44 protein-coding genes (1 of these 44 running past the window's edge) are annotated in these 57,671 nt (G+C 63.1%); 19 read left to right on the plus strand and 25 right to left on the minus strand.

From position 1 onward, the window contains the following. Positions 1 to 868 (minus strand): alpha/beta hydrolase (locus DNJ95_RS13650; protein ID WP_131185279.1); only part of this gene is annotated, 868 nt, incomplete at its 3' end. Positions 869 to 1,247: 379 nt separating this feature from the next. On the opposite strand from DNJ95_RS13650, the gene trxA reads away from it, so the two are divergent. The 3 genes from trxA to DNJ95_RS13665 all read left to right on the plus strand — a co-directional run bounded on the left by trxA (position 1,248) and on the right by DNJ95_RS13665 (position 6,096). Next, entirely contained in the window at positions 1,248 to 2,117 is an 870-nt protein-coding gene (gene trxA, locus DNJ95_RS13655) for a thioredoxin (RefSeq protein ID WP_131185280.1), read from the plus strand. A 362-nt stretch (positions 2,118 to 2,479) separates the two neighbouring features. Then, the gene (locus tag DNJ95_RS13660) at positions 2,480 to 4,384 is read left to right on the plus strand and encodes a methyl-accepting chemotaxis protein (RefSeq protein ID WP_131185281.1); all 1,905 of its coding nucleotides are present in this window, start codon (positions 2,480 to 2,482) and stop codon (positions 4,382 to 4,384) included. A gap of 149 nt (positions 4,385 to 4,533) precedes the next feature. Beyond that, positions 4,534 to 6,096, plus strand: a complete 1,563-nt coding sequence (locus DNJ95_RS13665) for a methyl-accepting chemotaxis protein (protein WP_131185282.1) — start codon at positions 4,534 to 4,536, stop codon at positions 6,094 to 6,096. Between the two features lie 30 nt (positions 6,097 to 6,126). Here DNJ95_RS13665 and DNJ95_RS13670 read toward each other — a convergent pair whose 3' ends face one another. The 9 genes from DNJ95_RS13670 to DNJ95_RS13710 form a co-directional block, all read right to left on the minus strand. Continuing rightward, complete coding sequence (locus DNJ95_RS13670) at positions 6,127 to 7,329, minus strand: hybrid sensor histidine kinase/response regulator (protein ID WP_131185283.1); 1,203 nt, start codon at positions 7,327 to 7,329, stop codon at positions 6,127 to 6,129. A 3-nt stretch (positions 7,330 to 7,332) separates the two neighbouring features. Continuing rightward, a complete protein-coding gene (locus DNJ95_RS13675; protein ID WP_131185284.1) occupies positions 7,333 to 7,920 on the minus strand; it encodes a chemotaxis protein CheB in 588 nt (195 codons plus the stop codon). Next, positions 7,917 to 8,735 carry a CheR family methyltransferase gene (locus DNJ95_RS13680; RefSeq protein WP_131185285.1) on the minus strand — a complete coding sequence of 273 codons (819 nt, stop codon included), beginning with the start codon at positions 8,733 to 8,735 and terminating at the stop codon, positions 7,917 to 7,919. The genes DNJ95_RS13675 and DNJ95_RS13680 overlap by 4 nt, the downstream gene beginning before the upstream one ends. Before the next feature lies 1 nt (position 8,736). Next, positions 8,737 to 12,204: a response regulator gene (locus DNJ95_RS13685; RefSeq protein WP_131185286.1), complete on the minus strand. Its 3,468-nt coding sequence runs from the start codon at positions 12,202 to 12,204 to the stop codon at positions 8,737 to 8,739. Positions 12,205 to 12,340: 136 nt separating this feature from the next. Then, a complete protein-coding gene (locus DNJ95_RS13690; RefSeq protein WP_131185287.1) occupies positions 12,341 to 12,499 on the minus strand; it encodes a YqaE/Pmp3 family membrane protein in 159 nt (52 codons plus the stop codon). A 366-nt stretch (positions 12,500 to 12,865) separates the two neighbouring features. Further along, positions 12,866 to 14,881 (minus strand): peptidase U32 family protein, encoded by a 2,016-nt coding sequence (locus tag DNJ95_RS13695; RefSeq protein ID WP_131185288.1) that lies wholly within the window; start codon positions 14,879 to 14,881, stop codon positions 12,866 to 12,868. 110 nt (positions 14,882 to 14,991) lie between these two features. Beyond that, complete coding sequence (locus DNJ95_RS13700) at positions 14,992 to 15,393, minus strand: hypothetical protein (protein WP_131185289.1); 402 nt, start codon at positions 15,391 to 15,393, stop codon at positions 14,992 to 14,994. Positions 15,394 to 15,418: 25 nt separating this feature from the next. Next, on the minus strand, positions 15,419 to 16,117 hold the full coding sequence (locus DNJ95_RS13705; RefSeq protein ID WP_131185290.1) for a DUF502 domain-containing protein: 699 nt from the start codon (positions 16,115 to 16,117) through the stop codon (positions 15,419 to 15,421). A gap of 51 nt (positions 16,118 to 16,168) precedes the next feature. Beyond that, a complete protein-coding gene (locus DNJ95_RS13710) occupies positions 16,169 to 17,536 on the minus strand; it encodes a CYTH domain-containing protein (RefSeq protein WP_131185291.1) in 1,368 nt (455 codons plus the stop codon). 217 nt (positions 17,537 to 17,753) lie between these two features. On the opposite strand from DNJ95_RS13710, the gene DNJ95_RS13715 reads away from it, so the two are divergent. The 5 genes from DNJ95_RS13715 (at position 17,754) to DNJ95_RS13735 (ending at position 23,571) form a co-directional block, all read left to right on the plus strand. Beyond that, complete coding sequence (locus DNJ95_RS13715; RefSeq protein ID WP_131185292.1) at positions 17,754 to 18,431, plus strand: TIGR00153 family protein; 678 nt, start codon at positions 17,754 to 17,756, stop codon at positions 18,429 to 18,431. A gap of 39 nt (positions 18,432 to 18,470) precedes the next feature. Beyond that, positions 18,471 to 19,736, plus strand: coding sequence for an inorganic phosphate transporter (locus DNJ95_RS13720; protein ID WP_131185293.1), 1,266 nt, complete (start codon positions 18,471 to 18,473; stop codon positions 19,734 to 19,736). A 381-nt stretch (positions 19,737 to 20,117) separates the two neighbouring features. Continuing rightward, complete coding sequence (gene argE / locus DNJ95_RS13725; protein WP_131185294.1) at positions 20,118 to 21,284, plus strand: acetylornithine deacetylase; 1,167 nt, start codon at positions 20,118 to 20,120, stop codon at positions 21,282 to 21,284. A 9-nt stretch (positions 21,285 to 21,293) separates the two neighbouring features. Beyond that, positions 21,294 to 22,592: an amino-acid N-acetyltransferase gene (argA, locus tag DNJ95_RS13730; RefSeq protein ID WP_131185295.1), complete on the plus strand. Its 1,299-nt coding sequence runs from the start codon at positions 21,294 to 21,296 to the stop codon at positions 22,590 to 22,592. Between the two features lie 250 nt (positions 22,593 to 22,842). Beyond that, entirely contained in the window at positions 22,843 to 23,571 is a 729-nt protein-coding gene (locus tag DNJ95_RS13735) for a 16S rRNA (uracil(1498)-N(3))-methyltransferase (RefSeq protein ID WP_131185296.1), read from the plus strand. A 95-nt stretch (positions 23,572 to 23,666) separates the two neighbouring features. Here the strand turns inward: DNJ95_RS13735 and katG are convergent, their stop codons facing one another. Further along, positions 23,667 to 25,889: a catalase/peroxidase HPI gene (katG, locus tag DNJ95_RS13740; protein ID WP_131185297.1), complete on the minus strand. Its 2,223-nt coding sequence runs from the start codon at positions 25,887 to 25,889 to the stop codon at positions 23,667 to 23,669. A gap of 530 nt (positions 25,890 to 26,419) precedes the next feature. Between katG and rarD the strand changes: the two genes are divergently transcribed. Both rarD and DNJ95_RS13750 read left to right on the plus strand, forming a co-directional pair. Then, positions 26,420 to 27,316 (plus strand): EamA family transporter RarD, encoded by an 897-nt coding sequence (rarD, locus tag DNJ95_RS13745; RefSeq protein WP_131185298.1) that lies wholly within the window; start codon positions 26,420 to 26,422, stop codon positions 27,314 to 27,316. 492 nt (positions 27,317 to 27,808) lie between these two features. After that, positions 27,809 to 29,983 carry a malate synthase G gene (locus DNJ95_RS13750; protein WP_131185299.1) on the plus strand — a complete coding sequence of 725 codons (2,175 nt, stop codon included), beginning with the start codon at positions 27,809 to 27,811 and terminating at the stop codon, positions 29,981 to 29,983. Positions 29,984 to 30,076: 93 nt separating this feature from the next. On the opposite strand, the gene DNJ95_RS13755 is transcribed toward DNJ95_RS13750, so the two are convergent. Further along, positions 30,077 to 31,681: an EAL domain-containing protein gene (locus DNJ95_RS13755; protein WP_131185300.1), complete on the minus strand. Its 1,605-nt coding sequence runs from the start codon at positions 31,679 to 31,681 to the stop codon at positions 30,077 to 30,079. Positions 31,682 to 31,968: 287 nt separating this feature from the next. Here DNJ95_RS13755 and DNJ95_RS13760 point away from each other — a divergent pair, with 287 nt between their 5' ends. From DNJ95_RS13760 to DNJ95_RS13780, 5 genes are all read left to right on the plus strand, one after another. Next, entirely contained in the window at positions 31,969 to 32,532 is a 564-nt protein-coding gene (locus tag DNJ95_RS13760) for a DUF2796 domain-containing protein (RefSeq protein WP_131185301.1), read from the plus strand. A gap of 33 nt (positions 32,533 to 32,565) precedes the next feature. Continuing rightward, positions 32,566 to 33,291, plus strand: a complete 726-nt coding sequence (locus DNJ95_RS13765) for an ABC transporter ATP-binding protein (protein ID WP_131185302.1) — start codon at positions 32,566 to 32,568, stop codon at positions 33,289 to 33,291. A 2-nt stretch (positions 33,292 to 33,293) separates the two neighbouring features. Beyond that, positions 33,294 to 34,559, plus strand: coding sequence for an ABC transporter permease (locus tag DNJ95_RS13770; protein ID WP_131185303.1), 1,266 nt, complete (start codon positions 33,294 to 33,296; stop codon positions 34,557 to 34,559). Positions 34,560 to 34,567: 8 nt separating this feature from the next. Next, positions 34,568 to 35,083 carry a DUF3299 domain-containing protein gene (locus tag DNJ95_RS13775; protein WP_131185304.1) on the plus strand — a complete coding sequence of 172 codons (516 nt, stop codon included), beginning with the start codon at positions 34,568 to 34,570 and terminating at the stop codon, positions 35,081 to 35,083. 127 nt (positions 35,084 to 35,210) lie between these two features. Further along, complete coding sequence (locus DNJ95_RS13780; RefSeq protein ID WP_131185305.1) at positions 35,211 to 35,882, plus strand: OmpW/AlkL family protein; 672 nt, start codon at positions 35,211 to 35,213, stop codon at positions 35,880 to 35,882. Between the two features lie 155 nt (positions 35,883 to 36,037). Here the strand turns inward: DNJ95_RS13780 and DNJ95_RS13785 are convergent, their stop codons facing one another. The 4 genes from DNJ95_RS13785 to DNJ95_RS13800 all read right to left on the minus strand — a co-directional run bounded on the left by DNJ95_RS13785 (position 36,038) and on the right by DNJ95_RS13800 (position 39,999). Next, positions 36,038 to 36,967: an NAD-dependent epimerase/dehydratase family protein gene (locus tag DNJ95_RS13785; RefSeq protein ID WP_131185306.1), complete on the minus strand. Its 930-nt coding sequence runs from the start codon at positions 36,965 to 36,967 to the stop codon at positions 36,038 to 36,040. Beyond that, entirely contained in the window at positions 36,960 to 37,844 is an 885-nt protein-coding gene (locus DNJ95_RS13790; RefSeq protein WP_131185307.1) for a sugar nucleotide-binding protein, read from the minus strand. The genes DNJ95_RS13785 and DNJ95_RS13790 overlap by 8 nt, the downstream gene beginning before the upstream one ends. A gap of 134 nt (positions 37,845 to 37,978) precedes the next feature. Continuing rightward, positions 37,979 to 38,479 carry a single-stranded DNA-binding protein gene (locus DNJ95_RS13795; protein WP_131185308.1) on the minus strand — a complete coding sequence of 167 codons (501 nt, stop codon included), beginning with the start codon at positions 38,477 to 38,479 and terminating at the stop codon, positions 37,979 to 37,981. A gap of 152 nt (positions 38,480 to 38,631) precedes the next feature. Next, complete coding sequence (locus DNJ95_RS13800; RefSeq protein WP_131185309.1) at positions 38,632 to 39,999, minus strand: MFS transporter; 1,368 nt, start codon at positions 39,997 to 39,999, stop codon at positions 38,632 to 38,634. 355 nt (positions 40,000 to 40,354) lie between these two features. Between DNJ95_RS13800 and uvrA the strand changes: the two genes are divergently transcribed. Then, a complete protein-coding gene (gene uvrA, locus DNJ95_RS13805) occupies positions 40,355 to 43,213 on the plus strand; it encodes an excinuclease ABC subunit UvrA (protein WP_131185310.1) in 2,859 nt (952 codons plus the stop codon). A gap of 141 nt (positions 43,214 to 43,354) precedes the next feature. Here the strand turns inward: uvrA and DNJ95_RS13810 are convergent, their stop codons facing one another. The 8 genes from DNJ95_RS13810 to DNJ95_RS13845 form a co-directional block, all read right to left on the minus strand. Continuing rightward, complete coding sequence (locus DNJ95_RS13810; RefSeq protein WP_131185311.1) at positions 43,355 to 43,687, minus strand: DUF3325 domain-containing protein; 333 nt, start codon at positions 43,685 to 43,687, stop codon at positions 43,355 to 43,357. A 1-nt stretch (position 43,688) separates the two neighbouring features. Continuing rightward, positions 43,689 to 45,443, minus strand: coding sequence for a PepSY-associated TM helix domain-containing protein (locus DNJ95_RS13815; protein ID WP_131185312.1), 1,755 nt, complete (start codon positions 45,441 to 45,443; stop codon positions 43,689 to 43,691). Further along, positions 45,440 to 45,727: a DUF3649 domain-containing protein gene (locus DNJ95_RS13820; RefSeq protein WP_131185313.1), complete on the minus strand. Its 288-nt coding sequence runs from the start codon at positions 45,725 to 45,727 to the stop codon at positions 45,440 to 45,442. The genes DNJ95_RS13815 and DNJ95_RS13820 overlap by 4 nt, the downstream gene beginning before the upstream one ends. A gap of 128 nt (positions 45,728 to 45,855) precedes the next feature. Next, positions 45,856 to 47,151, minus strand: coding sequence for a class I SAM-dependent methyltransferase (locus tag DNJ95_RS13825; protein ID WP_131185314.1), 1,296 nt, complete (start codon positions 47,149 to 47,151; stop codon positions 45,856 to 45,858). A 150-nt stretch (positions 47,152 to 47,301) separates the two neighbouring features. Continuing rightward, the gene (locus DNJ95_RS13830; protein WP_131185315.1) at positions 47,302 to 49,377 is read right to left on the minus strand and encodes a TonB-dependent receptor domain-containing protein; all 2,076 of its coding nucleotides are present in this window, start codon (positions 49,375 to 49,377) and stop codon (positions 47,302 to 47,304) included. A 371-nt stretch (positions 49,378 to 49,748) separates the two neighbouring features. After that, the gene (locus DNJ95_RS13835; protein WP_131185324.1) at positions 49,749 to 51,083 is read right to left on the minus strand and encodes a sensor histidine kinase; all 1,335 of its coding nucleotides are present in this window, start codon (positions 51,081 to 51,083) and stop codon (positions 49,749 to 49,751) included. Next, a complete protein-coding gene (locus tag DNJ95_RS13840; protein ID WP_131185316.1) occupies positions 51,079 to 51,789 on the minus strand; it encodes a response regulator transcription factor in 711 nt (236 codons plus the stop codon). Before DNJ95_RS13840 ends, DNJ95_RS13835 begins: the two co-directional genes overlap by 5 nt. A 157-nt stretch (positions 51,790 to 51,946) precedes the next feature. Further along, a complete protein-coding gene (locus DNJ95_RS13845; RefSeq protein WP_131185317.1) occupies positions 51,947 to 52,699 on the minus strand; it encodes a DeoR/GlpR family DNA-binding transcription regulator in 753 nt (250 codons plus the stop codon). Between the two features lie 365 nt (positions 52,700 to 53,064). Here DNJ95_RS13845 and DNJ95_RS13850 point away from each other — a divergent pair, with 365 nt between their 5' ends. Both DNJ95_RS13850 and DNJ95_RS13855 read left to right on the plus strand, forming a co-directional pair. Continuing rightward, a complete protein-coding gene (locus tag DNJ95_RS13850; RefSeq protein ID WP_165491629.1) occupies positions 53,065 to 54,066 on the plus strand; it encodes a phosphotransferase enzyme family protein in 1,002 nt (333 codons plus the stop codon). Further along, a complete protein-coding gene (locus tag DNJ95_RS13855) occupies positions 54,063 to 55,394 on the plus strand; it encodes an aspartate aminotransferase family protein (protein ID WP_131185318.1) in 1,332 nt (443 codons plus the stop codon). Before DNJ95_RS13850 ends, DNJ95_RS13855 begins: the two co-directional genes overlap by 4 nt. Positions 55,395 to 55,794: 400 nt before the next feature. Here DNJ95_RS13855 and fabG read toward each other — a convergent pair whose 3' ends face one another. Next, the gene (fabG, locus tag DNJ95_RS13860; RefSeq protein ID WP_131185319.1) at positions 55,795 to 56,562 is read right to left on the minus strand and encodes a 3-oxoacyl-ACP reductase FabG; all 768 of its coding nucleotides are present in this window, start codon (positions 56,560 to 56,562) and stop codon (positions 55,795 to 55,797) included. A 233-nt stretch (positions 56,563 to 56,795) separates the two neighbouring features. On the opposite strand from fabG, the gene DNJ95_RS13865 reads away from it, so the two are divergent. Then, a protein-coding gene (locus DNJ95_RS13865; protein ID WP_131185320.1) for an ABC transporter substrate-binding protein crosses the window boundary here: on the plus strand, positions 56,796 to 57,671 show its 5' portion. Its footprint extends 273 nt past the window's final position; 876 of the gene's 1,149 nt are visible here — the first part of the coding sequence; it begins with the start codon at positions 56,796 to 56,798; the stop codon falls past the right edge of the window.

Genomic DNA, 57,671 nt, shown 5'->3' on the forward strand with positions numbered 1-57,671 from the left:
GCCCAGCGCCGGCATTGCGTTCCTTGTTCCGCTCCGGTGCGGTGCCTTCATCCAGCTCCGTCGGCGCCTGCAGCACACCACTGCCGGAAAGGGTCTTGTGCGTGGCACTGGCCAGAGTCAGTTGATAACCGCCAGCCACCGGGACGGCGGCCCAGAGCTTCTGCCGCTGCCGGAAGGAGGCGACCCAGTTGAAAGGGTCTTCATCCTGTGGCCCGGTCATTGCCAGGAGCGGCACGGATATCGACGCGAACGTTCTCGTGTCCTGTTCGGGTGCCACATAGGGGCTCAGCAGGATCGCGGCCACCGGGCGCAGCGGATAAGCACTGGACAGCCATGCCGCAGCCGTCTGCGTGCCCAGGTCGAACCCCGCCAGCGCGACACGCTGCCAATCGATGGCCGCGAACAGGCCATCGCCCCCCGCGGCTCGCAGGCGAACCTGCTCCAGGGTCGCCGCCAGCAGGCTCACACGCTCGGCCAGGGCCTGCTCGCTGAAACTCCTGCGGGCCAACTCACGAAAGTTACCGGCCAGCGCCAGAGGCGAAGAAAGCAGAGAGCGGTCATCCCCCGCCGCCTGCACCGACAACACCGCATAACCCGCCTCGGCCCAGGCGTTGCGCCAGGTTTCGCCAGCACTCGCCGGCTCGCCCAGCCCCGGCAGATAGATCACCAGCGGCAGCGCCCGCCCTTGCTCGTTCAGTGGCGCCAGCCACTCGACCGCCACCGACTGCTCACCAATGCGCCAGGTTGCCTGCCAGGACTGGATGGCATGCCGCTCCGGCTGATAGGCCGACGCCAGGTGGGCCCTGACCTGCTCCGCGGGATCGACGCGCGGCGGCTCGCCACGACCTGCGCAACCGGACAGCAGCATCAGGCCGGCCAGGCAGCCAATAAACCATACGGGATGAAAAGAGTGCCGCCTATCCACTTGCCATCGCTCCTCAATGAACTGGAACGGACAGAGTAGCCAAGCCGATCAGGGAGCAGACAGCCATTCAAGGTAAAGGTAGGGTAAAGGCCCGTTGCCACGCCCTTTCGTCCAGTTTCCAGCCTCCAGCGCTCTTTTCGGCTCTTCGCCGCGCATGGCGCGATCGCCCGGGGGCAGGGCGCGAGCGACAAGCGGCTACCAGCTTCGCGGGGATATTCCGCCCTTGTTTCACCGCATATGCGTCCCCATTTACCTGCGATGACCCTGTTCGTGGCCTGTCTGCCCCGGCTCCGAGACCTCCACAACCCTTTCGAGAACAACGATGAGCCAGACCTCTCCGATCTTCGATGTCACCGATGCCAGCTTCGACCAGTTGGTCATCGAGAACTCGTTCCACAAACCGGTACTGGTGGACTTCTGGGCCGACTGGTGCGCCCCCTGCAAGGCACTGATGCCGCTGCTGGCCAAGGTCGCCGAGGAGTATCGGGGCGAATTGCTACTGGCCAAGGTCAATTGCGACATCGAACAGGAAACCGTGGCGCGCTTCGGCATCCGCAGCCTGCCGACGGTCGTGCTGTTCAAGGACGGCCAGCCGGTCGACGGCTTCGCCGGGGCGCAGCCCGAATCGCAGATTCGCGCCATGCTCGAACCCCATGTCGCGCCCCCGGCCGCCGCGCCCACCGACCCACTGCAAAGCGCCACGACACTCTTCAGCGAGGGCCATATCGCCGAGGCGGAAGCGCAGCTCAAGGCGCTGCTCGGTGAAAACAGCGAAAACCCGCCCGCACTGATCCTTTACGCCCGCTGCCTGGCCGAACGCGGCGAACTGGGCGAGGCGGAAACGGTCCTCAACGCCGTGCAGGGCGATGAACACAAACAGGCACTGGCCGCCGCCCGCGCCCAACTGACCTTCCTCAGGCAGGTAGGCGAACTGCCTGAAACCGCCACGCTCAAGTCGCGCCTGGCACAGGATGCCAATGACGACGAGGCCACCTACCAGTTGGCCATCCACCAACTGGCCCGCCAGCAGTACGAGGCGGCCCTGGATGCGCTGCTGCGGCTGTTCGTGCGCAACCGCGACTATGCCGGCGGCCTGCCGCACAAGACACTGCTGCAGGTTTTCGAACTGCTGGGCAATGACCATCCACTGGTCACCCAGTACCGCCGCCGTCTTTACCAGGCGCTCTATTGATCTAGTCGCCGCTCTGCGCTGGCAAGCTGGAAACCAGGAGCTTGAAGCTAGTCTCGCGTCAACGATCAAATGTCGCGGACGGCAGCCTTGTGACTGCGCCGCGCGCACCTGAGTGATCGGCACCACTATCCCAGGTGCGCACGGCGCACCCTTCCCACGGAGAGCTGGCCACATGCCAACAGTTGATGCCTGTCGTGACACTAGCCATCCCGGCACGCATGGAAGCTCCACTTCCGGCGCCTGGTATCCGGGCCAAGACAGCGGTCACCAACTCGCGCCGTCTTGATCGCCATCAAAAAGCCATCACTTCCCATGCGTCATCATGCCTCGCTCAATCACAACAATAGAATGGCAGCGCGCGCATGTCCCTCTTCAGACCTACCAGTATCGGCGGCAAACTGCTGCTGACCTTCCTCGCAGTCCTGCTTCTGAGTTCCGGCAGCCTTGGCATCACCGCCGTCCACCAGGCCAGCATGGCCGTTACCGAACAGGTCGAGCAGGCTCTACGGAGCATGGCCACCGATGCCGGCAAGATTGTCCGGGCACGCATGGATACCCGCCTCGCCACCCTGGCCGAAGTGGCCCAGCACCCGGACCTGCAGGCCCTCGACGAACGGGCCCTGAATTACCTGGAAACGGCCACGGCACGCCTGGACTACATGGGCATGGGCTGGGTCGACCGCGCTGGCATCGCCCACTATGCCGATGGCAGCAGTGCCGACCTTTCCGACCGGGACTACATCCGCCGGGGCTTCCAGGGCGAAAGCAACCTCTCGGACGTGATCATCAGCAGGGCCGTCAACTTGCCGGTCATCATGCTGGCAACCCCCCTGCGCGACCATGCCAACGGCCAGGTAAAGGGCTTGATCATCGCGCGCATGGATGCCAGCCTGCTCAGCGATATCACCGACGACCTGGGTTTCGGCAAACAGGGCTATGCCTTCATCCTCAACCAGGATGGCGCCCTGATCGCCGACCGCGATCGCAAGCGGGTACTCGAACAGCACCAGCCGCTGGCCGGCGGCCATGCCGAGGCCTCCCGCGCCTACCATGAAATGCAGGCGGGCCGCAGCGGTGTCAGCCACCTGATCGAAGCGCAGCGGCACTACGTGGTCGGTTACCAGCAGGTGCCGGGTACCCAGTGGAAGCTTGGCGTCACTGCCGAGCAGGGCGAGGTTTTCCAGCGCCTGAACCACCTGCAGTGGATGCTGGCCTTCCTTTCCCTTGGCTCCATCGCACTGGGCATGGTGCTGGCCTGGAGCTTCTGCCAGCGTACAGTGGTCCGCCCGCTCAAGCACATCATGGATGTCGTATCGCGTATCCAGCAGACCGGCGACCTGACCCTCAAGGCCCATGTACGGGGCCAGGACGAGGTGGCCACGGCCGGCCTCGCCCTGAACGGCATGGTCGATCGTTTCCGTACGCTGATCGCCAGCATAAGCGACTCCACCGGCCAGCTCTTCGCCGCCTCGGAACAGCTCAAGCACAGCAGTGCGAGCCTGCTGGAGCAATCTACCCAGCAAGGCGACATGACCATGTCGGTGGCCACCGCGCTGGAGGAAATGAGCTACGCCATCCACGAAGTGGCGAGCAACACCGCGAACGCCTCGGAAAAGGCCGAGCGTGCGGTACAGGAAGTCACCGAGGGCCGCAGCACGGTGGAGGCCGAGCAGGCGACCATGAGCGAACTGACCCGCCAGGTCGTGCAATCGGAAGACATCGTCGCGCAACTCAATTCCCGCACCGAGGAAATCGACGAAGTCCTCACGATCATCACCGGCATTGCCGATCAGACCAACCTGCTGGCACTCAATGCGGCCATCGAGGCGGCTCGCGCCGGGGAACACGGACGCGGTTTTGCCGTGGTCGCCGATGAAGTCCGCTCGCTGGCCGGCAACTCGCAGAGCGCGGCAGGCACCATCCGCGAGAAGATCGTACTGTTCCGCAATGCTGCGCAGGAAGCGCTCGACCACATGCACCACTGCCGTACCTTCACTCAACAGGGCATGGAAAGCTCGCGGCAGTCGACCCAGAGCTTCCAGATGACGGCCAGTTCGGCCGACGAGATCCTCGGCCTCAACCAGCAGATCGCCACCGCCACCGAAGAACAGAGCACGGTGATCGACGAGTTGAACCTCACTGTCGACCAGCTCAACACCGGCATCCGCGAGGTCAACGCCCAGGCCCGGGAAACCTCCACGGCGTCCTTCCACCTGGCCGAACTGGCCCAGTTGCTACGTCGCGAGGCCAGCTACTTCAAGGTCTGAACGCTGCCCCGCCATTACCGGCGGGTAGCTGCCAGGGGCGCCATGGCGCCCCTGGCTCATATTCATTGTGAACGCCCACGGAACGATAGCTGCCAAAAGGCCATCTATCTTTCTGACTTAATGGCGGCTGACTCGTACGAGGTCTCACAATGAAAAGGAATTTCCCTGTTACCCAACAACAATGCCGCTTTCCGGCAGACCAACGGCTGATCACCGCCACCGATACCAAGGGGCGGATCACCTACTGCAATGATGCCTTTGTCGAAATCAGCGGTTTCAGCCGTGACGAGCTGATCGGCAGCGCCCACAACATCGTCCGTCATCCGGACATGCCGGAGCCGGTCTTCCAGCAGATGTGGGAGTGTCTGAAAGCAGGCCGCAGTTGGATGGGCATCGTCAAGAACCGCTGCAAGAATGGCGACCATTACTGGGTCAGTGCCTATGTCACGCCCATCTCGGAAAAAGGCCAGTTGATCGGCTATGAATCGGTCAGGGTCAGTGCCGAACCCGAGCAGGTTGCCAGGGCCGCGGCCCTCTATTCCCGGATCAGCAGCGGCAGGCAGGCGCTGGCCTGGCACCATCGGCTGCTCGGTATGGCCGCTCTGGTGGGGTTCGTACTGCTGGCCGCGCTAGCCGTTTCCCTCACCCACTTCCTGGTGGCGCCGGCGGCCGGCCTGGGGCTTGCGCTGCTCGCCCTGGTAGCTGGGCAGTGGTTCGGCGAATGGCGGCTGAAACGCACCCTGCGGGCCATACGCGGCGACGAGAACCTGCACGACAGCGAAGTGGCGGCCTGCACCTACACGGGACTGCAGGGTTTTCCCGCGCAATTGAAGATGCTGCTGATCAGCGAGCGCGCCAAGAATCGCACCGCCCTCTGCCGCCTGAAGGACTATGCGGACCAGGCCACCCACCTGGCCGGGCAGAGCGATGAACTGACCACCCAGGCGGAAAGCTCGCTGCAGTCCCTGCGTGTCGAGGCGGATATGGCGGCGACGGCCATGCACCAGATGGCCGCGTCCATCGGTGAAGTTGCCAGCCATGTGCAACAGACCGCCGAGCACGCCCGGCAGGTGGCCGAGCTGTCCAGTGGCGGTGCCCAGGACGCGCTGAGAACCCGCGAGGTGATCGAGCGCCTGACCGGCACGGTACAGGGGGTCAGCACATCGGTCGAAGCGCTGGCCGAAGAAACGCAATCGATTCAGCAGGCAGCCAACATGATCCGCGCGGTGGCCGAACAGACCAACCTGCTGGCCCTGAACGCCGCCATCGAGGCGGCCCGCGCCGGGGAACAGGGGCGTGGCTTCGCCGTGGTCGCGGACGAGGTACGGGCACTGGCGCAAAAGACCCAGGAATCGACCGGCGTCATCGAGCAGATCATCGAGTCGTTGCAGCAGCGCGCCCAGGAAGCGGTGGTCATCGCCCGGGCCGGTAGCGACGCGGCCTCGGCCGGGCTGGAACAGGTGATCTCGACCCAGCAGGCACTGCATGGCATCGACCAGGCCGTCGAACATATCAATGCCATGGCCCAGCAGATGGCTTCGGCCGCCGAACAGCAGGCTTGTGTGTCGGAAGCGATTTCACGCCAGATCAGCAATATCGCCCAGGCTTCCGAGCGCAATGCCGACATATCCGGAGAATCCTCCCGGGTTGGCCAGGCACTGACCCAGACCGCCCGCTCGCTGCACGCGCTGGTCGCCCGCTTCAGCGGCTGAGGCGGCAGGCAACGTGGATTGAGGCAGCCGTTACCCGGCGCTGTCGCCATTGCACGGCAGCAGCAGGCGGAACAACGCGCCCCGTCCCTCCTCGCTTTCGACCAGCAGCCGCCCGCCATGAGCCTTGACGATCTGTTCGGAAATGAACAGCCCCAGGCCCAGTCCAGCACTGCTCCCCGCACCCTCGACACGCTCGAACTGGCAGAAGATGCGCCGCAGGTTCTTGCTCTCGATACCGATCCCCTGGTCGCGCACCTCGATGCAGACCTCGTCGCCCAGCGCCCGCACACTCACCGACACCGGCTTGCCAGCGCCATAGCGCATGGCATTGGTCAGCAGGTTGGCCAGCACCTGCTCGATACGGAACTCGTCCCACCGTCCGAACAGCGGGCCGCAAGGCTCGAAGTGCAATGTGCAACCACAGATATCCATCTGTGCGCCAAAGCTCTCCAGTACATTGGCCACCAATTGGCAAAGATCGAAGCGCGACGGGCGGATCGACAACTTGCCGGTGCGGATGCGCGATACGTCGAGCATATCGTCGATCAGCCGGATCAGGCTCTGGATCTGCCGTTCATCCTTCTCCACCATCTGCCGCAACCGCTCTTCACCGAAGGCCGCCAGGTTACTGCGCTGCAGTTGCAACTTGCGTAGCTGGACTTCGAGAATCAGCGTATTGAGCGGCGTCTTCAACTCGTGCGAGACGATCGACATGAAATCGTCGCGCATGCGCACCGCATGCTCCAGTTCGCTCTTGGTATTGCGCAGCTCATCGAGCAGCAGTTCCTGTTCCATGCGGCTCTTGCGCAAGGCATCGACCTGTCGCGCCAAACGCTTGCGGTTGCGATAGAGATCGACGAAAACGCTGACCTTGCTACGCACCGCATGGGTATCCAGCGGCTTGTGCATGAAATCCACGGCACCACTTTCATAGCCCTTGAAGGCGTAGTTCAACTCGCGCCCGGCGGCACTGACGAAGACGATGGGGATCTGCTTGGTGCGCTCGGTGCCACGCATCAGCTCGGCCAGTTGGAAACCGTCCATGCCGGGCATCTGTACATCGAGGATGGCCAGCGCGAATTCATGCGCCAGCAACAGCTCCAGCGCCTGCTCGCCGGAACCCGCGAGAAACACCCGCATGCCCGGCGCCTGCAGCAACGCCTGCAGGGCCTGCAGGTTTTCCGGCACATCGTCGACCACCAGCAGGTTGGCTTCATCGGTTTGATTGGGCATCTGTCACTCCAGCTCGCGCAACAGCCGATGGATGTCACGCAAGGATAAGATATGGTCGGGCTCGAAACGCTTCAGGGCCGCGCGCGGCATGATATCCACCTCGGCCTCCTCGGGGCGCTGGACGATGGTCAGCCCGCCGACGCGGCGGATGCACTCCAGCCCGCGGGCACCGTCTTCGCTGGCGCCGGTGAGCAGCACGCCAGCCAGCCGCTCGCCCCAGGCATCGGCGGCCGACTCGAACAGCACGTCGATGGACGGGCGCGAAAAACACACCGGCTCCTCCTGGCTCAGGGCCAGGCTGAAATCCCGCTCGACCAGCAGGTGGTAGCCGGGCGCCGCGAAATACAGCGCCCCGGGGACCAGCGCCTCCTTGTCATCGGCTTCCTTGACCTGCAGCCGGGTCTTGCTCTGGAAAATCTGCGCCAACTGGGTCGGACGCCCCTCGGGAATGTGCTGGACCACCAGCACGGGCAAGCGATAGCCACTGGGCAAATCCCGCAGCAGCTCGCTCAGGGCATGCAGGCCGCCCGCGGAAGCGCCTACCACCACGGCATCGATCGGCATGCTGCGTGCGCGCCCCTGGATACTCATAGCTTGCGGAAGATCCTTTCCTGCTTGTCGAACGCCTCGAAGCCCGGCCCATGGCTCGAGAACTCCAGTGTCTCCTTGCTACCCAGGCCGAGAAAGCCCCGGTGGCAGAGCGACTCGTGGAACAGCGAGAATGCCCGGTCCTGCAACACCCTATTGAAATAGATCAGCACGTTACGGCAGGAAATCAACTGGGTTTCGGCGAACACGCTGTCGGTGGCCAGGCTGTGATCGGCGAAAGTCACCTTCTGCCGTAGCGACTTGTCCATGATCACCGAGTCATAGGCGGCCACATAATGGTCCGAAAGGCTGCCCGCTCCCCCGGCACGCTGGTAGTTCTCGCTGTAGCGGCGCAGGTTGTCGATGGCGAAGATGCCCTGGCGCGCGCGCTCCAGCGAGCGCGGGTTGATATCCGTGGCATACAGGATCGAGCGCTCCAGCAGCCCTTCCTCCTTGAGCAGGATGGCCATGGAGTAGACCTCCTCCCCGGTACTGCAGCCGGCGATCCAGATCTTCAGCGACGGGTAGGTCTGCAGCACGGGTAGCACCTGCTCGCGCAAGGCCCGGTAGTAACCGGGGTCGCGGAACATTTCACTGACCGGAATGGTGAGGTATTGCAGCAGGTCCATGAACACCGATTCGTCGTAGAGAATCCGCTGCTGCAATTGGGAAACGCTCGCGCACTGCAACTGTCGCTGCGCCAGCAGCACGCGGCGTTTGAGCGAAGCGCCGGAATAGTTGCGAAAGTCATGGCCGTACTTGAGGTAGATCGCCTCGACCAGCAAACGGACTTCGATGTCGACGCTGCGCTCAGGCATCTCAGAGCAGTTCCACTTTCGGCAGCCAGACGCGGATCAGCGAGAACAGGCGGTCCAGCTCGATGGGCTTGGCCAGGTAGTCGTTGGCCCCGGCGGCAAGGCAGCGGTCCTGGTCATCCTTCATCGCCTTGGCGGTCACCGCGATGATCGGCAGGCGCTCGAAGCGCGCCTCCTTGCGAATCTCGCGCATGGCGGTGAAGCCGTCCATTTCCGGCATCATGATGTCCATCAGCACCAGGTCGATACCCTCGACTTCATGCAGGCGGGCAATCGCTTCATGGCCATTGCGGGCGATTTCCACCCGTGCGCCCTTCTGCTCCAGCGCGCTGGTCAGGGCGAAGACATTGCGCACATCGTCATCCACCACCAGGATCGTGCGGCCTTCGAAGGTCTTCTCCCGACTGCGCGCACTCTTGAGCATCTTGCGCCGCTCCGGCGGCATGTCCGACTCGACCTTGTGCAGGAACAGCGTGACCTCGTCGAGCAGTCGCTCCGGCGAGCGGGCGCCCTTGATGATGATCGAGTGCGAATACTTCATCAGCGCCGCTTCTTCGTCGCGGCTCAGGTTGCGCCCGGTGTAGACGATCACCGGCGGGAACGAGCAGATATCCTCGCACGCCATGCGTTCGAGCAACTGGCTGCCGTCCATGTCGGGTAGCTTGAGGTCGATGATCATGCAGTCGAAGACCGTATCGCGCAGCAACTCCAGCGCCTGCTGGCCGAACTCCACGGCGGTGATCTCCACGTCCTCGTCTTCGATCAGGCGTGAAACGCTGGCACGCTGCAGGGCGTCGTCCTCGACCAGCAGGATACGCTTGACCTTCTGCGCCAGCCGGGCCTCCAGCCCGAGGAAGACCTCGCGCAACTCCTCGCGGGTCGCCGGCTTCATCGCATAGCCGATGGCGCCCATCTGCAGGGCCGCTTCCTTGCGATCCTCCACCGACACGATATGCACGGGAATATGCCGCGTTTCCGGTGTTTCCTTGAGTCGCTCCAGCACCGTCAGGCCGGAATGGTCAGGCAGGCGCATGTCCAGCAGGATCGCATCCGGCTGGTAGCGCATGGCGCTTTCGAAACCGCTGTCGGCACTCTGTTCGAGCAGGCAGTTGTAACCGAGCTCGTGCGCCAGGTCGCGCAGGATACAGGCGAAGCGCGGCTCATCCTCGATCACCAGCACACTGCGCGCCTTGAATGGATGGGCCTGGCGGTCATCCGGCAGGCGCTCAGGCTCCGCCAGCGCAGTGGCAGGCATGGGCGCGACGGCTGCGGTCTCGACGCTTGCCGGTGGCGCCTTCGGCGCGGCGGGCACATTGTCATAGCGCTCCGGCAACAGCAGCGTGAAAGTGCTGCCGACGCCGGGTTCGCTGTCGACTTCGATGGAACCGCCGAGCAAATGCGCCAGCTCACGGGAAATCGACAGGCCCAGACCGGTGCCGCCATAACGCCGATTGGTAGTGCCGTCAGCCTGGCGGAAGGCCTCGAAGATCGCCTCCCGCTCACTCTCGGCGATGCCTATGCCGGTGTCCCGCACCTGGAAGGCCAACAACCCGTCAGCGCGCCGCTCGACGCGCAGGGTGACCGTCCCCTCCTCGGTGAACTTGAAGGCGTTGGACAACAGGTTCTTGATAATCTGCTCCAGGCGCTGGCGATCGGCATACAGGCTGGCCGGCAGGTCTTCGCCATACTCGAGGAAGAATTGCAGGGACTTTTCCGTCGCCTGCGGCATGAACAGGTTTCTCAGGCTATCCAGCACCCGCGAAAGGATCATCAGTTCGGGGCGCACGTCCATCTTGCCGGCCTCGACCTTGGCGATGTCGAGGATATCGTTGATCAGCGTCAGCAGGTCATTGCCAGCCCCATAGATGGAGCGGGCGTATTGCACCTGGTCCTCGCTCAGGTTGCCCTGGGCATTGTCCGCCAGCAGCTTGGCCAGGATCAGCGAGCTGTTGAGCGGCGTACGCAACTCGTGCGACATATTGGCGAGGAACTCCGACTTGTACCGGCTGGCGCGCTGCAACTCTTCGGCGCGCTGCTCCAGCAAGCGCTGCACATCCTGCAGGCGCGCGTTCTTGTCATTCACCTCGTCACGCTGACGCTCCAGCGCTTGCGCCTGCTCACTCAGTTGCTCGTTGGTCTGCTCCAGTTCGGCCTGTTGCTCTTCGAGATGCTGCTGGGACTCGCGCAACACGCCCGACTGCGCCTCCAGCTCCTCGTTGGCGGCGCGCAGCTCCTCCTGCTGCACCTGCAGTTCCTCGTTGAGCTGCTGGGTCTGTGCCAGCGCCTGATGCAGGCGCACGCGATAACGCGCCGACTCGATCGCCGAACCGAGGCTTTCCGAAATACGCTCCAGCAGTTCGGCATCCCGCTCCTGCGCAGGGCGCAACAGGCCTATTTCCAGCACGGCATTCAGCGTGCCGCCACTTTCCACCGGCAGAATCATTACCGACGTCGGGGAACCGCCGCCAAGGGCCGAGCTGATTCGCAGATAACCGGCAGGCAGGTCGTTCAGCACGCGCAACCGGCGCTCCAGCGCGGCCTGCCCGGCCAGGCCCTCGCCCAACGCGAGCGACGGACTGCTGGCCAGTTGCGTGGCGTCATGCGCGAATTCGGCCACACGCTGCAACTTGCCATCCTGCAGCACGTACAGGGTAGCGATGCCCGCATCCAGGTAGCGCGCCAGAAAACCCAGAATGCTCTGCCCCAGCACCTGCATGCTCTGCTCGCCGATGACCGCTTCGCTCAGTTGATTCTGGCCGCTACGCAGCCAGCCCTCGCGCTCCAGCATGCCGGCATGTGAACTCAATTGTTCGAGACTGCCCTGGTACCCCTCCGACAAGGCCAGCAGATCGCGCCGGGCCAGCAACATCAGAACGCCACTGAAACCCAGGCTGAACAACAGGAAGGAACCGACCAGCAACCAGGTCACACGTTCGGCCGTGCGCGTACGGTCGACGCGCACCTGGCGTTCCTGGGCGATGAACGCATTGAACTCGCTGCGAATGCGGTCGATCATCGCCTTGCCGCGGCCTTCCTGCACATACTCGACGATCGGCCGCCCCTGGCGCCGCAACTCGATCATCCGCTGCGCATAGGGCAGCCACTGCTTGTGGGTCGAATCGATCAGTTCGATATGCCGCAGTTGCAGCGGGTCGTTCCGGGCGTACTCGCGCAACGCCTGCAAGCTGTCCTCGACCCTGTCCACGCCCCGCTCGTAGGGGTCGAGGAAAGACTCTTCGCCGGCGATCAGGAAGCCGCGCATGCCGGTTTCCTGGTCGATCATCAGCTTGTAGGTTTCGTTGGCCACGGCAACGCCCTGTATCGACTGCGCCACCCAGGCATTCAGTGTCAGCAGGTAATAAACGATGGCACTGAAAAACACCGCGCTGAAAAAACCGAGCCCAAGAGGCGCCAGCACATTGCGCCGCAGGATGCGCTTGAACTGAAGTGGGTCGATAAAGACGTCAGTCATCCTCTTTCCTTGTTCCGTCATGCCTGTGGGATGCCCGGAACTTTACACAGACATTGCCCATGCCGACAGAAAAACCCCGCGAAAGTCCGACCTTCGCGGGGTTGCTCGAGCAAGCTGTCACAGCCATCCAGCGGATTCAGCGGCGGGCGATGATCCAGACCGCATGCACGATGCCGGGGATGTAACCCAGCAGGGTCAGCAGGATATTCAGCCAGAACGCCCCGGCGAACCCCACCTGCAGGAATACCCCGAGCGGGGGCAGCAGAATGGCGATGATGATACGTAGTAGATCCATATTTTCTTTCCCTCGAAAGCTCGCTGCGGAAACCACTTCCTATCGACCAGAGGCATGGAAAGTGGTTCAGCGCAGGAGCGCCATCGCCCACGCGGCAACGGCAGGGAAATCCACAGGCGACCGGGTAGATCGCCAAGGGCGCCCGAAGACGCGACAAGGAAAATAACGCGACACGACTGCCATTGTGTGCGTTTCCGGCCAGTACGCCTTGTGGGCGAGCGGCCTGCCGGGCCTTCGCCCGACCTGCGGAACCGTCACCCATGCGTGGCCCGGTCATGGAACAGGGCGATACGACTCGTGACGGCTACCGGCAGCGTCCAAGTATCGCAAAGACGGTAGTCCCGGACCAGCCTCAGGCAACGGACCTCAGGCTTTGCCGCTGGCGCCTTGCGGTTTGCGCCTGATGGTCTTGAGCAGGTCCTCGGGGCTGATGAAGCCGACCATGCCCTGGGCGCTGCCCGGTTGCGGCTGGTTGAAGATATGCTTCTTCATGTGCCCGATGACATGCATCTCGCAGGGCTTGCAGTCGAACTTCAGCGTCAGCACCTCATCCTGGTGGATCAGTTGCATCGGCGCGACCTTGGTACGCACGCCCGTCACCCCCTTGGCCTGTTTCGGGCACAGGTTGAACGAGAAGCGCAGGCAGTGCTTGGTGATCATCACCGGCACCTCGCCGGCTTCTTCATGGGCCTCGTAGGCGGCATCGATCAGTTGCACGCCGAAACGATGGTAGAAGGCCCGCGCCTTGTGGTTGTAGACATTGGCGAGGAAGCTCAGGTGCGCCTCGGGATAGACCGGCGGCGGCACGCTGAGCGCTTTGCGCGCACCGCGCGGATGAGCGGCCAGGCGCGCCGTGGTCAACGCCTCGATGGCTTCGCGGCGCAGGGCCTTGAGCTGCGAATTGGGAACGAACGGCAGCGTCTGCGCGTCGATCTCGATGGCACTGGCGAAATAGCAGGTGGTGCCCAGCTTGCCCAGATGCTCGTGCAACTGGCTGCGGGCCTGTTGCGGGTCCCTGGCCGGGCCGAACGGGCCCGGCAGGTCCAGGCTGACACTGACGCCCTCCTCGCTGGTGGCGCTCAGGCTGAGCCGCGACGCATCCAGGCGCACCCGCCAGCTCAGCGCGACACGCCGCTCGGCGGAAGCCTTGAGCAGCGCCTGCTGCCAGTCGTGATCGAGGTTGCGATTGAGTACATGGTGCGGGCGCAACTGGCGCAGTTGCGGTGGCATTTCGTTGGGCGATACGCGGTACTGCCACTGCTCGACGCCCTCCTCCTCGAAGCTTGCCAGTTGCTCGACCGTATTGGCGCGGAAGCCGACGACCTCACGCTTGTACAGCACGTTCAGGCCATCGCCGTTGCCCAGGCGCTCGCGGGTCTGCACCAGCAGGTCATCCTTGCCCACCTGCAGCACCTCGCCGACCACCAGGCCGACGAACTTGGGCGACTCGAAGGCGCCGATATCGGCCTTGCGCTCACTGACGAAATAATCCGTGCTGCCGCGGTGGAAGGTCTTGTCCGCATCGGGGATGAAGAAGTGCTCGGTGCGCCCGCTGGAGGCACGCGCCAAGCCGGGCCGCTCGGCCAGGATCTGGTCGAGCTGGCGACGATAGAAGGCCGTGATGTTCTTCACATAGCTCATGTCCTTGTAGCGGCCCTCGATCTTGAACGAGCGTACCCCGGCATCCACCAGGGCGCGCAGGTTGGCGCTCTGGTTGTTGTCTTTCATCGACAGCAGGTGCTTGTCATAGGCCACCACCCGCCCCTGGTCGTCCTTCAGGGTGTAGGGCAGCCGGCAGGCCTGGGAACAGTCGCCACGGTTGGCGCTGCGCCCGGTCTGCGCATGGGAAATATTGCACTGCCCGGAAAAGGCCACGCAGAGTGCGCCATGGATGAAGAACTCGATGGCCGCATCGACGTTGCGGCTGATCTCGTCGATCTGTTGCAGGTTCAGCTCGCGCGCCACCACCAGTTGGGAAAACCCCGCCTGGGAGAGAAAGCGCGCCTTGTCCAGCGTGCGGATATCGGTCTGGGTGCTGGCATGCAGCTCGATGGGCGGAATATCCAGCTCCATGACGCCCATGTCCTGCACGATCAATGCATCGACACCAGCATCATGGAGTTGCCGGATCAATGTGCGCGCGGCTTCCAGCTCATCGTCATGCAGGATGGTATTCAGGGTGACGAAGACCCTGGCATGGAACAGGTGGGCGAACTCCACCAGCGCGGCGATATCCTCCACGCTGTTGCTGGCGTTGTGCCGGGCACCAAAGCCGGGGCCACCGATATACACGGCGTCGGCGCCATGCAGGATAGCCTCGCGGGCAATGGCGGTATCCCGCGCCGGGCTGAGCAGTTCCAGGTGGTGCTTGGGCAAGGACATGGTTTTATTCTGGCATGGCTGGCTTCACGGAGGCCGCATCTTACGTCGCCCCCGGCAGAGCGTACAGGCACCGCGAGCGGCGGCCAGCCATAAGCTTGCAGCAGCTTCTCTCAGGCATCGCGCAACAGGTCGTTGGCATCCAGCAGGCGCCAGGCGATTTCCGGGCGCCTGGCCAGGCCACGGCGGATCGCCGCCGGAATCGCCTGGCGGGTGCGCCGGCACAGCCCGGGCATTTCGTCCATGCGAATGACGATGCCACGCATGCTGCGCACCTCGCCAAACCCCGGGGCGATTTCCAGGCGAATGCCCAGTTGTTCGTACAGCCGCCGCTGCATATGTTCGAGATCGGCCATGCTCTCGATGTTTTCCAGCCGCTCGAGCAGTCGCCGCTCTTCTTCACGCGTCAGGCGCAGGATGCGCAAATCGACTTCGGGCGCATCCTGCAAGCGCTCGCGCTCACAGGTACAGGCGCCTGGCGGGCAAGGCTGACGGATCGCGAATGGCTCGTTCATGGCTGCGGATCATAGCCACAGACGCTCAATGCTGCCCAGTGGCCCCGGACGGAGTGCCAGCCACCACGGCAGGCGCGATGGCCTGCGCTTGTGGTGGTGGCGGTGTCAGGCCCATGGAAACGTAGATACCGGTCAGGGCATCGACCCCCATGTTGGCCGGCTTGACCCACTCCACCGGCACATAGAGCAGGCCGCCGCCAATCGGGATCGGCGCCGTGGGAACCAGCACGGCATAATGCTCGCGCCCCTCCAGCAGCACGGCCTGAGAGCTGGGTTGCAGCGCCAGCACGGCGACACCGTCGCCACCGAAAAAACACCAGACCGGCTTCATCGCGGCGATGTCCGGGTTCTTGGTCTTGTCCAGCAGGCCGACGAAACGGTCGGCCAGGGCATAGAGGTTGCCGATCAGCGGTGTGCGCCGCAGGGTCACGTCCAGCAGCCGGCTCAGCGGGCGCCGCAACCCCAGTTGCACGGCGAGTCCCAGGGGATAGAGGCTGAGCAGCAGCACCAGGCTGCCCAACGTATAGGCCAGGTAGGTATTGCTGGAGAACGGCTGGCCGAGTGCGCCGAACAACTGGCCGATCAGCGTGGAAGGACCGACCAGCCGGTTCAGCAGGCTGACGATCCAGGCCAGCAAGGCCAGGGTCAGCACCAGCGGCAGCAGGGCCAGCAGCCCGGTCAGCCACGTGGTGACGATGGATTTCAGGCTCTGCTTGATGAACATGCCGTCCCCACCTCCTGTCGATCGTTACTTTTCACCGGCACCCTCCAGGTGTCACTTTTTCACCAGCGCCTTCCACGACTTGAGACTCTGTACGCGGATAGCGTGTTCGACGCGCGACTGACGCAATTCCTCATCCAGCGGCTGGCGGGCCAGGGCCTCCAGCTTGCCCAGTTCGCCGTACAGCCGGTCCGCCTCGGGAATATCCAGCACACCGCGCGCCAGCCGCAGCCAGGCCAGCATCCGCTCGATACGTGGCGTCTGCTCGGCAAGGTCCTCTGGCTGCCGCTGGTAGCGCGACAATTGCAGGGCCAGCGCCTCGTCGGCCAGCGTATGCTCCAGCCAGTTCGCCAGCGCCACCGCACCCTGGCGGTCGCCCTTGGCATTGCGGCCAACGCTCCAGCCACGGCGCAACAGCCACAGTGACAGCGACAGGGAGAACAGCCCCCAGCGCGTCTTGCCCAGTTCCTCGGCGAAGCGTTCCGGCGCGGCATGGCGCACGCTTTCATCCTGCTGGCCGGCCTCGATCAGCGGGCGCCAGTCCTGCAGCAGCGCATCCAGCCCCTCGCGCAACTCACGGCTACTGGCACGCGGCGCGGCCTGCCCGAGGCTGCCGATCAGGGCGCGCAGGTCGACCAGTTGCTGCAGCCACTCCTCGAGCAATTTCCAGTGGCCATTGAAGCGGTACTGCTCGGCCAGGCGCTGGCTGTTGCCAAGCAGTTGCCAGGCCAAGGCGGCGAACGCGTCATCCAGGGGCGTCTCGGCCTGCAGCGTTGCGGCGGGCAGCGTGACGGCATAGCTGCCGGCATCGAACAACCGGTAGCCGCGCTCGGCCTTGCTGATGTCGCAGGGCATCAACGGCACGTCGCGGGCCAGTTCGATGGCCAGCTCCAGCAGGGCCTCGGGCTCGCCCTGGCGCAGCTCCAGCTCCAGTTCGCAGATTTCCTCGCGCTGCCGCTGCGCCTTCACCTCGCCCAGGTCGAGGGCCGCCTCGATCACCACCCGCGCCTTGCCCCGCCCCCAGGCGATGTCGGCCTTGTGGCGCACGAAGTCGGTGCTGAAGATCGGCTTCAGGCTCTTCTTGTCCAGCGCCGCCAGGCTGGCCGGCCAGCACTGGTCATCCAGCTTTTTCAGGTCCAGCCGCGGCTTGCCCACGGCCCAATCCCATTCGTTGCGCGAGGACAGCCCGGCCACGCTCTGGCCACGGCTCTTGAGCGTCTGGATATAGTCCTCGCCATCCCGGCGCAGGCGCAGCGCCACCCGCGCCTCGGCCAGCTCGCGCGCCGGGGTGTCGTAATACTGATTGAACAGTTCACGGCGCTGCCAGCCGCTCTTGTTGCGCTTCTTCAGCAGCGGATGCTCCTGCAGGGCCGCCAGGGTTTCACGGCTGGCGCGCAGCTTGATCTCGGTTTCTTTGTTCATGACGCTCTACGGGGTCGGTGGGCGGGCAAGCCGCAAGGTCGCCATTGTACGGCCTGGATGGCATCGTAGCGCTGCCGGATGGCAACTTGGTCATTTCCGGCAAAAGAGTTTCATCGCCGCATGACGCCGCTCAATACTTTTCCCATGGCGCGAACTGGTCCTGGCGGTACGGCCACCCTTATAATTTCAGAACTATTACAGGATAGGGTTCCACCCCATGCCAACCAACCCGTTCGTCAGCCTCTTCGGCCGCTCGCCCATCGGGCCGATGCAGCAGCACATCGCCAAGGTCCACGAATGTGCCGCCCATCTGGTGCCCTTCTTCGAAGCGGTCATGGAGGAAGACTGGGAGCGCGTCGAGTTCGTGCAACAGGAGATGGTGCGCCTGGAGCGTGAAGCCGACAAACTGAAGAAAAGCGTGCGCATGCACCTGCCCAAGAGCCTGTTCCTGCCCGTGCCACGCTCGGACCTGCTGGAACTGCTGAGCGTACAGGACAAGGTGGCCAACCGTGCCAAGGACATCGCCGGCCTGATGCTCGGCCGGCAGATGAGCATTCCCAGCCCGCTGCGCCGGCAGATGCTGCTGTATGTGCGCCGCTGCGTGGACGCCAGCGCCCAGGCGCTGAAAGCCATGAACGAACTCGACGAACTGCTGGAAACCGGATTCGGCGGCCGCGAGGCCAGGCTCGTGCAGGAGATGGTCGAGGAACTGGAACAGATCGAACACGAAACCGACCGCCAGCAGATCGAAGTCCGCCGCACCCTGTTCAGGCTGGAGAACGAACTGCCCCCCATCAACGTGATGTTTCTCTACCAGGTCATCGACTGGGTAGGCGATATCGCCGATCGCGCGCAACGCGTCGGCAACCGGCTGGAACAACTGCTGGCACGCTGAGTGTCGGCACCCCTCGCGGCTTTAAAGGTAAATTCTTTTATGTCTTTCATCACGGAATACGGCACCGTACTTCTCGTGCTCGCCTGTTGCTTCGGTTTTTTCATGGCCTGGGGCGTAGGCGCCAATGACGTTTCCAACGCCATGGGCACTTCGGTCGGCTCCAAGGCGCTGACCATCCGGCAGGCGATCCTGATCGCCATGTTCTTCGAATTCTTCGGCGCCTACCTGGCTGGCGGCCAGGTCGCCGAGACCATCAAGAACGGTATCGTCGACGCATCGCAGATCGAGCCCGACCTGTTCGTGCTGGGCATGATGTCGGCGCTGCTGTCGGCCGGCACCTGGCTGCTGATCGCCTCGTTGCGCGGCTGGCCGGTATCCACCACCCACACCATCGTCGGCGCCATCATCGGCTTCGCCGCCATCGGCATCTCGGTGGACACCGTCAACTGGATCGGCCTGCTGCCGATCGTCTCCAGTTGGGTGGTGACACCCTTCATTTCCGGTCTGATCGCCTTCGGTATCTTCAAGAGCGTGCAGTGGCTGATCATGGATACCGAGGACCCCTTCCGCAACGCCAAGCGCTGGGTGCCGGGCTACATGTTCCTCACCGGCTTCATGCTGGCGCTGATGACCTTCACCAAGGGCCTCAAGCACGTCGGCCTGGATTTCAGCGGCCTGGAAAGCTTCCTCTACTCGGTGCTGATCGGCGTACTGGTGGCCGCCCTCGGCATCAGCCTGCTGACCCGCATCCAGGTCGACCCGGAAGCCAACCGCGCCTTCCATTTCGCCAGTGTCGAGAAAGTATTCGCGGTACTGATGATCTTTACCGCCTGCTCCATGGCCTTCGCCCACGGCGCCAGCGACGTGTCCAACGCGGTCGGCCCGCTGGCGGCGGTGGTCGGCGTGATCCACGCCGGTGGCGACATGGCCATCGGCGGCAAGTCGTCGGTGCCCGGCTGGGTGCTGCTGCTGGGCGCGGTGGGCATCGTCATCGGCCTGGCCACCTATGGCTGGAAGGTGATGGCGACCATCGGCAAGGGCATCACCGAACTGACTCCGAGCCGTGGCTTCGCCGCCGAACTGGCGACCGCCATCACCGTGGTCACCGCCTCGGGCATCGGCCTGCCGATCTCCACCACCCACACCTTGGTCGGCGCAGTGCTGGGCATCGGCCTGGCCCGGGGTATCGGCGCGCTCAACCTGGGCATGATCGGCAAGATCTTCTCCACCTGGGTGATCACCCTGCCTGCGGGGGCACTGTTCGCGATCATCTATCTGGAAATCATGATGTTCATCTTCCTGTAAGGGATAGGAGCGGCCTTAAGCGGCAAGCTGCGAGCCATTGTCGAATGCACGCGGCGTACGCAAGTCTTCCCGCTCATGGCGGCCTCAGGGCGATCGGGCGATGCGCGGCAAAGCGCCGGAAAGAGCGCGGGAAGGCTCGAGGCTGGACGAAAGAGCGTGGCAACCGGTGTTTTTCGTCCAGCTTTCCAGGGCCTGTTGACGTTTCGTCGCAAGCGCATTGTCGCGACGAAACGTCAATAAACACCTAGCCTCCAGCGCTTTTGTCGAAGCTCCTTTCCAGTGAATGACGGTATGGCGCAATCGCCCTGTCGCCCTGATGGCTTCCAGCTTCTTCCAACCACTCTTTGCGCTATGATCAAGGGCCATCTCCGGAGCGCCCGCATGCCCCTTCCTTCGCTGAAAGAGCAATTCGCAGCCCTGCTGGCGGCCCCTTCGGTCAGCAGCACCCAGCGCGAGCACGACCAGAGCAACCTGCCGGTCGTGGAGCTGCTGGCCGGCTGGCTGCGCGACCTCGGCTTCGACTGCGAACTGCAACAGGTGCTACCGGGCAAGTTCAACCTGCTGGCCAGCCGCGGCAGCGGGCCTGGCGGGCTGGTACTGGCCGGCCATAGCGATACCGTGCCGTTCGACGCGCCGCTCTGGAGCAGCGACCCGCTGCGCCTGCGCGAAGCCGACGATCGCTGGTACGGGCTGGGCAGTTGCGACATGAAGGGCTTCTTCGCCCTGGTCATCGAGGCCGTGCGCGGGCTGCTCGACCAACCCTTCCAGCAGCCCCTGCTGATCCTCGCCACCTGCGACGAGGAAACCTCGATGTCCGGCGCCCGCGCGCTGGTCGAGGCGGGCCGCCCGCTCGGTCGCGCCGCGCTGATCGGCGAGCCCACCGGGCTGCGGCCGGTACGCCTGCACAAGGGCATCCTGATGGAGCGCATCGACATCCTCGGCCAGAGCGGCCATTCCTCCAACCCGGCCTACGGGCACAGCGCCCTGGAAGCCATGCACAGCGTACTCGGCGAACTGATCGGCCTGCGCCGGCAATGGCAGAAGAGCTTCGACAACCCGCTGTTCGACGTGCCCAAGCCGACCCTGAACCTGGGCTGCATCCACGGCGGCGACAACCCCAACCGCATCTGCGGCCAGTGCGCCCTGGAATTCGACCTGCGCCCGCTACCGGGCATGGACAGCGAGCAACTGCGCGCGACCATCCGCCAGCGCCTGCTGCCGATCGCCGAACGCCACCAGGTCGCCATCGAGCTGAAGCCGCTGTACCCCGGCGTGCCCGCCTTCGAGCAGGCCGCCGACAGCGAACTGGTGCGCCTCGCCGAACGCCTCACCGGGCACCCGGCGGAGGCGGTGGCATTCGCCACAGAAGCGCCTTATTTTCAACAGCTCGGCTGCCAGGCGCTGGTCCTCGGGCCCGGCGACATCGCCTGCGCCCACCAGCCCGACGAGTATCTCGACCTGGCCCGCATCGAACCGACGGTACAGCTGCTGCGGCGCATGATCGAACATTACTGCCTGACGCCCGCCGAGGCTGCGGCTCATCCCTGAAGGACCACCATGCACGACTACGTCTCCTGGCTACGCGACTCCACGCCCTATATCAACGCACACCGCGACCGCACGTTCGTGGTCATGCTGCCCGGCGACGGTATCGCTCACCCGAACTTCGCCAATATCGTCCATGACCTGGTGCTGCTGCACAGCCTGGGCGTGCGCCTGGTGCTGGTGCACGGCTCACGCCCACAGATCGAGGCGCACCTGCAGGCACGAGGCCTGCTGCCACATTTCCATCGTGACCTGCGCATCACCGATACGCCGACCCTGGATTGCGTGATCGACGCCGTCGGTCACTTGCGCATCGCCATCGAGGCACGCCTGTCGATGGACATGGCCACCTCGCCGATGCAGGGCGCGCGCCTGCGCGTGGCCAGCGGCAACTTCGTCACCGCGCGGCCGATCGGCGTAGTCGATGGCATCGACTACCAGCACACCGGCGAAGTGCGGCGGCTCGACCGCAAGGGCATCGGCCGCCTGCTCGACGAACGCACCATCGTGCTGCTCTCGCCACTGGGCTATTCGCCCACCGGGGAAATCTTCAACCTGGCCTGCGAAGATGTCGCCACCCGCGCCGCCATCGACCTGCAGGCCGACAAGCTGGTGCTCTACGGTGCCGAGACCGGCCTGCTCGACGAGCAGTGCCAACTGGTGCGCGAACTGCGTCCGGCGCAGGTGCCGGGCCATATCGAACGCCTCGGCAGCCAGTACCAGGCCGAACTGCTGGATGCCGCGGCCCAGGCCTGCAAGGGCGGCGTGCGCCGCAGCCATATCGTCAGCTACACCGCCGACGGTGCCCTGCTCAATGAACTGTTCACACGCAACGGCAGCGGCACCCTGGTGGCGCAGGAACAGTTCGAGCAGTTGCGCGAGGCGACCATCGAGGATGTCGGCGGCCTGATCGACCTGATCACACCGCTGGAAGAACAGGGCATCCTGGTGCGCCGCTCCCGCGAAGTGCTGGAGCGCGAGGTGCAACAGTTCAGCATCGTCGAACGCGAGGGACGCATCATCGCCTGCGCCGCGCTCTATCCCATACCGGACTCCCACACCGGCGAACTCGCCTGCCTGGCGGTGAATCCAGAATACCGTCATGGCGGCCGCGGCGACGAACTGCTCGAACGCATCGAAGAACGTGCCCGTGCCCTGGGGCTGAAAACCCTGTTCGTGCTCACCACCCGCACCGCCCACTGGTTCCGCGAACGCGGCTTCTCCCCCAGCGGCATCGAACGCCTGCCGGCGGCTCGCGCCTCGCTGTACAACTTCCAGCGTAACTCGAAGATATTCGAGAAAGCGCTGTAGGCTGGCTGGCTGGCTGGCTGGCTGGCTGGCTGGCTGGCTGGCTGGCTGGCTGGCTGGCTGGCTGGCTGGCTGGCTGGCTGGCTGGCTGGACAGTGTGCGCACCGACGCCAAAACGCGGTCAAGACTTTCCTGCTTTTTTCGTCCTGCTTTCCAGCCTATAGCGCTCTTATCGGCTTTCCCACATTTGACCTTTGCCAGGATAGCGCTACGCTGACTCGCCCCCGACTATCGCCCTGGATAGAACACCACCATGCGCCTGTCCCGCTTCTTCATCGACGCCCCCCTTGCCCTCGGCCAGCACGAACTGCCGGAGGAACAGGCCCACTACATTGGCCGGGTCCTGCGCCTGCAGGCCGGTGCCGCCGTGCAGTTGTTCGATGGCAGTGGCCGGGAATTCCTCGGCACCCTGCTGGAAGCCGGCAAGAAACGGGTGAGCGTGGCATTGGTCGAGGAACTCGCCGGCCAACCGGAATCCCCCCTGCATATCCACCTTGGCCAGGGCCTGTCGCGCGGCGAGCGCATGGACTGGGCGATCCAGAAGGCCACCGAACTGGGGGCCAGTGAAATCACCCCCATCGTCAGCGAACGCTGCGAAGTGCGCCTGAACGACGAGCGCGCCGACAAGCGCCTGGCCCACTGGCGCCAGATCGCCATCAGCGCCTGCGAGCAATGTGGGCGCTCGGTGGTGCCGAAGATCCATCCGCCACAGGCATTGGCGCAATGGCTACCCCTGCAGGCCGAACTGAAGCTGCTCTTGCACCCGGTCGCCGAGCCCCTGGCCAGCCATGCGCGCCCGTCCAGCCTGGCCTTCCTGATAGGTCCCGAAGGCGGCCTGAGCGACAGCGAGATCGAGCTGGCACAGCGCAACGGCTTCCACTGCGCCCGCCTCGGCCCCCGTGTCCTGCGCACGGAAACCGCACCGGTGGTGGCCCTCAGCGTGGCACAGCAGTTGTGGGGCGACTTCTCCGACCAGCCATAGGTACGCCTGCCCGCACCGCCGCTCACTCGGATACGGGACAACGCCAACGAAAAGGCCGGGCATCGCTGCCCGGCCTTTTCGTTCAAGCCCCGCGATCAAGCCAGATCGAAGCGATCCAGGTTGGTCACCTTGGTCCAGGCCGCGACGAAGTCCTCGATGAACTTGCGCTGTGCATCGGCGCTGGCGTACACCTCGGCCTGCGCGCGCAGGATGGAGTTGGAGCCGAACACCAGGTCGACGCGGCTACCGCTCCACTTCAGTTCGCCGGTCTTGCGATCACGCCCTTCGAACAGGTTCGGGTCGCCCGCCACTTCCGTCCACGCCGTACCCATATCGAGCAGGTTGACGAAGAAGTCGTTGCTCAACACGCCGGGCCTGTCGGTGAACACACCGTGGCTGGCACCACCGACATTGATATTGATCGCCCGCAGTCCGCCGATCAGTACGGTCAACTCGGGTGCGGTCAGCGTCAACAATTGCGCCTTGTCGATCAACAGATGCTCGGCGGGTACGCTGTAGCGGCCCTTGAGATAGTTGCGGAAGCCATCGGCGACCGGCTCCAGGAAAGTGAAGGACTCGACATCGGTCTGCTCCTGGGTGGCATCGGTGCGGCCAGGCGCGAAAGGTACGTTCACATCATGGCCGGCACGCTTCGCGGCCTGCTCGATGCCAGCGTTGCCCGCCAGTACGATCAGGTCGGCCAGCGACACCTGCTTGCCGCCAGTGGCGCCCGCATTGAACTCGGCACGAATGGCCTCCAGCACCGCCAGAACCCTGGCGAGTTGCTCGGGCTGGTTGGCCTCCCAGTCCTTCTGCGGCGCCAGGCGAACGCGCGCACCATTGGCACCGCCGCGCTTGTCGCCGCCACGGAAGGTGGAAGCCGAGGCCCAGGCCGTACCAACCAGCTCGGAAACCGAGAGGCCGGAATCCAGTATGCGCACCTTGAGCACCGCGGCATCCGCATCGCTGATCAGCGGATGGTTGACCGGCGGCAGCGGGTCCTGCCAGATCAGGTCTTCCTTCGGCACTTCCGGCCCCAGGTAGCGCGACTTCGGCCCGAGGTCGCGGTGGGTCAGCTTGAACCAGGCGCGGGCGAAGGCCTCGGCGAAGGCCTGCGGGTTATCCAGGAAACGCCGCGAGATCTTCTCGTAGGCCGGGTCGAAACGCAGCGCCAGGTCGGTGGTGAACATGGTCGGCAGGCGCTTTTTCGACTTGTCGTGGGCGTCGGGAATGATTTCCTCGGCGTTCTTGGCCACCCACTGGTGTGCACCGGCCGGGCTCTTGCTCAGTTCCCAGTCGAACTTGAAGAGAATCTCCAGGAAGTCATTGCTCCAGCGCGTCGGCGTGGTGGTCCAGGTCACTTCCAGGCCACTGCCGATCGCATCACCGGCCTTGCCGCTGCCGAAATCGCTCTTCCAGCCCAGGCCCTGCTCTGCAAGACCGGCCGCTTCCGGCTCAGGCCCCTTGTGCGACTCGGCGGAAGCGCCGTGGCTCTTGCCGAAGGTGTGGCCGCCAGCGATCAGCGCGACGGTTTCCTCATCGTTCATCGCCATGCGGCGGAAGGTTTCGCGGATATCGCGGGCCGCCGCCAGCGGATCGGGATTGCCGTCCGGGCCTTCCGGGTTGACGTAGATCAGGCCCATCTGCACGGCGGCCAACGGGTTCTCCAGTTCGCGATCGCCGGAGTAACGGCTGTTCGGCTTGTCGCTGGTGGCCAGCCATTCGGTTTCGCTGCCCCAGTAGACATCCTGGTCCGGCTCCCAGGTATCCACACGGCCACCGGCAAAGCCGAAGGTACGGAACCCCATGGTTTCCAGCGCGACGTTACCGGTGAGGATCAGCAGGTCAGCCCAGGAAATCTGCTGGCCGTACTTCTGCTTGATCGGCCACAGCAGGCGACGCGACTTGTCGATGTTGACGTTGTCCGGCCAACTGTTGAGCGGAGCGAAACGCTGCTGGCCACGACCGGCACCGCCACGACCGTCCCCGACCCGGTAGGTACCGGCGGAGTGCCAGGCCATACGGATGAACTGCGGGCCATAATGACCGAAGTCGGCGGGCCACCAGTCCTGCGAGTCGGTCATCAGTTCGCGCAAATCCTTCTTCAACGCCTCGTAGTCGATTTTCTGGAAGGCTTCGGCATAATCGAAATCCTGGCTCAACGGATTGGACTTGGACGAGTGCTGACTCAACAGGTCCACGCGCAACTGGTTCGGCCACCAGTCGCGGTTGCCGGTACCGCCGCCAATGCTATGCACCGGGGCATTCCCGGACGAACCAGCCGAAAACGGACACTTCCCTTCAGTGTTCTGACTCATCTCTTATCTCCTCATCATCGAATCTTCAACAGCCATCCCATATAAAGGGATAGTCATGGGGCAAGTCTAGAATGCAGAAGGCTTAACGGGATAATTTATTAAAACAAACAAGCCAATAGTTTTTACCTTTCCATGGATCGGGAAGCAGGCCACGACCGGCACGGGATAAAACACCCTCACCACTCTGGCCGATACTCCGTGACACCGGAATCTGCTCAAAAAACAGTCGCATAGCCGGGACAGGCGGCGCGACGGGCCTGCAGCCGTTCACCCAGAGGTTATCCACAGCGCCATCCCCCATCCTTGTTGACAAGTCGACTGATGCTGTTCGTTTCTTGATCACCCAGCGCCGATAAGCGCCGCTCAAGGCCTGCAGGATAGCCTCCCCAACTTATCCACAAGTCTGTGCACGCCTTCGGTGAACAAGCCAGCAAAGGCCGACTGTTGCGCCCTGGCAACTCGCGACTGTACGCAGACAAGCCCGCCACGCGGGCGCACAATTACCGACCGCTCGAACATACGGACCGATCATGAGCGATCTGCGCAAAGGTTATCTGCTGGCTCTCGCCACATTCACCCTATGGGGGCTCTTCCCCTTCTATTTCAGGACACTGGAATCATTCAGCGCACTGGAAATCATCGCCCAGCGCGCCATCTGGTCGGCGCTGTTCGGCGCACTGGTGCTGCTGTTCTGGCGACACCCCGGCTGGTGGCGTGAATTGGCCGCCCACCCCCGGCGGTTCGCCGTGCTGGTCATCTCCGGGCTGCTGGTCGCCGGCAACTGGCTGATCTATGTCTGGGCGGTGAACAACGGGCATATCATCGAGATCAGCCTGGGCTACTACATCAACCCACTGGTCAACGTGCTGCTCGGCATGCTGGTGCTGCGTGAGCGTCTGCGCCCGCTGCAATGGGCCGCAGTCCTGCTGGCCGCCGCCGGCGTCGGGCTGCAATTACTGATGCTGGGCCAGTTGCCCTGGATTGCCTTGCTACTGGCGTTTAGCTTCAGTCTCTACGGGCTGCTGCGCAAGATGGCTCCAGTCGCCGCACTGCCCGGCCTGGTAGTGGAAACCTGGCTGCTGCTACCTGTCGCTCTGGGCTGGCTGCTGCTGTTCGGCTCCGGCCCCAGCACCGAGGCCGTTTTCTGGCATGGACCGCAGGCACTCTGGCTGATCGCCGCCGGCCCGGTAACCATCATCCCGCTGCTGTGCTTCAACTCCGCGGCGCGCTACCTGCCCTACTCCACCCTGGGCTTCATGCAATACATCGCCCCGACATTGCTGCTGGTATTCGCCGTATGGGTATTCGACGAAGCCTTCCCGGCGGACAGACAACTGGCATTCTTCTTTATCTGGAGCGGCCTGGCCATCTACAGCTACGACATCTGGCGGTGGTTGCGCAGGGGCAGCGACAAGGCCCTTCGATAAAAGAGCTGAAGGCTGGAACGCCGGACGCAAGCACGGGCAGCCCCCGTTTCCGCTTTCCAGCGCACTTTGCAATGGGCCGAAACGCGTAGTGCGATCGCCCGCCTACTACCAAGGCCTATTTGACAGTCGAACGGCGCAATCGGTATAGATCGCATTCGCCAGGCAGCCGACTCGCCACAAGTGAAAAACCGGCCCTGCGAACCTCCTGCCCCTGCGGTCATCCCCCGCGATTCCAGGGGAGCATGCGCCAGCGGATCACCGGCTCCACTGGCGTATCGGTGCGCGGACCGCGCCCGTTCCCATGCGATACGGCATCGCCCGGGCACGACCGGAGCATGCCCCGATTCGCGACGAAACCCGTTCCGCCATGGTTATGGCAAAACATCGATGGATGCCGGACTGCTTTTCCATATCCCATCATGTAGTATCTCTTCGCGCGGACTACAAAACGCAAGATCCACGCGGGAATTGAAGAATAAAGTGAGGCGAGTAATGACTGAGCGCGTTGAAGTCGGTGGCCTGCAGGTCGCCAAAGTCCTGTACGACTTTGTGAACAATGAAGCGATTCCCGGCACCGGTGTCGATGTCTCGGCCTTCTGGGCCGGTGCAGCACAACTCATCCATGACCTGGCGCCGAAGAACCGCGCCCTGCTGGCCAAGCGTGACGACCTGCAAGCACGGATCGACGCCTGGCACCAGGCCCGGGCAGGCCAGACCCACGATGCCGCGGCCTACAAGAGCTTCCTGCAGGAAATCGGCTATCTGCTGCCCGAGGCCGAGGACTTCCAGGCCACCACCGAGAACGTCGACGACGAAATCGCCCGTATGGCCGGCCCGCAACTGGTGGTGCCGATCATGAACGCGCGCTTCGCGCTGAACGCCGCCAACGCACGCTGGGGCTCGCTGTACGATGCCCTGTACGGCACCGACGCGATCTCCGAAGAAGACGGTGCCAGCAAGGGCCCCGGCTACAATGAAGTGCGTGGCGCCAAGGTCATCGCCTTCGCCCGTGCCTTCCTCGACGAGAGCGCGCCATTGGCCAGTGGCTCCCACGTCGACGCCACCGGTTACCGTATCGAGGGCGGCAAACTGCAAGTCACCCTGAAAGACGGCGCCAGCGGCCTGAAAGACAACGCCCAACTGCTCGGCTACCAGGGCGAAGCCGGCGCGCCGAGCGCGGTACTGCTCAAGCACAATGGCCTGCACTTCGAAATCCAGATCGACCGCGACAGCCCGATCGGCAAGACCGACGCGGCGGGCGTCAAGGATGTGCTGCTGGAATCGGCACTGACCACCATCATGGACTGCGAAGACTCCGTCGCCGCCGTCGATGCCGATGACAAGACCCTGGTCTACCGCAACTGGCTGGGCCTGATGAAGGGCGACCTGGTCGAGGAACTGCAAAAAGGCGGCAAGCGTATCACCCGCGCACTGAACCCCGATCGCGTCTATACCGGCACCAACGGCGGGCAGCTCAGCCTGCATGGCCGCTCGCTGCTGTTCATCCGCAACGTCGGCCACCTGATGAGCAATGACGCGGTGCTCGATCGCGAAGGCAACGAAGTGCCCGAGGGCATCCTCGATGGCCTGTTCACCAGCCTGATCGCCATCCACAACCTCAAGGGCAACACCAGCCGCGTGAACAGCCGCACCGGCAGCGTCTACATCGTCAAGCCGAAGATGCACGGCCCGGAAGAGGTCGCTTTCGCCAGCGAACTGTTCGCGCGTGTCGAGGATGTGCTGGGCCTGGCGCGCAACACCCTGAAAGTCGGCATCATGGACGAGGAGCGCCGCACCACGGTCAACCTGAAGGCCTGCATCAAGGCCGCCCGCGAGCGCGTGGTGTTCATCAACACCGGCTTCCTCGACCGTACCGGCGATGAAATCCATACGTCCATGGAAGCCGGCCCGTTCATCCGCAAAGGCGAGATCAAGGGCGCCAAGTGGATCGCCGCCTATGAAAACAACAACGTCGATATCGGCCTGGCCACCGGCCTGCCGGGCCGCGCACAGATCGGCAAGGGCATGTGGGCCATGCCCGACCTGATGGCGGAAATGCTGGTGCAGAAGATCGGTCACCCGAACGCCGGCGCCAACACCGCCTGGGTGCCGTCGCCAACCGCCGCCACCCTGCACGCGCTGCACTACCACAAGATCGACGTGTTCGCCCGTCAGGTCGAGCTGGCCAGGCGCGAGCCGGCTTCCCTCGATGACATCCTCAGCATCCCACTGGCACCGGACACCGGCTGGAGCGATGAGCAGAAGCGCAACGAGCTGGACAACAACGCCCAGGGCATCCTCGGCTACGTGGTGCGCTGGATCGACCAGGGCGTCGGCTGCTCCAAGGTGCCGGACATCAACGATATCGCCCTGATGGAAGACCGTGCCACCCTGCGCATCTCCAGCCAGCATATCGCCAACTGGTTGCGCCACGGTGTGGTGAGCCGCGAGCAGGTGCTGGAAAGCCTCAAGCGCATGGCGCTGGTGGTCGACAAGCAGAACGCCGCCGACCCGCTCTACCGCCCGCTGGCTCCGGACTTCGACAACAACGTGGCCTTCCAGGCCGCACTGGAGCTGGTCCTCGAAGGCACCAAGCAGCCGAACGGCTACACCGAGCCGGTCCTGCACCGTCGTCGCCGCGAGTTCAAGGCCAAAAACGGCCTGTAATCCTCGCAGCCATGGCCTGCTCACACGAGCGGGCCATGGACCCAAAAGCCGCGCCCACAAGGGCGCGGCTTTTTTATGGGCGCAATGCCTGGGTCAGCAGTCCCGACCCTCGGGAGCGTCGGAAGCGGAAGTGCCGCAGGTATTCTCTCCCGTCACCTCGGTCTCCCCCAACCGATCCGCCGCTACCGGATGGCCGAACAGCCAGCCCTGCCCGATCACTTCCGGCACGATAGCCTGCACGTAGGCCGCCTGCTGCTCCGTTTCGATCCCCTCGACCACCAGGCCGATCCCCAGGGGGCCGACCATCGCACAGATCTGCTCGACGATCCGCTCCGTAGCCGAACCACTGCCGATGGCGCGGGTGAACATCTTGTCGACCTTGATGGCATCGATGGGCAGATCGGCCAGATACGACAGGCTGGAATAGCCGGTACCGAAGTCGTCCACATAGATGCGGTAGCCAAGGGCACGCAACGCCTCGATACCTTCGATCAAGTGGCAGTGCTTGGCCGTCGAGCGCTCGGTGATTTCCAGCACCACCCGGCAGGGGGAGATACCACGGCTCGCCAGTTCCTTCTGCAGGAATAAGTGGAATTCCGCATCGGCGATATTGGATGCGGTCAGGTTGATGCTGATATAGAAGCCGCTGTCATCGACCAACCGCTCGCGCACGCCGTCCAGGGCCTTGCGCACGATCTGCCGGGTCAGTGAACTCATGAGCCCCATATGCTCGGCCATCGGGATGAAATCTTCCGGGCTGACACCCTCGCCTTCGTCATCCTCCCAGCGCGCCAACGCCTCGGCACCGACCATTCGCCGGTCGCGCAGGCACACCAGCGGCTGATAGTGGATATGCAGGTCGCCGTGCAACAGCGCACGGCGCAATTGCATCGCCAGCGAATGCCGCTCCCGCCGCCAGGAAGCCAGCGCCAGGCCCAGCCCGACACCCGCCAGGCCTCCCAGCCCGGCCACCCCGGCCAGCAGTGGCAATGGTCGCTTGAGGATATTGATCTCGTGATAACCAGCAGTGACACAGACATCCACCCCACCTGGCGGGCTGCACTGATACAGGGTCTGGCTGCGGCCAAGCATGGAGTACTGCTCCTTGCCCCCTTCCAGGTGCCGTACATCACCGAAACGCTGGAAAACATAGCCACTATCACTGTTGGTCACCAAAGCCCCGATCCCGGCGGGAGGATGCTCGAACAGTTCGAAGGCATTCGGCGAGGTGAATACGATCACATCACCCTGCCCTGCCATGTCGGCAACGATGCGCGGATCAACGATATTCCCGACAGAGGTCCAGAGCCTGACACCTCGCGCGGTTTCCAACCGATAGGGCGGTAGCGTAACCGGGGGTACGAGGTCCCCCCAGCCAGCGGTACAAATGATGCGACCGTCACGGACCCGCCCCACATCGCGTAGCAGACGCGACTGGAACGCCAGCACACGCAGCTCGGCGATATCATCCTTCGAACAGGGAACATTGCCTGAATGCTGGACCAGCGCCAGCAGGTCGGCACTGACCATGGCGACCTCCCGCGCTCTATCCAGCAAGCCACTGGCATACTCATCGAGCCGCTCACGATCCTGCTTTACAAGGATCATCTGCGCCCCCAACAGAGCCAGCACGCCTCCCAGCAGCAACGCAGCGAACGGCAGTCCATATGACCACCCGATCAGGTCTTTCTTCCTCATGCTTGCCCCGCCAGCCGGGCACCTCCCGAGAGCTATGCGTAAATGATGGCACAAGAATGGCTAGCGAGCATTGACGATAATCGACAGCGCAGCGCCTCGATAAAATACTGCAAAGCCGATAGCTGAACGAAAAACGGCGGCTGCCAATGCTTTTCGTCCAGCGCTCCAGCCTGCAGCGCCTTTATCGAAGCACTGTACCCATGGTGAACGTGATGGCAGGGCCCACTGGACATGACACCCGCGACAACTTGTTATAACGTAATCAAAAGCCATCCAACGGAGTCACCATGAACCCCCTAGCCTTCGTCCTCGCACTGCTCCCCCTGACGCTCGCCCATGCCCACGACCACGACCACGACCACGACCACGACCACGACCACGATAGCCTGGGCACGCATGAACACGGCGTCGCCACCCTGGATATCGCTCTGGAAGGCGAACGCCTGGATATCGCCTTGAACAGCCCGGCCATCAACCTGATCGGCTTCGAGCACCAGCCCGGCAACGACAGCGAACGCGCCACCCTGGCACAGGCACGCCAGCAGTTGCTGGCGCCCGACAGGCTTTTCGCACTGCCGCAACAGGCAGGCTGCACACTGACTACGCAGCGACTGCACAGCCCCCTTTTCCATGACCATGACCACGATGCTCATGCAAAGGGCCATGCGCACAACGATATCGAAGCCAGCTACAGCTTCCAGTGCCAGGCGCCGGATACCTTGCGCACGCTCGACCTGGATGTCTTTTTCAAGACCTTCCCCGGCACCGAGAAGATCATCGTGCAACTGACGGGGCCTTCCGGGCAGCAAGGACTGGAAACAATCCCCGGCAGAAGCCGCCTGTCATTCTGATAGGCTTCGCACATTCAGGCCGGACACGCCCCCATGCATCAAGCCGTACCGACAGCGCGAGCAGTGCTGGAAATCGACGACCTGGACTTCGCCTGGCCCGGCCAGGCGACGCTCCTGGACATTGCCGCGTTCCACCTGTCCCAGGGTGAAAGCCTGTTCCTCAAGGGCCCCTCCGGCAGCGGCAAGACCACCCTGCTGGGGTTGCTTGGCGGCGTGAGCAGCCCGCGCCGAGGCGAGGTCCGGCTACTGGGGCAGGATCTGGGCCGGCTATCCGCCGGGGCGCGGGACCGTTTCAGGGTCGATCACACAGGCTATATCTTTCAGCAATTCAACCTGCTGCCGTTTCTCTCGGTACAGGAAAACGTACTGCTACCCTGCCATTTCTCGCGCCTGCGCAACGCACGGGCCTGCCAGCGCCACGGCAGCCCGGAGCAGGCCGCCAGCCGTCTGCTGGAACATCTCGGCCTGCCGCCGGCACTGCACCGCCGCCGCGCGGAATCCCTCTCCATCGGCCAGCAGCAACGGGTCGCCGCGGCACGGGCATTGATCGGCCAGCCGGAGCTGGTGATCGCCGACGAACCGACCTCGGCCCTCGACAGCGATACCCGGGAAACCTTCCTGCACCTGCTGTTCGAGGAGTGCCGCAGCGCCAACGCCAGCCTGCTGTTCGTCAGCCATGACCAGAGCCTGGCGACACTGTTCGACCGCAGCCTGTCGCTGGACGACCTCAACCGCGCCAGCCAGCCACGGGAAACCTGAGCATGTACCTGTTGCGACTCGCCCTGGCCAGCCTGGCCAATCGCCGTTTCACCGCGCTGCTGACCATCTTCGCCATCGCCCTCTCGGTCTGCCTGCTGCTCTCGGTGGAGCGCATACGCACGGAAACCCGTGCCAGCTTCGCCAGCACCATCAGCGGCACCGACCTGATCGTCGGCGCCCGTTCGGGGTCGATCAACCTGCTGCTGTACTCGGTATTCCGCATCGGCAACGCCACCAACAACATCCGCTGGGACAGCTACCGGCAGATCGCCGAACATCCACGCGTGGCCTGGGCCGTACCGATCTCCCTGGGGGATTCGCACCGTGGCTACCGGGTGCTGGGGACCACCACCGGGTATTTCGAACACTATCGCTACGCGCGCCAGACCCCGCTGGCACTCCTCGAAGGACGGCGCTTCAGCGACGACCCCTTCGAAGTGGTGCTCGGCGCCGAAGTGGCCGCCGCACTGGGCTATGGCCTGGGCGAGGAAATCGTCCTGGCCCACGGCGTGGCCAGCGTCAGCCTGGTGCAGCACGACGACAAGCCTTTCCGTGTCGTCGGTATCCTGCAGCGCACCGGCACGCCGGTAGACCGCACCCTGCACATCTCCCTGGAAGGAATGGAGGCCCTGCATATCGACTGGCAGAGTGGCATGCCGGCCCGTGGCAATGCCCGTATCAGCGCCGAGCAGGCACGCCAGATGGATCTGCAACCCCGGCAGATCACCGCCATCCTGCTGGGCCTGGACAGCCGTATCGCCACCTTCGCCCTGCAGCGGGAAATCAACCAGTACCGCGGCGAACCGCTGCTGGCGATCCTGCCCGGGGTCGCCCTGCAGGAATTGTGGGGCCTGATGGGCACGGCGGAAAAATCCCTGTTCATCGTATCGCTGTTCGTGGTGCTGGTCGGCCTGGTCGGCATGCTCACGGCCATTCTCACCAGCCTCAACGAACGGCGCCGGGAAATGGCGATCCTGCGCTCGGTCGGCGCACGCCCCTGGCATATCGCCAGCCTGTTGCTCGCCGAAGCCTTCTGCATCGCGCTGGCCGGTATACTGCTCGGGCTGTCGTTGCTCTACCTCGGCATCGCCCTTGCGCAAGGTCCGCTACAGAGCCTCTACGGCATTTACCTGCCACTCGCCCTGCCCAGCCTGTATGAATGGCAACTGCTCGGCGGCATTCTGCTCGCCGCCCTGTCGATCGGCGGCATCCCGGCCTGGCGCGCCTACCGACAGTCGCTGGCCGACGGTCTATCGATTCGCCTGTGAGAGGCCCCATGCCACGCATTCTGCCTATCCTGCTGTTACTGCTCATGCCCATGCTCTGGGCGGCCGAACCTCGCGAACTGACCTGGGAAGAGCTGATTCCCCCGGGCGCGCCCCCGCCGCCGCCACCCATCCCAATCCACGACCTGTCGCGCCTGGCCGAAGCGCTGATCGCCGAGAGCGGCCCGGCCATGCAGCAGCAATCTCCTGCGGCACCAGTGGTCGAGGCCCTCGATGGCACCCAGGTGAAGCTACCCGGCTATATAGTCCCGCTGGACATGAACGAGGAAGGCCGCGTCACCGAGTTCCTGCTGGTGCCCTACTTCGGCGCCTGCATCCATGTACCGCCGCCACCCTCCAACCAGATCGTGCATGCGCTCAGCGAACTGGGCGTACGGGTCGATGCGCTCTACCAGCCGTTCTGGATCGAAGGGCCGCTCAGGGTCGAACATGCCAGCAGCGAACTGGCCGAAGCGGGTTATCGCATGGAAGCGCAGAAGATCTATCCCTACGAATTGCCCAGGTGAGTGACATAACTGCGTCATACCGCCACCGCACACTCCGGAAATATATTGAGCTGGATCAAGACAGGAAATACATAGCCTCCTAAGATGACTGGCACCTAAGTACTGCCAAGACTCACTGGAGTGACCCATGCGCAAGACACTGTTCGCCGCTTCCGCCCTGGCCCTCGCCATCGCCGCCCCCATTGCCCAAGCCCACCAGGCCGGCGACATCATCGTCCGCGCTGGTGCCGTGACCGTTGATCCGCGTGAAGATAGCTCGCTTATCAAGTTGAACGGCGCAGGTCTTGCGGGCAGTAAGGCAACGCTGGATAGCGATACCCAACTGGGCCTTAACTTCGCTTACATGCTGACCGACAAGTTCGGTATCGAACTGCTGGCCGCCACGCCCTTCTCCCACGAAGTGGGCGCCAAGATCCCCGCACTGGGCTATGACGGCAAGCTGGGCGACATCAAGCACCTGCCACCGACCCTGAGCGTCGTCTACTACCCGCTGGGCGGCAACTCGGCCTTCCAGCCCTATGTTGGCGCCGGCATCAACTACACTTGGTTCTTCGATGACTCCCTGGGCAGCAAAGCCGAAGAAGCAGGCTTGCGCGGACTCGACCTTGATGACTCCTGGGGCTGGGCTGCGCAGATCGGCCTGGACTATCAGTTGACCGACAAAATCCTGCTCAATGCTCAGGTCCGTTATATAGACATCGAAACCACAGGTACCACGAACCTGGGCACGAGCAAAGTCAAAGTCGACGTGGACGTAGACCCCTATGTCTACATGGTCGGCCTCGGCTACAAATTCTGACGACACCGTTCGCAGATAAAGAAAAGGCGCCGCAAGGCGCCTTTCTCGTTTCTGACCAGTAGGTTTCACCGCGCGCACCGCGAAGCCAGCGAATATCCGACGGGATCAGCGGTCAGCGGCGCAGGATAAGCGCCCTCTCCGACCGGCAACCCCGCTCAGGCATCGAGCAGCGCCCGCAATCCCTCGTGTACGCTGGTCGCCGGCTCGGGCAACCGATAGCGCTGGCGCAAGCGAACGTTGCTGGCGCGCGAATGGCGGATATCGCCAGGCCGCGCCTCGGCATGGGTCACCGCAGGCAGATCGCCCAGCACCTCGCCAATGGCCGCCAGCAACTGGTTCAGGCTGGTGGCGCGATCGAGCCCGAGGTTGACCGCGCCCACCTCCAGCTCCGGCGCGTCCAGCGCTTGCAGCAGCACTTCGACCAGGTCCGCCACATAGACGAAATCCCGCGTCTGCCCGCCATCGCCGAACACGGTGATCGGCAAGCCTTGGCGCGCTCGCTCGGTAAAGATGCTGATCACCCCGGAATAGGGCGAGGCAGGGTCCTGGCGCGGCCCGAAGACATTGAAGAAGCGAAAGACCGCCGGCTCCAGCCCATGCTGGCGGCGATAGAAATCCAGGTAATGCTCGCTGGCCAGCTTGTCCGCCGCATAGGGCGTCAACGGCGCCTTGGGCGTTTCCTCGTGGATGGACTCGCCTTCGCCGTTATTGCCATACACGGCGGCGCTGGAGGCGAAGACCACACGGCGCACGCCGCTCTCGCGCATGGCCTCGCAGAGGTTCAGGGTACCGATCAGGTTGCTGCGGTGCGTTCCCAGCGGGTCATCCACCGAGGCCTGCACCGAAGCCACGGCGGCAAGGTGCACGACTGAGCGGCAACCTTGCACCGCCTGGCGCACCAGAGACAGGTCGGCGACATCACCCTCGATCACCTGCAGACGGCCATTCTCGGGCAGATTGGCCCGCTTGCCGGTGGAAAAATCATCCAGCACCCGCACCGCCTGGCCTCGCGCCAGCAGGGCATCGACCAGGTGCGAGCCGATGAAGCCGGCACCACCGGTAACCAGAACGCGAGTATCAGTCATGTCGGTAATAGCGTTCCACCAGGTTCGGCAAGCCCGTGCGCCATGCGCGGGGCTTGATACCGAAGGTATTGAGAATCTTGCGGCAGGCCAGCACGCCGTGCTGCGGCTCCGTGGCGGCATCGGGAAAATCCGCATGCGCCCTCGGCGTCAGTTCCTGCAGCCGCAACTGCCGGTGCTTGGCCGCCTCGGCGTACATCGCCTGCCCGACCACCAGCGGCGTCGCCGCCTCGTGGCCGGCATAGTGATAGGTGCCCCACAACGGCGCCAGGCAATCGAGCTGGTTGAGAATCGCCAGGATCACCCGCGCCGCATCGTCCACCGGGGTGGGATTGCCGCGCCGGTCATCGGCCAGGAACACTGGATCGTTCCGCTCCAGGCGCTGGAGAAAACGCCCGAGGATGCCATTCGGGCTGTCATCCAGCAGCCAGCCCAGACGCAACAGCACATGCCGTGGGCACAGCGCCCGCACCGTCTGTTCGATACGCCAGAGCGCCTGGCTGCGGTTATCCAGCGGCGCGACCTCGTCCGTTTCGCTATAGGCCGTGGTGCGCGCCCCATCGAAGACCCTGTAGCTCGACGGCTGCAGCAGGATCACGCCATGGTGCTGGCACAGTTCGGCCAGCCTTTCGACGGCCTGCTCCTGCTGCTGCAGGACACTGTCGGCGACCTGGCCGGCCTGGAACCAGTCGAAATAATAGGCGAGGTTGACCAACGCATCTGGCCGATGCTCGTCGAGCAACGTCGTCAGATGGCTGCTGTCCCAGCCGCCTTCCGGCGGACGCGGGGCATGGCAACCGACGTTCTGCTCGGCTCCCAGACGGATCAGCGCCTGCCCCAAGGCATTGCCGCCGCCCAATAGCATCAGACGCATATGCATGGTGGTACGGTCTACTCCAGAACCTAGAGTGGGCTTGCGCCCATATGGGCCCGCCGCGAAGGCGGGCCGGAAGCCAAGCTACGAGAATCGGCACACTCCGCTATCCAATGTATGCCGAAGTGCCGCCGAGACCGTCAGAACGGGATATCGTCATCGAAGCTGTCGTAGTCCGGAGCTGGCTGCGCCGCGGGGCGCTGCTGCGGCTGGGCTTGCGCCGCCGGCTGGCTCGCTTGCGGGCGCGGGGCGGCAGCCGGGCGCGGCTGGCGGGGAGCGCCATCGCCGGCATCGTTGTTGCGGCCGCCCAGCAACTGCATGGTGCCCTGCATGTCGACGATGATCTCGGTGGTATAGCGCTTGACGCCATCCTTTTCCCACTCGCGGGTCTGCAGCTTGCCTTCGATGTAAACCTGGGAACCCTTGCGCAGGTACTCGCCGGCGATTTCCGCGACCTTGCCGAACAGCGCGACACGGTGCCATTCGGTGCGTTCGACGCGCTGGCCGGTCTGCTTGTCGTTCCACTGCTCGCTGGTGGCCAGGCTCAGGTTGGTGACCGCATTGCCATTGGGCAGGTAGCGGGTTTCAGGGTCCTGTCCGCAGGTACCCACCAGAATGACTTTGTTAACCCCACGGGCCATGGGTGGCTCCTTTTCTGAAAACGATTCGAAGTAGGCCTGCTGCCATATTGAACACAGACAACATGGACGGCCTTGTAGGCGTGAATACTACATGAGCAGCCGATAGCGGACCATGCCGCTCCCGGCTGTATATGCGCGGTATTGGAACCCGTTCACGATATCAGTCGATCGACCGCCTCGCGATCCAGCGTCAGCGCATCGATCTTGAGATAGACGGCAGCCTCGTCGGCGATCACCACGGCGTCGGATACTCCCGGGACAGCCAACAGTTGCGTGGCCAGGCGCGTATTCCGCACTGCCGTGGGCGACAATGATAAACGCACGCCCGTGACGTAAGGCGGCTCACGCATGCCCACGGCCACCACCAACCAGGCCAGGCACAGCAGAGCGCAGCCGGCGAAGACCACAGGCAGGCCACCGAGCTGGTACAGCCAGCCGCCGAGGATGCCCCCCAGCGCGGCACCGAGAAACTGGCTGGTGGAATAGACGCCCATGGCCGTACCCTTGCCGCCAGCGGGCGCTACCTTGCTGATCAATGAAGGCAGCGAGGCTTCGAGCAGGTTGAACGCGGCGAAGAACACCACCATCCCCAGCACCAGCCCGTGCAAACCCACCCCACCCAGCCAGAAGAACAGCTCGCACGCCAGCAGCACCGCGACGGCGCCCGCCAGCACGTGCTTCATGCGGCGCTTCTTCTCGCCATAGACGATGAAGGGGATCATCCCCACGAAACCGGCGAGCAAGGCGACCAGATAGACCCACCAGTGCTCTTCCCTGGGCAGGCCGCCCAGGTCGACCAGTGCCAGCGGCAGCGCGACGAAGCTGGCCATGAGCACCGCATGCAATACCAGGATGCCGAAATCCAGCCGCAACAGATCGCCATTGCGCAAGGTCGCGGCCAGTGCCTGCCGCGCTACCCCGGACTCCCGGTGGCTCAGGCGCACAGGCGCCTTCGGCATGGTCAGCATGATGAGGATCCCCAGCAAGGCCATCATCGCAGTCACCCAGAACAGCCCGGCGAGGCCGAAATGACGGGTCAGCAGCGGCCCCATGACCATGGCCGCAGCGAATGAAAGACCGATGCTCATGCCGATCAGCGCCATCGCCTTGGTACGATGCTGCTCACGGGTGAGGTCCGACAGCAGTGCCATTACCGCGGCCGAAATGGCGCCGACACCCTGCAATACACGCCCGGCGATAACACCCCAGATCGAGTCGGCACACGCGGCCAGCGCGGCCCCCGCGGCGAACACCAGCAAACCGGCATAGATGACCGGCAAGCGCCCGATACGGTCGGAAAGCATGCCAAAGGGAATCTGCAGGGCGGCCTGGGTCAGGCCATAGGCACCGATAGCCAGGCCGATCAGCGCGGGCGTCGCGCCCTCCAGGCCCATGCCATAGGTGGCCAGAACGGGCAGCACCATGAACATGCCGAGCATGCGGAAGGCGAACACCAGCGACAGGCCACCCGCAGCGCGCATTTCACCAGCGCTCATGCGCCCGTTGTATGGATCCTGCATCGAAATCTCGTCTGAATTGAACCGGCAGCGATTCTAGCAGCCATCATGGGCATGGCACAGGCGTCCAACTTGCCGCACCCTACGGCCATCCGGCTGTCCCTTCCGGACTCAGGGCGATCGCGCTATGCCGTTAACCGGCAAGGTGCCTCGATAAAAGCGCTGGAGGCTGGAAAGCTGGACGAAAAACACCGACCGCCACGCTCTTTCGTCCAGCCTCGAGCGCTTCCAGCGCTGTTTTCGGCTGTTTGCCGTGTATAGCGCGATCGCCCTGCTTCCCGGCTCTTTGCTTGAAGCTTGAAGCTTGCCGCTTGAAGCTGCTTTATACTCGCCCGTTTTCCCCTGCCGCGAGGCTGCCGTGGACAAGATCCTGATTCGTGGGGCGCGCACCCATAACCTGAAAAACATCGACCTGACCCTGCCCCGCGACAAACTGATCGTGATCACTGGCCTGTCCGGCTCCGGCAAATCGTCGCTGGCCTTCGACACCCTCTATGCGGAAGGGCAGCGCCGCTATGTCGAATCGCTGTCGGCCTATGCCCGGCAATTCCTCTCGATGATGGAAAAGCCCGATGTCGATACCATCGAAGGGTTGTCGCCGGCCATCTCCATTGAGCAGAAATCCACCTCGCACAACCCGCGCTCCACCGTCGGCACCATCACCGAGATCTACGACTACCTGCGCCTGCTCTACGCTCGCGTAGGCATCCCGCGCTGCCCCGACCACGACATTCCGCTGGAAGCGCAGACCGTCAGCCAGATGGTCGACCAGGTCCTGGCGCTGCCCGAGGGCAGCAAGCGCATGTTGCTGGCCCCGGTGATCCGCGAACGCAAGGGTGAGCACCTGGCGGTGTTCGACGAACTGCGCGCCCAGGGCTTCGTCCGCGTGCGGGTCAATGGCCGCCTGTACGAACTGGACGAAGCGCCCAAGCTGGACAAGCAGAAAAAGCACTCCATCGACGTGGTGGTCGACCGCTTCAAGGTGCGCGCGGACCTGCAGCAGCGCTTGGCGGAATCCTTCGAGACGGCGCTCAACATGGCCGACGGCATCGCCCTGGTGGCGCCACTTCCCGACGAAGGCGACAAACAGCAAGGCAATGACGATGCCGAGGAAATCATCTTCTCCGCACGCTTTGCCTGCCCGGTCTGCGGCCATTCGATCAGCGAGCTGGAACCCAAGCTGTTCTCCTTCAACAACCCGGCCGGCGCCTGCCCGACCTGCGACGGCCTGGGCGTCAAGCAGTTCTTCGACGGCAAGCGCCTGGTCAACGGCGAACTGACCCTGGCCGAAGGCGCCATCCGTGGCTGGGACCGGCGCAACGTCTATTACTTCCAGATGCTCGGCTCGCTGGCCGCGCACTACGGTTTCAGCCTGGACGAACCCTTCGGTTCGCTGCCGGCGGCGCAACAGAAAGTCATCCTCCACGGCAGCGGCCGGGACAACGTGCAGTTCCGCTACCTGAACGACCGTGGCGATATCGTCACCCGTTCGCACCCGTTCGAAGGCATCATCCCCAACCTCGAACGTCGCTACCGCGAAACCGAATCCAACAGCGTCCGCGAGGAACTGGCCAAGTACCTCAGCACCCAGCCCTGCCCGGACTGCCACGGCACCCGCCTGCGGCGCGAGGCGCGCCACGTCTGGGTCGGCGAGAAGACCCTGCCGGCGGTGACGCGCCTGCCGGTCGGCGATGCCAGCGACTATTTCAGCGGCCTGCAACTGAGCGGCCAGCGCGGGCAGATCGCCGACAAGATCCTCAAGGAAATCCGCGAGCGCCTGCAGTTCCTGGTCAACGTCGGCCTCGACTACCTGACCCTCGACCGCAGCGCCGACACCCTGTCCGGCGGCGAGGCGCAGCGTATCCGCCTGGCCAGCCAGATCGGCGCCGGCCTGGTGGGCGTGATGTATATCCTCGACGAGCCGAGCATCGGCCTGCACCAGCGCGACAACGAACGCCTGCTGGCGACCCTGAACCACCTGCGCAACCTCGGCAACACAGTGATCGTGGTCGAACACGACGAGGACGCCATCCGCATGGCCGACTACGTGGTGGACATCGGCCCCGGTGCCGGCGTGCATGGCGGGCGCATCGTCGCCGAAGGCACGCCGGAGGAAGTCATGGCCAATCCGGCCTCGCTGACCGGCAGGTACCTGTCCGGCGCCGAACGCATCCGCTACCCGGCCCAGCGCACAGCGCGCGACCGCAAGAAACTGCTGAAGCTGAAAGGCGCGCGCGGCAACAACCTGCGCAACGTCGACCTGGAAATCCCGGTCGGCCTGCTGACCTGCATCACCGGCGTCTCCGGCTCGGGCAAGTCGACCCTGATCAACAACACCCTGTTCCCGATCACCGCCACCGCGCTCAATGGCGCCAACAGCCTGGAAGTCGCGCCTTACGACGCGTTCGATGGCCTGCAGCACCTGGACAAGGTGGTGGATATCGACCAGAGCCCGATTGGCCGCACACCGCGCTCCAACCCGGCCACCTACACCGGGCTGTTCACGCCGATCCGCGAACTCTTCGCCGGCGTACCGGAAGCCCGCTCGCGCGGCTACGGCCCGGGGCGCTTCTCCTTCAACGTCAAGGGTGGGCGCTGCGAAGCCTGCCAGGGCGACGGCGTGATCAAGGTGGAAATGCACTTCCTGCCGGACATCTACGTGCCCTGCGACGTGTGCAAGGGCCATCGCTACAACCGCGAAACCCTGGAAGTGAAGTACAAGGGCAAGAACATCCACGAAGTGCTGGAGATGACCATCGAGGACGCCCGTGGCTTCTTCGACGCGGTGCCGGCGGTGGCGCGCAAGCTGCAGACGCTGATCGACGTGGGCCTGTCCTATATCAAGCTGGGGCAGAGTGCGACCACCCTTTCCGGTGGCGAGGCGCAGCGGGTCAAGCTGAGCCGCGAGCTGTCCAAGCGCGATACCGGCAAGACCCTGTATATCCTCGACGAACCGACCACCGGCCTGCACTTCGCCGATATCCAGCAACTGCTCGACGTACTGCACCGCCTGCGCGACCACGGCAACACGGTGGTGGTGATCGAGCACAACCTGGACGTGATCAAGACCGCCGACTGGCTGGTCGACCTCGGCCCCGAGGGCGGCTCGCGCGGCGGGCAGATCATCGCCACCGGCACCCCGGAGGATGTGGCCGCCAACCCGGCCTCCCACACCGGGCATTTCCTCGGCCCGCTGCTGGAGCGCGAGCGGAGCTAGCGCGACATCGGTAAAGGGTAAAGCCGAAAGAAGCGCTGGAGGCTAAGCGCCGGACGAAAAGGTGAGCATTCCACCTCGTCCAGCCTCGAGCCTCCAGCGCTTCTTTCGGCTGTTGGAAGAGCCTCTACGCGATCATCATCTTCACAGCAAAGAAACCACGGCCAGCAATGGCCAGCCCAGGGCTGCGAGCGCAACCGACAGACGCGGGCCATAAGGCAGCAGCAGAACCAGCGCCAGCGCAGCCATCGAGCTTGCCCCGAACCAGCCAACCGGCCCCATCGCCCAGCCCCAATGCAGAACACAGATAGCGAAGCTGCCGGCCAGCGCCACCCAGCCGGTGGCACGCAGGGTACGACGCAACCAGACGGCCGGAGCCTGTTGCCAGACCTGCTTGTAATGCCGCTCCAGCCCCAGGCACAGGGCCAGCATGCCGACATAAGCCAACAACACCCCCTCGAAAAATGCAGCACTCATATCAGACCGCCTCCGCCAATGCCTTGCCGGCACGCCTGGGCGGGCGCTCTTTCGGTGGCTGCCCGAGTTTCCAGCCAGTCCAGCCCAACAGCAGGCCGATGCCGACCGACGTTACCTCCAGCCAGGCATGCTCACCGCGGTTTTCCACCAGCAGGTTCAGCAGCGGCAAAGCCAGGCACAACAACGCGGCCAGCACCAACTGTTCGCGCCAGGCCTTCAGCCATGGACGCACGATGGCATGCCCCAGCGTCGCCAGCCAGACCAGGAAGAACACCCGGACTTCCCAGTTACCGCGCAGTTCCAGTTCCACCGGCAACAACCTGTTGGCCCACAACAGAGAAACGCAGGCAAGCGCCAAGCCAGCCACCACCGCCACATTCAGCCGCTCGGCCACGTGATACAGCAGCGCCCCGACAGCCCCCTCTGCATCATGTCGGCGACGGCGCTTGACGGTGAACAGCACCACGCCCGTAGCAATCATCGCGCAACTGGCCAGGCTGCAGAGGAAGTACAGCCAGCGCATCGGATAACCGCCGAACTGGGCAAAATGCAAGCCAGCCATCACTTTCTGCGTCAACTGGCTAACATTGCTCTCCGCCGGCTGACGCAGTACTACGCCGCTGACCCCGTCGAACTGCATGCTCCGCCCCTTGGTCAGCTCGATGATATTGCCCAGCACGGGGCGAGCCTCGATACGCGCATCGCTGCGCCCCGGATTCTGGATGGACAGCCCGGAAACCTCGCCCATGAGCCGCTCGGCCTCGGCCAGTAACGGCCCCAACGCCGTAAGGGGAACCCTCTCGGAAGGCATGGCAGAATCCAACTGACCAGCGGACGGCCCGGCCCGGTTGGAACCTCTCTCACCGCGCTCGGCCGATTGCTCGGGCCGGCTGAAACCCCGCGCGCCCTGCTCACCCGGCGGCACGCCCTGACTGGAGGCACGACCGGTATCCGCGACGGATGGCCCACCTCGATTGAAACCACGTTCAGCGTTTTCCCCGGGCTGATCGGCCGCTCCCCTTGGCCTCTCCTGTTGCGCCACCTGTTGCGCTCCGCCGCGGTTGCCGCCACGGCCAAAGCCTTCGTCACGGTTACCATCGAACAAGGCATCCACCGCAGCCGGCATATACACGAGATAGAAAATCACCAATCCGGTGTAGGTGATCATCAAGTGGAACGGCAGCACCAGCACCCCGGTGGCGTTGTGCGCATCCAGCCAGGAACGCTGCCCCTTGGCCGGGCGGAAGGTGAAGAACTCCTTGAAGAACTTCTTGTGAATCACGATCCCGCTGATCAGGGCGACCAGCATCGCCATTGCCGCCAGCCCGACGACCCAGATACCGATGTTACGCGGCAGATTGAGGGTGTAGTGGAAACGGAAGAAAAAGTTGCCTCCGGCGGTTTCACGAACATCCAGGGGCTCGCCGCTGTGCGGGTCCAGTTGCTGGCCCCCGCCACGCCGTTGCTCACCGGCTGACACCGTCAGGCTTGGCGAACGCTCGGTCGGCAAGCCGATGTTCCACGCAGTGGCATCGCCATGGTGTGTCTGCAGATAGTCGATGGCGACCTGCGCCGCCTCGACCTGATCGAGGCTGTGCGCAGGTATTTCCGGACGCATCCAGCCGTCTATCTCCCTGTCGAATACGGCCAGGGTTCCCGTCAGAAAGATGGCGAACAGCAGCCAGCCGAAAATCAGGCCACTCCAGGTATGCAGCCAGGACAGCGACTGCGTGATGGTTTTCGACTTCGGCTTCATCCCAGCACCTCCAGCAGTTTCGGCCAGAAGCCGAGAGCGGCCAGCGGCAGCGCCAGCGCGATACCCATCCAGGCCCGCCAGGCACTACGACAGGCGAAGACCCAGAGGATAATCAGTGTGTAAACCACGAAAGCCGGCAGGGTCGCCACAATCACCGCATCAGCCTTTTCCAGCGGCAACAGTCGCGCCAGAGCAGCGGTGAACGCGTAAGTGAACAGGTAGCCGCCAAGGATGGCAGCCAAGATACGTGACAACACCGGCCAGGTGACACGGGAGAAGCTCATGGTCGGATTTCCTCAAATGAACAGGCAGGACGACGAGGGGTATCCATGGTGTTTCGATCTGGATACTTCTCACTCAAAACAGCTCGCATGAACCAGAGACACTGTGTGCCCGGCCCACTGCGTGTGCTTCATTTTTCATGTGGACGGTGGGCCGCCGTCCCACAGTCCTCTACAACCGCTAATTCCAACTGATTCTTTTCAAGCCACTCCGTCAACCTGCCCAAGGCATCTGGGTCAGGCTGCTCGCCCTCACGCAACGGATGTACGCAGCCACGCCACATCAGCATTTGCAAAGACTGCGAAAGCAGCCCGGGCTTCCCGGAAAAGACGGGCAAGCGACTCAACTCATCGAATGAGGTCGGGCACTCTGCCAATCTTTCCAGCAATGGAGAAAAGACTTCCTCAGGCCCCTGGATCTCGCCTATGGGAGTAGCGAAGCTCAAACCGCCCGAGCGTGGCGCACCCGGCAAGAGCCGGAAGCGCATCGCCGCCACACACTCCAGATGTTCCTGTGTGGACAAGCGCACCGGGTTACGCTGAAACAAATCCCTGCGCTGATGCTGGTTCCTGGACAAATCCTTCACTACCTCTCTCAATACAGGCGAGGACAAGTTCGCCAACAGAGGCTGTACGCCACCTGGAATTGATAGGTTATCCAGATTCTCGAACGCATCGGCACTGCCCAGATAGACGACATCGGCTTGCGCCACTAGACGGTGCACATCCACCGAGTGTTGGGGCCGCCAGTGATCGTTCAGGAAATCATGGGCCAGATAGGAGGCATTCTTTTGCTTCAGCGCCTGCACATTGGCACTCAGCGCCGGCTGGTCCCAGAACACTCCCACCTCATCCAGGCGACCGAGCAGATCAATGCCCGCCTGGACATTCTGCTCGGAAGTTCCCGACAACTGATGGGCCAGTTCATTCAGCAGCTTTTGCACCGGGATCATCCGGGTCGCCCCCGGGTGACACATGTAATGCAGATAGAACAACCCTTTGGGCTTCAGCGATTTCGCGACCACCCTCATTACGCTTTGCTGCTGAAGCGGGGAAACCCATGACCAGACGCCATGGGTCACGATAAAGTCGAAGAACAGATTGTTACTCTTGGCAAAGCCGGCAAAGTCTTCCTGGATGAAACGGATATTCTTCAACCCGATGGACTGCGCCGCACTTCTTGCAATGGCCAAGTGCTTTTCATTGAAATCGACGCCCACGAACTGGCCTTGAGGGTTGGTGGCCGCTGCGATCAACAGGTTGATTCCCACTCCGCAACCCAGTTCGCAGTACGAATACGGCGTGGTGATATCAGGGGCAACCGCCCCTAGAAAACCGACCAGGCTGGACAACCAGACAGGCTGTATTTCCTTGTGAAAATGCGCTGGGTAGGGCACATCCAGCACATACCCATCCTTCTTTTTCATCCGCTTGCGCCCCCGATACAGGAATCACCCACAGTACATCTATATACGAAAAGGAAGTTGCCTCCAGAAGTAATCCGGAAGCAACCTCCTCAATACCCTACGCTAAATCCCTCTACCGCCAGGATTTATAGCAGGCTTGCCATCCTGAAATCAGAAGTTCTGCGTCAGCGCAAAGATAAACCTTCTGCCATCCAGGTTATAGGCATAATCGTCATCCGTAGAGACTGTCTTGTTGGTAATGTTATAGACACCCGCCTTCAAACTCAGGTCCTTGTTGGGTTTATACATAAGCCCAAGATCGGCGAACTTATACGAAGGGTAGGTTATACCGTTGGTGCTCGAGCCACTGGTACCTGTCTGCCACCGGCCAGAAGTCTTGCCTCGGTAGTTGGCCTGCGTCCAGAAACTCAACTTGTCAGTCGCCTGCCAGTCCAGGGAGGCATTGAACATATGCTTGGCAACGTTATTGAGAGGCTTGCCGGCATAATCGCCACTCTTCTGTTCCGTGCTGGTATAGGTATAACTATGGCGGTAAACCAGATTATCCAGGACATGGTAATCCAGGGTGAACTCGACCCCTTTCAACTCGGCCTTGTCGACGTTCTCATAGGCCGTGTAGCCATATTGGTGGGCCGGGTAGGTCGTACCGTTATATACACAGGGGACATTCTGCAGACAAACCCGGCCAGTCCGGTTGATCTTGTCTTCATAGTCCGTCTTGTAGACCGTCAAGGTACCGCTGAGGCCCAGTTCGAAGTTCTCGTAGCCGATGCCGAACTCACGATTCAGGCTGGTCTCCGGCGTCAGGTCCGGGTTACCGATGATCACGCCCCCCATGGAAGTGGAACCATAGTCGGTCGCGCTCTGGCGCAGGTTGGGCGCTTTGTAGCCCGACGTGATACCGCCCTTCAACGTGAAGTCGTTGGTCAGGTGGTAGACCGCATAAACCTTGGGACTGAACTGACCACCAAATTTCTGGTTATCGTCATATCGACCACTGAGAGTAAGAAGGAGATCGTCCGTCAAGCTCCAGTTGTCCTCGAGGAAGATGGAGTTCTGGTAACGATCCATTTTGACGATTGCATTGGCAACAGGCACTACCGGTGGTGCCAGACCACTGGTGGCACCATCTTCCAGCTCTTCATACTTGTGGGTGAGGCCACCTGTCACTGTATGTGAACCGAAGAAATAGCTGGCCTGGCTATTGACGGTCAGTACGTCATACTCAATGCTATTGCCGGTTGTCGCGTTGACCCGGGTTGGATTCTCCGACGTATCGTAATTAACGTACGAGTTCCACAGCAGATTTTCGTAGTTACCCTCATGGGAAACATAGTAGTTTTTCTTGACGGATTTGCTGTAGGTTTCATCAGCGCCGTCGGCAAGGCTCTTGCCAGGATTGTGCCAGCGCTCTTGTACCGTATACCCATGCCCCAGAGTCAGCATGTTCTGGTCATTGATATTCCACCCCAGCTTTGCCCCGGCATTCTTCTTCTTGAACTCCGGATCCGAGGAAGCACTATCACTTCCTCCGACAAAGTTACTCTCATCCTGATTCTGGAAAGCCCCAGTCAGTTGCAGAGCCAGAACATCTTCGATCAAAGGAGCATTCAAATAGACGCTGGTCTGAAAGCCATCCTCGTTTATATCGTTGGAACTGTCAGCCAGTGTGTATTCCGACGTGATGCTACCGGCCCACTCATTGCGGATCTTCTTGGTGATGATATTGATCACACCACCCATTGCATCGGAGCCGTAGAGCGACGAAGCCGGGCCACGGATAATCTCGATTCGCTCGATGGCCTCGATAGGCGGCAGGAAATTGATCGGCGTACCGGCCTGTGCGCCGTTCAACCCGAACGCATCATTGCTTTGGGCCGGACGACCATCGATCAGGAACAGCGTGTAATCGGAAGACATGCCTCGGATCATGATGGACTGTTCGACGCCACCACCAGCAATCTGCACACCAGCCACGTTCTTCAGCGCGTCAGTGATATCCGTATAGGATTTCTTCTTCAGCTCCTCCGCAGTAATGACACTGATAGTAGCAGGCGCGTCCTTGACACTCTGCTCGAAACCAGAGGCAGAAACGACCACCGGACCGAGGTCCACTTGTTCTTCTGCAAAAGCCGAACAGGCCAGGGATGTCATTGCTGCAGCCAGTAAAGTCTTATTGAACTGCGGTTGCCGCCTTGCGCTGAGCGGGTGTCTGGTGCGTGACATGTATTTATCTCCAAATGAATCGGAATGATCCAAGCTACCGGCTTTGTGTTTGACTGCAGTCCATCACAGGGAAGCAAAGGCCATGCTCCCCCTGAACAACCGCTCACCGATCAACGACCTTGGCAATCAGGCAGGGCAGATAAGTGCACGCCGTATCCGGAAAGTCGTTGACCACAGAGATGGCCGCAGGGGCAAGTACAGAGAAGGATGGCTGTGCTTGAAGGCAGCAGACACATCGACAACGGCTCCTGCTGTAATGGAAATACACGCAGGAACGAGCGTTTCGTCAGGAACTTTCAGACCCGCCCATTGTCTGCGCAGCGGGTACGAATAGTATATATTCCCATTTGATATAGAATCTAATTTACATTCTATACACTTTTCAGCCGCAGGTTCAGGCGCAGGCCGGGATTTCTGTTCTCCGCCCACAGTTCTCCCCCCTGCAACTGCACCATGCTGCGTGCGATCGCCAATCCCAGGCCAAAACCGCCGCCGCCGGGGCGTGCGACATTGAGCCGGGTGAAAGGCTGGAAGATACGCTCCAGCTCGCCGTCCGCCACTCCCGGCCCCTGGTCTTCGATCCACAGGTGCCAGTAGTCGCCGTCACGGCGACCGGCCAGTCGCACCACGCCATTGGCAGGAGAGTGGCGGATAGCGTTACGCAGGATATTTTCCAGAGCCTGGGCCAGGCCGTTCAGGTTGCCCTGCACCCGGCAATCTTCAGGCAGTTCGCAAGATAGCCGCCCGGCCGACCAACCGGACTCGAAACAGGCGTTCTCGCACAGCACTTCCCATAGACGGGCCACATCCACCAGGCAGAGTGGCAAGTTCGGCCGCTCGGTATCCAGCCAGACCAGCTCCAGGGTATCGCCGACCAACCGCTCCATCCCCTGCACCTCGCGCTCCAGCCGCTGGCGCAGGGTTGCAAGATCCAGATTCTGCTCGGCCGCCACGCTCAGGCGGCTGAGCGGCGTACGCAGCTCATGGGACAGATCGCATAACAGTTGGCGCTGGAACTCAACGGTATGCTCCAGGCGCTCGGCCATATGGTCGAATGCCCGACCCAGTTCGCCAAGCTCGTCCCGGCGCTGCGCCACCGCTCCGGCTCGCGCGCTCAAGTCATCGGCCCGCAGGGCATTGGCCTGGCGGCGCAAAATGGTCAGGGGGGAGATGAACGCACGGTACAGCAGCCCTCCCAGCAGAATGGCCAGGCATACCGGCAATACCTGCTGCAGCAACATGCTCAGCAGCGCCCTCGATTCCTTTGGATTGAAGCGGCGCGGCAACTCCATGACCAGGCGGGACACTCCGTCACTGAACGGAATGTAGACTGTTGGCCAGCCATTCGGCCGCCCCATGCTCCAATCGAGTGCGCGTATGAAACTCAGCCGCGTCCATTCCCGCTCCGACAAAGGCCGGGAAGACAGGGATTGCTGATGCTCATCCACGACCACTGCCCACACGCTCTCCCGCGCGTGCAGCTCCTCGAGAAACTCATCGACGCCCGCCTCGCCACGCGCGCGCCAGACGGCCTCGGCTTCTTGCGCATATTGTGTCAGTTGGAACTTGGCCTCGTCGGAAAGGTGCGAGGTCGCCGCATTGATCCGCTTGCCCAGGTCAATATGCAGGCTCAGCACCAGCAGGCAGAAAATCCCCAGCGCCCCGGCCAGCTTCCACAACAGAGAATGAAAACCGGGCATCTCAATTACCCGGGCGGGTGAACAGATAGCCCTTGCCCCATACCGACTCCACACGCTGGCGTATGTAACCGATGGCCTGCAACTTGCGCCGGACATTGCTTACATGCATGTCCAGGCTGCGGTCATAGCGCGAATAAGCGTGGTGCAGGACCTGCTGATAAAGAAACGGTTTGGTCAGGACCTCCTCGGCGTTCTGCGAGAATGTCTCCATCAGTCGGTATTCGGTAGGTGTCAGCTTCGCCCACTGGCCGTTATGGCAGATATCGCTACGGGCCTCGTCGAACACCAGGTCCGGATCATGGCTGCTGGCTGGCGACTCGCCACGCTCCATCGCGATACGACGAAAGATCGCGTCGATCCGCACGTCCATCTCGGCCAGGCTGAAGGGTTTGGGCAGGTAATCGTCGGCCCCCTGGCTGAAACCACTGATACGGTTCTCCTCATCCCCCAGGGCCGACATCAGCACCACCGGCACCCGCTTCTCGGCGCGCAGGCTGGCCAGCACCTCGAGCCCGCTCAGGCCCGGCATGAGGATGTCCATCAGGACCAGGTCGAAATCCTCCTCCCAGGCACAGTGCAGCCCCTGCTCGCCATCATTCATCAACACCACTTGAGCGCCACGCTGGCCCAGATGCTCGAACAGGTGGGCACCAAGCACGGGGTCATCCTCGACGACCAGAATCCGCAGAGGAGATGAAGAGGCAACCGACATGACATGCATCCGTGAATAAATGCGAATGATTCTACTGGAATCCCGGGCATAGTCGACAGCCAACCGATGAGGCGGCCGGCTCTGCCCATATCTTTCGCATAACGAGAATCGACCATCCGATTCCGAATGCCCGGCCTGCCATCGGGAAGCCGCTGGCTCAGATGCAGATGCGCTGGGGCCCGATGCTCTCCAACAGGCGCCCACCCGGCTGTTGGTCGGTGACCAGCAAGTCCACCTGCTGCCAACTGGCATAGCGCGCCGGATATTGCAGGTCGAATTTCGAGTGATCTGCCACCACCAGGGTACGACGGGCGCGAGCGATCATCGCGCTGTACACCGCGCTGCACTCCAGCAGTGCCTCGGTCGGCCCTTCGCTGCTGAGCCCGCTGGCGCCGATGATCGCGTAATCCGCATTGAATCCCTGGAGGAAGGCGATGGCATGGGCGCCGACAGTCGCCCCCTCGCCCGCCTGATAGTCGCCGGGCAGCAGCAGCACCTGGATGGTCGGGTTGAACGAGAGCACGGTCGCCACCCCGAAGGAATGGGTGATGACCCGCAAGTCCTTCATCTCGATAGCAATCCGCCGCGCCACATGCACCGTGGTCGAGCCCGAGCCGATCAGGATGTTCTTCGCCCCGGCCAACTGGCTGACCGCTTTTCTGGCGATGGCTTCGCGCTCGTCGATGAACAGGCGATGGCGCTCGCTGACGGCCGGCTCGCTCGGGGCCGCCTTCACCGCACCGCCATAGGTGCGGCTGAGATAGCCCTTGCGCGTGAGCTCATCCAGGTCGCGGCGAATGGTTTCCGCCGAAACCTTGTGCAGGTTGGCCAGATCGGCAATGCGCAAGCTGGGGCTGGTGGACAGCTCGGCAAGGATCTTCGACTGGCGGCTGCTTTTGGCTTTGGACATGGACTGGCTCGGCAGGAGACACGACGGGCGAGTCTATATGATGTTGCGACCGCGGCAAAAGAACCAAGGGATGCAAGTCAGGGCAATCGCGCCCAGCCGGAAACAGCGCCGCAAGGCTGGAGGCAGGAAAGCTGGACGAAAGACGGTGGCCGCCGCTGTTTTTCGTCCAGCTTTCCTGCCTCCAGCGGTTTTATCGAAGCCGCTTTCCGGTGAATAACGGCATAGAACAATCGCCCCGGATGGCAAGTGCAAGCGATTTACCACAGCAAAATGTAGCGCATCACACATTAAAATGTGGATGGCGCAAGAATTGCACATGGAAATGTTGAACTATCAACATAAATGAATCCGCGAGGATTGTTTCCATGATGTACGAAACCGAATTCATGGCCCGCCTGGAGTCTGCCCTACGAAGGGCGCTGCCAGCCTGGGACATGCCGCCCGACGCGGCCTTGAGGCTACTTTCGATCTCGGAGAACGCCACCTACCTTGCCGAGGACAAAGGCACGGGCCAGCGTATGGTGTTGCGTATGCAGCGCCCGGAGTACCACAGCGATGCTGAAATCGAATCCGAGCTGGCCTGGGTCGACGCACTGCGAAAATCCGGCCTGGTGCGCACAGCCGAACCACTGCGCACAAAAACCGGGCAGTTGCTGTATCGGGCCGAGGACGGCGACATGATCCATCGTATTACCGCCTTCGAATGGGTAGCCGGCAACGAGCCCGACCAGGGCGACGACCTGGTCCGCTGGTACCGCGTGCTGGGTGCGACCAATGCCCGCCTGCACCAGCACAGCCGCCACTGGCGCAAGCCCGCCGGATTCGTACGCAAGGTGTGGAATTTCGACACCATTGTCGGCCCAGCGGCGCACTGGGGCGACTGGCGCACCGCGCCCGGCCTGGAGGATGCCGACATAGCCCTGCTGGGCCAAGTGGAACGACAACTGCGGCGACTGTGCCAGGCCTACGGGCAGGACAGCGAACGCTTCGGCCTGGTGCACTGCGACATGCGCCTGGCCAACCTGCTGGTCGACGGCGAGCAATTGTGCGTGGTGGACTTCGACGACTGCGGCCTGTCCTGGTACCTGTACGATTTCGCGGCCTGCGTCAGCTTCCTCGAACACGACCCGCGCCTGGAGCAGTTCCTCGCCGCCTGGCTGGAGGGCTATCGTGGCGTCTGCCCGCTGGATGAAAGCGAAACCCGCATGATTCCCGCATTCATCATGCTGCGCCGCCTGCAACTGACGGCCTGGATCGCCAGCCATGCCGAAACGCCGACCGCCCAGAGCATGGGGGCGGACTATGTCAGGGGCACAGTGGAACTGGCCAGGAACTTTCTCGCACGCAACCAGGAAGCAGCCGCATGAAGCATGTCAAACAGATCCTGCAGCTCAACCGCTTCGAAGGTGGCGCCGAGCTGGACGAGCAAACCCGGCAACTGGTGCAGCGGCGTTTCGCCGCCTTCGGCAAGGCCTCGGTGCTGTTCTACGAAAAACCGCTGGAGATCGTCAACGCCAGCGGCGTGCATATGTATGACGCGAGTGGCCGCCAGTATCTGGACCTCTACAACAACGTGCCCTGTGTCGGCCACTGCCATCCACAGGTGGCCGCCGCCATCGGCGAACAGTCGGCACGCCTGGCGACCAACAGCCGCTACCTGTACCGCAACCTCGACGACTACGCCGAGGCGCTGCTGGCGACTTACCCGGGCGAACTGTCGAACCTGGTCATGACCTGCACCGGCAGCGAAGCCAACGACATTGCCCTGCGCATCGCCTGCATGCATTCCGGCGGCACCGGCATCGTGGTCACCTCGACCGCCTACCACGGCAATACCAGCGCGGTGATGGCCGTTTCACCGTCTTCCTACCGCAACGGGCATGCGCTGCCCGCCCACGTTCGCAGCATTCCCGCCCCCAGTGCCCACGACCTGCCGGCGGGCAGCGATGTCGGCGCGGCCTTCGCCGCCGCCCTGCAGGCCGCCATCGACGACATGACGGCTAATGGCATCCGTTTCGCAGGCCTGCTGGTGGACACCATCTTCTCCAGCGACGGGGTCTTCGCCGACCCGCCGGGCTTTCTCCGCCCGGCGCTGGAGGTGGCGCACAAGGCCGGCGGGCTGTTCATCGCCGACGAGGTGCAGCCGGGCTTTGGCCGTACCGGCCAGGGCCACTGGTGCTTTGCCCGCCACGGCATAGTCCCGGACGTGGTGACCATGGGCAAGCCAATGGGCAATGGTTATCCAATGGCGGGCCTGGTGACACGCCCCGAGTTGCTCGATGCCTTCGTACGGGAAACCGGCTACTTCAATACCTTCGGCGCCAACCCGGTGGCAGCGGCGGCCGGCCACGCGGTGCTGCGGGTGCTCGAGCAGGAACGCCTGATCGACAATGCCGGGCGTATGGGCGACTACCTGCGTACGGGTTTGCACAGGCTGGCGGGACGCGATGAGCGCATCGCCGACGTGCGCGGTGCGGGGCTGTTCCTCGGCGTCGAACTGGCCGGTGGCGAACAGTGGCCGAATGCCTCGCTGACGACCCGGGTAATCAACTCGATGAAGGATGAAGGTGTATTGATCGGCGCCGCCGGCGCCTACGGCAATGTGCTCAAGATCCGCCCGCCATTGTGCTTCTCCGAAGCGGACGCCGACTTCTTCCTCGATGCCCTGGAGCGGGTATTGGCCCGAGCCGGCTGACTCGACGGCGGGGCACCGCGTCTATCCGCAGGACGCAGGGGTCTTCACCGCCGCGCCGCCTGGTTGCGAGCGGATTGGCAATAGCGTGGTGGCTTCAGGATCGCAGGGAGCGATCTCGGGATCATCGCCCCTGTGCGAATACCTGGTGGCGGGACGGGACACGCGTGAATACCTTCCTGTAGCTCTTCGCCGCCATCCCTGGCGGCGAAGGCCCCGTCCCGCCACCAGGCCATTCGCACAGTCATCTTCAGCAGCGCCAGTGGGAAAGAGCGCGAAACCGAAAAACCTGCGAATAACCCAGCCCTGCGCCTACGGCTCTTTCCATAGTCGCCTCGGTATTTGCCGCGAGTAGCGCAACCCGCAAGAACTTCGCAAGCCACCCGCCCCCGCTCGATCGCCGTCAGGACTCCAGGGCGGCGGCCGACTCCGGCAGCACCTGCCCGCCATCGACGATCAGTCCCTGGCCGGTAATGAAACCGGCTTCCAGGCTGGCGAAGAACAGCGCGGCATTGGCGATGTCCCGCACCTCCCCCAGCACACCGGTCGGGATGGATGCCGCCATCTGCGCCTGGTACGCCTCCCCCATGCCCTCCAGCCCCTCGGTGCGGATATTCCCGGGCATCACCGCGTTGATGGTGATGCCGTCACGCGCCACTTCCAGCGCAGCGGTACGCATGAACCCCAGTTGCGCGGCCTTGCTCGCGCCATAGTGAGACCAGCCGGGAAAGCCGGTGACCGGGCCGGTGATGGAACTGGTCATTACGATGCGGCCAAAACCGGCCGCTTTCATATAGGGCAGCACCGCCTGGGTACTCAGGAAGGTGGAGCGCACATTGGTCGCCATCACCTCGTCGAACTGCTCCACCGTCATCTCGGCCAGTGCCGCCGAAGGAAAGATGCCGGCATTGGCGGCCAGGATGTCGATGCGCCCATAGCGCTCGACAGCCGCCTCCGCCATCGCCCGGCAAGCCACCGCACTGCTCACATCTGCAGCAAAGGCACTGGCGCCTGCACCAATTTGCTGCGTGACCCGCTCGGCATCCGCCAGCGAACGGGACACCACCAGCACCTGTATTCCCGCCTCGGCGAAACGCCGGGCGATACCCCGACCAATGCCACGGCTGGCGCCGGTGACAATGGCAACGCGACCTTGTAGCGACTCAAACATTTTTTATCACTCCTATCAGTTATATGTTGTGAACACAGCAATTTTCAGACCAGTAGAAAACTGTGCACGCTATTTGCTAACACAGCGTATTAGCAGGCCATAAGACCGATTATCGACCTTGGCCTGGTGAAAAGTGCATGTGGTGATGACAACAAAAATGTTGCAACCACATCCCTTCCCGCAAAGACCCGGCAACAGCCATTCGACGAGTCGCCAATACGGCAGGAGAAACGATGAAAAACCTATCCAGAAGGGACATGCTGAAAATCATGGGCATCGGGGCCAGCGGCATGGCCATGGGCCCCTTGCTCGGCCCGGCCTCGGCGTTTGCCGCCGCGCGCGACAAGGAGCTGAACATCCTGTGCTGGGAAGGCTACAACTCTGCCCAGGTGCTTGACCCATTCCGCGCCCTGAGCGGCGCCACGATCAAGGCCGAGAGCCTGACCAACGACCCGACCATGATCAACCGACTGCGTGGCGGCGAAACCAGGGTCTGGGACCTGATCAACGTGAACAACCCATGGGCGCGCAAGGTGATGGCGCCGGCCGGGCTGATAAAGCCGCTGCCACGGGACGAGTTCGAACCCTTCTTCGACACCATGCTGCCGCAGTTCAAGGCGCCCTACGAGTGGGCGATGAGCGAGGATGGCCAGCAACTGCTGGGCATGGCGCAACGCTTCGGGCCTTTCAATTACGTGGTCAACACCGACCGCATCAGCCGCGCCACCGCCGAGGACACGGGCTGGGACCTGTTCAACGATCCCGCCCTGAACGGCAAGTACGGCATCCAGGAATCCGATGACTGGAACGTCTTCGACATCTTCCTGATCGCCGGCATCAACCCCTTCGTGGCGCATAGCGGCGAAGAAATGCAGCGCTTCGAGCAGACCGCCGTCAAGGTGTTCAAGGGTGCACGCATGGTCAGCGACGTGGCCAGCCTGAACCAGGCCATTGTCTCCGGCGAGATCGACCTGTACCTGACCGGCGGCACCTACACCGCCTCGCCGGCCCGGGCCGACGGCTACCCGGAGATCCGCGGCATCACGCCATTGCGCGGACCGGTCGATGGCAAGGGCGGTGTCAGTTGGGTGGAAGTCACCTCGGTGGTC

Origin of the sequence: Stutzerimonas kirkiae (genome assembly GCF_004327335.1) — a bacterium.
Classification (GTDB): domain Bacteria; phylum Pseudomonadota; class Gammaproteobacteria; order Pseudomonadales; family Pseudomonadaceae; genus Stutzerimonas; species Stutzerimonas kirkiae.

What these genes read in the sequence shown, in the direction of transcription:
- argE (WP_131185294.1), top strand. Translation starts at nt 20,118, where the DNA reads ATGCCCCTTCCTTCGCTGAAAGAGCAATTCGCAGCCCTGCTGGCGGCC.
- DNJ95_RS13660 (WP_131185281.1), top strand. Translation starts at nt 2,480, where the DNA reads ATGTCCCTCTTCAGACCTACCAGTATCGGCGGCAAACTGCTGCTGACC.
- DNJ95_RS13815 (WP_131185312.1), bottom strand. Translation starts at nt 45,443, where the DNA reads ATGAAGCCGAAGTCGAAAACCATCACGCAGTCGCTGTCCTGGCTGCAT.
- DNJ95_RS13785 (WP_131185306.1), bottom strand. Translation starts at nt 36,967, where the DNA reads ATGACTGATACTCGCGTTCTGGTTACCGGTGGTGCCGGCTTCATCGGC.
- DNJ95_RS13770 (WP_131185303.1), top strand. Translation starts at nt 33,294, where the DNA reads ATGTACCTGTTGCGACTCGCCCTGGCCAGCCTGGCCAATCGCCGTTTC.
- fabG (WP_131185319.1), bottom strand. Translation starts at nt 56,562, where the DNA reads ATGTTTGAGTCGCTACAAGGTCGCGTTGCCATTGTCACCGGCGCCAGC.
- trxA (WP_131185280.1), top strand. Translation starts at nt 1,248, where the DNA reads ATGAGCCAGACCTCTCCGATCTTCGATGTCACCGATGCCAGCTTCGAC.
- DNJ95_RS13735 (WP_131185296.1), top strand. Translation starts at nt 22,843, where the DNA reads ATGCGCCTGTCCCGCTTCTTCATCGACGCCCCCCTTGCCCTCGGCCAG.
- DNJ95_RS13855 (WP_131185318.1), top strand. Translation starts at nt 54,063, where the DNA reads ATGAAGCATGTCAAACAGATCCTGCAGCTCAACCGCTTCGAAGGTGGC.
- DNJ95_RS13845 (WP_131185317.1), bottom strand. Translation starts at nt 52,699, where the DNA reads ATGTCCAAAGCCAAAAGCAGCCGCCAGTCGAAGATCCTTGCCGAGCTG.
- DNJ95_RS13720 (WP_131185293.1), top strand. Translation starts at nt 18,471, where the DNA reads ATGTCTTTCATCACGGAATACGGCACCGTACTTCTCGTGCTCGCCTGT.
- DNJ95_RS13715 (WP_131185292.1), top strand. Translation starts at nt 17,754, where the DNA reads ATGCCAACCAACCCGTTCGTCAGCCTCTTCGGCCGCTCGCCCATCGGG.
- DNJ95_RS13670 (WP_131185283.1), bottom strand. Translation starts at nt 7,329, where the DNA reads ATGCCCAATCAAACCGATGAAGCCAACCTGCTGGTGGTCGACGATGTG.
- DNJ95_RS13710 (WP_131185291.1), bottom strand. Translation starts at nt 17,536, where the DNA reads ATGAACAAAGAAACCGAGATCAAGCTGCGCGCCAGCCGTGAAACCCTG.
- DNJ95_RS13850 (WP_165491629.1), top strand. Translation starts at nt 53,065, where the DNA reads ATGATGTACGAAACCGAATTCATGGCCCGCCTGGAGTCTGCCCTACGA.
- DNJ95_RS13825 (WP_131185314.1), bottom strand. Translation starts at nt 47,151, where the DNA reads ATGAAAAAGAAGGATGGGTATGTGCTGGATGTGCCCTACCCAGCGCAT.
- DNJ95_RS13810 (WP_131185311.1), bottom strand. Translation starts at nt 43,687, where the DNA reads ATGAGTGCTGCATTTTTCGAGGGGGTGTTGTTGGCTTATGTCGGCATG.
- DNJ95_RS13795 (WP_131185308.1), bottom strand. Translation starts at nt 38,479, where the DNA reads ATGGCCCGTGGGGTTAACAAAGTCATTCTGGTGGGTACCTGCGGACAG.
- DNJ95_RS13760 (WP_131185301.1), top strand. Translation starts at nt 31,969, where the DNA reads ATGAACCCCCTAGCCTTCGTCCTCGCACTGCTCCCCCTGACGCTCGCC.
- argA (WP_131185295.1), top strand. Translation starts at nt 21,294, where the DNA reads ATGCACGACTACGTCTCCTGGCTACGCGACTCCACGCCCTATATCAAC.
- DNJ95_RS13755 (WP_131185300.1), bottom strand. Translation starts at nt 31,681, where the DNA reads ATGAGGAAGAAAGACCTGATCGGGTGGTCATATGGACTGCCGTTCGCT.
- DNJ95_RS13685 (WP_131185286.1), bottom strand. Translation starts at nt 12,204, where the DNA reads ATGACTGACGTCTTTATCGACCCACTTCAGTTCAAGCGCATCCTGCGG.
- DNJ95_RS13675 (WP_131185284.1), bottom strand. Translation starts at nt 7,920, where the DNA reads ATGAGTATCCAGGGGCGCGCACGCAGCATGCCGATCGATGCCGTGGTG.
- DNJ95_RS13820 (WP_131185313.1), bottom strand. Translation starts at nt 45,727, where the DNA reads ATGAGCTTCTCCCGTGTCACCTGGCCGGTGTTGTCACGTATCTTGGCT.
- DNJ95_RS13775 (WP_131185304.1), top strand. Translation starts at nt 34,568, where the DNA reads ATGCCACGCATTCTGCCTATCCTGCTGTTACTGCTCATGCCCATGCTC.
- DNJ95_RS13800 (WP_131185309.1), bottom strand. Translation starts at nt 39,999, where the DNA reads ATGCAGGATCCATACAACGGGCGCATGAGCGCTGGTGAAATGCGCGCT.
- DNJ95_RS13840 (WP_131185316.1), bottom strand. Translation starts at nt 51,789, where the DNA reads ATGTCGGTTGCCTCTTCATCTCCTCTGCGGATTCTGGTCGTCGAGGAT.
- DNJ95_RS13830 (WP_131185315.1), bottom strand. Translation starts at nt 49,377, where the DNA reads ATGTCACGCACCAGACACCCGCTCAGCGCAAGGCGGCAACCGCAGTTC.
- DNJ95_RS13700 (WP_131185289.1), bottom strand. Translation starts at nt 15,393, where the DNA reads ATGAACGAGCCATTCGCGATCCGTCAGCCTTGCCCGCCAGGCGCCTGT.
- DNJ95_RS13750 (WP_131185299.1), top strand. Translation starts at nt 27,809, where the DNA reads ATGACTGAGCGCGTTGAAGTCGGTGGCCTGCAGGTCGCCAAAGTCCTG.
- DNJ95_RS13665 (WP_131185282.1), top strand. Translation starts at nt 4,534, where the DNA reads ATGAAAAGGAATTTCCCTGTTACCCAACAACAATGCCGCTTTCCGGCA.
- DNJ95_RS13790 (WP_131185307.1), bottom strand. Translation starts at nt 37,844, where the DNA reads ATGCATATGCGTCTGATGCTATTGGGCGGCGGCAATGCCTTGGGGCAG.
- DNJ95_RS13695 (WP_131185288.1), bottom strand. Translation starts at nt 14,881, where the DNA reads ATGTCCTTGCCCAAGCACCACCTGGAACTGCTCAGCCCGGCGCGGGAT.
- rarD (WP_131185298.1), top strand. Translation starts at nt 26,420, where the DNA reads ATGAGCGATCTGCGCAAAGGTTATCTGCTGGCTCTCGCCACATTCACC.
- DNJ95_RS13680 (WP_131185285.1), bottom strand. Translation starts at nt 8,735, where the DNA reads ATGCCTGAGCGCAGCGTCGACATCGAAGTCCGTTTGCTGGTCGAGGCG.
- DNJ95_RS13690 (WP_131185287.1), bottom strand. Translation starts at nt 12,499, where the DNA reads ATGGATCTACTACGTATCATCATCGCCATTCTGCTGCCCCCGCTCGGG.
- DNJ95_RS13705 (WP_131185290.1), bottom strand. Translation starts at nt 16,117, where the DNA reads ATGTTCATCAAGCAGAGCCTGAAATCCATCGTCACCACGTGGCTGACC.
- DNJ95_RS13780 (WP_131185305.1), top strand. Translation starts at nt 35,211, where the DNA reads ATGCGCAAGACACTGTTCGCCGCTTCCGCCCTGGCCCTCGCCATCGCC.
- DNJ95_RS13765 (WP_131185302.1), top strand. Translation starts at nt 32,566, where the DNA reads ATGCATCAAGCCGTACCGACAGCGCGAGCAGTGCTGGAAATCGACGAC.
- katG (WP_131185297.1), bottom strand. Translation starts at nt 25,889, where the DNA reads ATGAGTCAGAACACTGAAGGGAAGTGTCCGTTTTCGGCTGGTTCGTCC.